We start from the raw sequence: 57,671 nt of genomic DNA, 5'->3' as shown, positions 1-57,671 counted from the left end.
GCTTAACAGCAGCAGCCAGCAGAGGAGTAGCGTTTTAGCCACGCGCCAGATGCGCCAGCAGGTTCTCCACCATCAGCGAAGATTGCTTCGCCGCAACGCTTAAGAACTCATCAAAGCTGAGGTGAGATTGCTTATCGGCCACGTCGGAAATGGCGCGGACCACCACAAAAGGCACCTGGAACTGATGACAGACATGGCCGATAGCGGTGGCTTCCATCTCAACGGCAATCGCCTGCGGGAACAGATTACGAATGCGCGCCAGCGGTTCGGCACCATTGATAAAGGCATCACCGCTGACCACCAGACCGCGTACGGCATTCAGATCCAGCTGCTGAATACAGGCTTCTGCAGCGGCGATAAGCTTGCTGTCTGCCACAAACGCGGCCGGACAACCTGCCATCTGACCCGGCTCATAACCAAAAGCGGTGACGTCAGCATCGTGATAACGCACTTCTTCTGACACCACGATATCGCCGACGCTGAGCGAGGGCGCTAAACCGCCAGCCGAACCGGTGTTGATCACCACATCCGGCTTGCAGAGCTGCAGCAGCAGCGTGGTACCCAGCGCGGCAGAGGTTTTACCAATGCCCGATTTCAGCAGAGCCACCTCAACGCCCTGCAGGGTGCCGGTATAAATTTCACAACCCGCCAGCGACAGCGTTTGACGGTTTTCAATTTTGTCGCGCAGCAGTGTGACTTCCTGCTCCATCGCGCCAATAATGCCTGCTTTCATAGTGAGTTCCGCTAATGTAAAGAATCAAAATTTAGGGCATAGTCTACCATGGCATTCAGGGGATTAATTCACGAAAAAATAAGGGGTAATCCATGTCAGCGATCAATTTCAGGAAGAAGATCAGCTTCTCGCGCCCTTATAACAGCCGCAAGGAACCGGAAGGCGAATATTATATTACGCGCCATTTTGAGAGCGATCGCGGACGGATTATAAACTCCGCCGCCATCCGGCGTTTGCAGCAAAAAACGCAGGTGTTTCCGCTTGAGCGCAACGCTGCCGTTCGTTCCCGCCTGACGCACTCGCTGGAGGTGCAGCAGACCGGGCGTTACATCACCAAAGAGATTCTGCAAACCCTGAAGATGCAGGGCGGGCTGGGGCAGTATGGTCTTGATGAACTGGAAGGCGCGTTTGAAAGTCTGATTGAGATGGCCTGTCTGATGCATGATGTCGGTAATCCACCTTTTGGCCATTTTGGCGAGGCGGCGATTAATGACTGGTTTGAAGAGAACCTCTCAGCCGAGCTGGTGGATCCGCTGGTGGCCGGCGTGGAAGGAGAAGCACAGCGTAAAGCCTTTGATCAACTCAACGCCATGATCCGTCAGGATCTCTGTCACTTTGAAGGTAACGCGCAGGCGATCCGGATGGTGCATACGCTGCTGCAACTGAATCTCAGTTATTCTCAGGTCGCCTGCATCCTGAAATATACCGCGCCGGCCTGGTGGCAGGGGGAAAAACCCGCCGAATTTAGCGTACTCATGAAGAAGCCTGGGTTTTATCTCTCTGAGCAGGATTATATTGCCGACCTGCGTGCTGCCACCAATATGGAAGAGCACCACCGTTTTCCGCTGACTTATATAATGGAAGCTGCGGATGATATCTCCTATTGTATTGCCGATTTGGACGACGCTGTAGAAAAAGATATCTTTAATGTTGAGAGTTTGTATGAATTTCTCAATAAAGCCTGGGGGCCGGTTAAAAATAATGACGCTTTCAGCCGGACTATTGGTGAAGCCTGGCGTGAAGCCTGCAGTAAAAAACGCCGAAGCCGCAGCGATCAATTTTTTATGTCACTTCGCGTAAATGTTCAGAGCGTGCTGGTAAGCTATGCTGTGAAACGTTTTGTGGATAATCTTCCTGCTATATTCGATGGGAGTTTTAACCATGCGCTACTGGAAGATGAGGGTGAAGAGGGCCGCTTGCTGCAATTGTTTAAAACCGTTGCGCGCCAGCAGGTCTTTAATCATTCTGAAGTCGAGCAGCTGGAGTTACAGGGTTACCGGGTGATTAAAGGGCTGCTGGAGATCTATCAGCCGCTGATGCGCCTCAATTACGAAGCCTTTACCACGCTGATAAATGAAGATTTCCTGCGTCAGCATCCGATTGAAACCCGGCTTTTTCATAAGCTCTCGGGTAAACACCGTAAAGCCTATTTGCATAAGATGCGTAATCTGGTTGTGGAACATAAATATCAGCGTCTGTTGTGGGAACGTTATTATCGCTTCCGGCTCATTCAGGATTATATCAGTGGTATGACCGATCTCTATGCATGGGATGAGTACCGGCGACTGATGGCGGTAGAATAAGCCGCCAATTGTAAAGGGCGCGAATAAATTTTTACTTTTGCCTTAAACTTTTAAAGGAACTTCGCGCTAAAACATTTATCTCACCTTCCGACCACAGCAATGGTCTGAACAGTAATCTTATTGAGAAACGAAAAATGAAAAAAAAGACCTTAATGTTAAGTGCGCTGGCGTTGAGCCTGAGCATGGCGCTCGCCCCTGTTACTGTTTCTGCTGCGCAAACGGCCTCTTCCGATAGTCTGCAACAGCCAAGTCTGGCACCGATGCTGGAGAAGGTGATGCCGTCTGTGGTCAGTATCAGCGTCGAGGGAACCACCACGGTGAAAACCCCGCGTATGCCGCAGCAGTTTCAGCAATTCTTTGGCGACAATTCGCCATTCTGCCAGGATGGTTCCCCGTTCCAGGGTTCACCGATGTGCCAGAACGGCGACGGTGCAGGCGGTAACGGCGGCGCGCCAGTGCCTGATACCCAGCAGGAAAAATTCCGTGCTCTGGGATCGGGCGTCATCATTAACGCTGACAAAGGCTATGTGGTGACCAATAACCACGTCGTGAATAATGCCACCAAAATTCAGGTACAGCTCAGCGACGGTCGCCGCTATGACGCAAAAGTCATCGGTAAAGATCCCAGCTCTGACATTGCACTGATTCAGCTGCAGGAAGCCAAAAATCTTACCGCAGTCAAAATCGCTGACTCTGACAACCTGCGCGTCGGCGATTATACCGTGGCGATCGGCAACCCTTATGGTCTGGGTGAAACGGTCACCTCAGGTATCGTCTCCGCGCTGGGACGCAGTGGCCTGAACGTGGAAAACTACGAAAACTTTATCCAGACGGATGCGGCCATTAACCGGGGCAACTCCGGTGGTGCGCTGGTTAACCTCAACGGTGAACTCATCGGGATTAACACCGCCATTCTGGCGCCCGATGGCGGCAACATCGGTATCGGCTTTGCTATCCCCAGCAACATGGTGAAAAACCTGACGGCACAGATGGTCGAGTTTGGTCAGGTGAAACGCGGCGAGCTGGGCGTGCAGGGGACTGAGCTGAACTCTGAGCTGGCAAAAGCGATGAAGGTCGATGCGCAGCGTGGTGCCTTTGTCAGCCAGGTGCTGCCAGACTCAGCTGCCGCCAAAGCCGGTATTAAGGCGGGTGACGTCATTGTCTCGATGAACGGTAAACCGCTGAGCAGCTTTGCTTCGCTGCGTGCGGAAGTGGGCTCATTGCCGGTTGGCACCACCCTGAAACTGGGGCTGCTGCGTGATGGCAAACCGGTCGATGTCTCTGTTAAGTTGCAGCAGAGCAGCCAGTCAAAAGTGCAGTCCGCGACCATCTACACTGGCATTGAAGGCGCCGATCTCAGCAATATCGAAGCGGGTACCAAAGGTGTCCGGGTTGATAACGTGAAACCGGGCAGTGCTGCGGCGCATATCGGCCTGAAAAAGGGCGATGTGATCCAGGGCGTTAACCAGCAGGTAGTGACCAACCTGGGTGAGCTGCGCAAAGTTCTCGACAGCAAGCCGTCCGTTCTGGCGCTGAATATAAAGCGCGGCGACAGCAGTATCTATCTGCTGATGCAGTAACAGAACAGCAACGGATGAAGAGGCGGACTGCGGTCCGCCTTTTTTATGTCCACTTTCTGCCTCATCAGAGTGTGATGCTCGCCGCAAATTCGGCAAATGACGGCCTGGCTCTGTGCAATTGCACAATGTTCTGCGTGCTGTGCATGCGTATTCTGTTTCTCCCCCTCTTTTTCAGGAGTAATGGATGGCTACCTATCACCTTGATGCCCGGCTGGCACAGGATATCGTGGCGCGCACCATGAAAATTATTGACAGCAATGTCAACGTGATGGATGCGCGGGGCCGGATTATCGGCAGCGGTGACCGGGAACGTATTGGGGAGTTGCACGAAGGTGCACTGCTGGTGCTCTCTCAGGGGCGCGTTGTCGACATCGATGAGGCCGTGGCTAAGCATCTTCATGGCGTGCGGCCTGGCATTAACCTGCCGCTGCGCATTGATGGTGACATCGTCGGGGTAATCGGTCTGACCGGCGAGCCGCTGGCGTTGCGGCATTATGGCGAGCTGGTCTGCATGACCGCGGAGATGATGCTGGAGCAGGCCCGGCTGCTGCATATGCTGGCGCAGGACAGCCGTCTGCGTGAAGAGCTGGTGCTGAACCTGATCCGCAGCGATACCCTGTCGCCACAGCTGACCGAATGGGCGCAGCGGCTCGGGATCGATCTCAATCAGCCGCGTGTGGTCGCCGTGGTGGAAGTGGATAGTGGTCAGCTCGGCGTCGACAGCGCGATGTCAGAGTTACAGCAGCTGCAAACGCTGCTGACCACGCCGGAGCGGGACAATCTGATCGCGATTGTGTCACTGACCGAAATGGTGGTGCTGAAACCGGCTCTGAATGGGCATGGGCGTTACGATCAGGAGGATCATCGCCGCCGCGTAGAGCAGTTACTACAGCGGATGAAAGAGAGCGGTCATCTTCGGATGCGTATCGCGCTGGGCAACTTCTTTACCGGACCCGGCAGCATCGCACGCTCTTACCGGACAGCGCGCACCACCATGATGGTGGGTAAACAACGTATGCCCGAGGTACGCAGCTATTTTTATCAGGATCTGGTGCTGCCCGTGCTGCTCGACAGCCTGCGGGGTGGCTGGCAGGCCAATGAGCTCGCCCGGCCACTGGCGAAGCTCAAGAGCATGGATAACAACGGCTTGCTGCGCCGCACGCTGATCGCCTGGTTCACCCACAACGTTCAGCCGAGCGCCACCGCGCGTGCGCTGTTCATTCATCGTAATACGCTGGAATACCGGCTGAACCGGATTTCTGAACTGACCGGACTGAATCTTGGCCATTTTGATGACAGGCTGTTGCTCTATGTCGCTTTGCAACTGGATGAGCAGGGTTGAAGTGCAGATTTGCGGCATAAAAAAGGCCAGCAATGCTGGCCTCTCTGGTCGGGCAGGAAATTAACGACCGTTACGGGTTAATTTTTCCAGATCCGATTCAATTTCAGTGATCTTGTGGGAAACCACGCTTTCCAGGTGACGCAGGTCATCCAGAATTTTGCGTTTCAGATCCACTTCAACCTGATCGCGCTGGCAAATCTGGTCCAGCTCATCGATGACATAACGCAGATTCGGGCTGATTTCCTGAACTTCTTTGTAGCCCTGGGTCGCGTGATCGGCAACAACCGTTTTGCGCTGGCGCGGATATTTGAATTTGACGCTCTTCGCGAAAAACTCACCTTTATCTTTGCGGAAGTAGATTTTCAGAATGTCGTTATTGGCTTCCTGACGCAGGCTATAGCGGTCAATGTCGTCCGGGTTACTGATACCTAAGCTTTTCAGATTGTCATACATAGCGTTGTTTCCATCAAAAGTGAGAAGCGCGCAGATTTGTTCATGACGTCCGTCAACTGTAGACATAAATAAGCGGGATGAACATTGCGCGACAGGATTTAACTGGCGCGGATTATGACCTGGATAAAAACTAAACGCACCAGTTAATTCGCGACGCGAAGCATGTTATTTGGGAATCACTGTAAAGAAAAGATGACGGGCTGGAAACCAGCCCGTCACTTAAATCAGTCGATGGTGCGCAGCAGTTCGTTGATGCCTGTTTTGCCCAGCGTTTTCGCATCCACTTTCTTCACGATCACGGCACAGTAGAGGCTGTAGCTGCCATCTTTAGAGGGCAGGTTACCTGAAACCACTACGGACCCCGCAGGAACACGGCCGTAATGCACTTCACCGGTCTCGCGGTCATAGATTTTGGTGCTCTGGCCGATGTAAACGCCCATTGAGATCACTGAACCTTCTTCAACAATCACGCCTTCAACGATTTCAGAGCGCGCGCCAATGAAGCAGTTATCTTCGATGATGGTCGGGTTCGCCTGCAGCGGCTCCAGCACGCCACCGATACCCACGCCGCCAGAAAGGTGAACGTTTTTACCAATCTGCGCACAGGAGCCAACGGTCGCCCAGGTGTCCACCATGGTGCCTTCATCCACAAAGGCGCCAATGTTGACGTAAGAAGGCATCAGCACTGTGTTGCGGGCGATATAGGCACCCTGACGCACAGCCGCAGGCGGCACGACGCGGAAACCGGCTTCTTTGAAACGCGCTTCATCCCAGCCTGCAAACTTCATCGGCACTTTGTCGTAAAAGCGGGTTTCTGCACCTTCCATCACCTGATTGTCATTGATGCGGAAAGAGAGCAGTACGGCTTTCTTCAGCCACTGATGCGTTACCCACTCGCCGTCGATCTTCTCAGAAACGCGCAGTGCACCGCTGTCCAGCAGGGCGATTACCTGGTTGATGGCATCACGGGTTTCGCTGTCGACGCTGGCGGGTGTGATGTCAGCGCGACGTTCGAAGGCGGATTCAATAACGCTCTGTAACTGTTGCATATTTTTTTCCTGATCTGTCATGTGCGATGCCGGGCAATATCCCGACACAAGTAAAGAGATTAATGTTTACAAATCGAGTCTGGTCACACTTTATCGTTTGGATTAAGGGCCTCTGTCAACCGTTGTCGCAACGCTTTTCGCATTTCTTCGTCCAGCGCCTGACGTTCACTGTTGGCCAGAATAAACAAATCCTCGACCCGCTCGCCGATGGTGCTGATGCGTGCGCCATGCAGTGAGACCCCGAGATCGGCAAAGACTTCACCGACCCGCGCCAGCAGGCCTGGCTGATCCAGCGCCACCAGTTCCAGATAGCTGCGACGATCGGTATGCGTCGGCAGGAAATTGACCTCGGTATCGACGCTGAAATGCCTGAGTTTGGCCGACGGACGGCGGGTACGCGGCGGCGCCCACTCTGACTGGGTTATCGCCTGATCCAGCGCCTGAATGATCATTGGATGGCGATCCGGAGAGAGCGGGCTGCCATCCGGCTCCAGCACAATAAAGGTATCCATCGCCATGCCGTCGCGGCTGGTAAAGATTTGCGCATCGTGCACGCTGAGATTACGGCGATCGAGTTCACCCGCTACAGCGGCAAACAGGTGCGGGCGATCGGGACTCCAGATAAAGATTTCGGTCCCGCCGCGCGTGGCCTGCGGACTGACCAGCACCAGCGGTTTTTTCAGGTCGTGAACCAGTAAGTGGCGGGCATGCCAGGCGATCTGATTCGGCGTATGGCGCAGGAAGTAGTCAGCGCGGCAGCGATTCCAGATCTGGTGCAGACGCTCTTCATTGATGTTGTCCATCCGCAGCAGCGCCAGCGCCTGCAGGCGATGATGACGCACCCGCTCACGCAGATCCGGACTGTTTTCCATGCCGCGTCGCAACTGCTTCTCGGTGGCGAAAAAGAGCTCACGTAACAGGCTCTGCTTCCAGCTGTTCCACAGACTTTCATTGGTGGCGCAGATATCGGCTACGGTCAGGCAAACCAGATAGCGCAGCCGGTTCTCATTCTGCATCACTTCGGCGAACTGCTGTATCACCGTCGGGTCCTGAATATCGCGCCGCTGTGCTGTCACCGACATCAGCAGATGATGACGCACCAGCCAGGCCACCAGCTGGGTCTCACGTGAGTTGAGACCATGCATTTCAGCAAAATCGAGCGCATCCTGCGCGCCGAGAATGGAGTGATCGCCGCCGCGCCCTTTGGCAATGTCATGCAGCAGCGCGGCCATCAGCAACAGCTCCTGCTGCGGCAGACGCGGCCATAGCTCGACGCACAGTGGATGCTGCGGACGGGTACTTTCATTGGCAAAACTTTCCAGCTTCTGCAGCACCCGAATGGTGTGCTCATCCACGGTGTAGGCGTGAAACAGATCGAACTGCATCTGTCCGACGATATGGCCCCACAGCGGCGTATAAGCCCACAACACGCTGTAGCGATGCATCGGCACCAGCGCCCGGCTGACCGCGCCGGGATGGCGCAGAATCGACATAAAGGTGCGGCGCGCTTCCGGGATCTGACACAGCGGCTGTTTAAGATGACGACGCGCATGGCGCAGGTGACGCAGGGTGGTGGAGTAGATCCCTTTGATGCTGTCGTTACGCACCATGACGTAGAACATGCGCAGAATCGCCTGCGGCTCTCGTCGGAACAGCGTTTCGTCGCGCAGGTCGATCAAATCGCCACGCAGCTGGAAATCGTCATCAATAGGCCTGGGCTTTTCGCTGGTGGAGAGCGCCAGAATCGCCTCATCAAACAGCTGCAGCAGCATCTGATTCAGTTCGCCGATACGCCGCGTGACCCGATAGAAATCTTTCATCATCCGCTCGACCGGCTCATTGCCCTCGCCCTGGTAATTCAGGCGTTGTGCCACGCTGAGCTGGCGATCAAACAGCAGGCGGTTATCGTAGCGGGGCAGGGAGAGGTGCAGGGCAAAGCGGATGCGCCAGAGAAATGCCTGACATTCGTTGAGTTCGCTGCGCTCCGCGTCGGTGAGGAAACCAAAGCCCACCATCTCATCCAGCGTGGTGGCGCCAAAATGGCGTCGGGCGACCCACTGCAGCGTATGAATATCCCGCAGGCCACCAGGGCTGCTTTTAATGTCCGGTTCAAGGTTATAGCTGGTGCCGTGGTAACGCTTGTGGCGCTCCTGCTGCTCTTCAATTTTGGCGGCGAAAAAGCAGGATGAGGGCCAGAAACCGTCGCTGAAGATGTTTTTCTGTAATTCCAGAAACAGCGCCACATCACCGGTCAGCATGCGTGACTCAATCAGATTGGTGGCAACGGTCAGGTCAGATAATCCCTCCAGCAGACACTCTTCCAGCGTGCGCACGCTGTGGCCCACTTCCAGCTTAAGGTCCCACATCAGCGTTAACAGGTCGCTGGTGTGCTGCGCAGCCTGTTCATCCAGCGGCTGGCGGCTCAGGATCAGGACATCTATATCAGAGAGCGGATGCAGTTCGGCACGGCCATAGCCGCCAACGGCGACCAGCGCGATAGCCGGCATCTCATCAAAACCAAAGAAGCGCCACAGGCGACGCAGCAGCCGATCGATAAACAGCGTGCGGGCATCAATCAGCGGCTCAACGGGTTCACCGGCATCAAAAGCGGCGGCCAGATGTTGCTGAAACAGTTCCAGCCGCGGCTTCAGAATGTCGCGCGTCAGCTGGTCGTCACCCCATTCGGCTGGCGAATCGACCAGACCGTTTTTTACCTCTTCTGACAGACTCACGCTCATGCAGCTCTTCTCTTTTTTAGCCAAAAAAAAGCCGGCTCAGCGCCGGCTTGATCTGTAATGGGGGAATTACCCTTCGGCGACGAGCACAGCGGGCAGCGTGTCGTCTTTGCGCAGGGTTAAAATCTCACAGCCGTTCTCCGTCACCACAATAGTATGCTCATACTGCGCGGACAAGCTGCGATCTTTGGTTTTTACCGTCCAGCCATCTTTCATGGTGCGGATGCGGTAATCCCCGGCATTGACCATCGGTTCTACCGTAAAGGTCATGCCTGCCTGGAGTACCACGCCGCCATCATCGGCATCGTAATGCAGCACCTGAGGCTCTTCATGGAAACCCTTGCCGATACCGTGGCCACAATATTCGCGCACCACAGAGAAGTCGTTGGCTTCGACATATTTCTGGATGGCGCGGCCCAGTTCGCGCAGGCGGATGCCGGGCTTGATCAGACGGAGTGAGAGGTAGAGGCTCTCCTGCGTGACACGGCACAGGCGTTCGCCCTGAATAGTCGGCTTACCAACGATAAACATCTTTGAGGTATCGCCGTGGTATTCATCTTTAATTACGGTGACATCAATGTTCACCACATCGCCATCTTTTAACGGACGATCATCGCTGGGGATCCCGTGGCACACCACTTCATTCACCGAGATGCAGACCGACTTCGGAAAGCCGTGATAGCCGAGGCAGGCGGAGACAGCCTGTTGCTTTTGAGTAATGTGATCGTGGCAGATGCGGTCCAGTTCACCGGTGGTCACACCCGGTTTTACGTAAGGCTCGATCATCTCCAGCACTTCGGCGGCCAGTCGGCCCGCGACGCGCATTTTTTCGATTTCTTCAGGGGTTTTAATTGAAATTGCCATTAAATTAATCCGCAGTTGTCGAAATTTTCGACAATAATAAGTTCTGTGCTGTCATGTTAGCAGCCAGCAAATGGGCTGCCAAATAGAGAACGCGCTGACCTCCGTCAGCGATCATTTATTGGCGTCCCTGGGCTGGTTGTGGTATAAAGCGCGCCGACGATTCTCTGTATGGCCGTTTCGGTCAGCAGGAAACGCATAACTCTCATTATGTGTAATAAAACACACATGTATCGACACGTACGCCGGGGTGCCTTGAAAGAGGTCGGTCGTATGGGATACATGGAGGCCCAACCCCAATCAAACTTTAGAGGTTTTATCATGGCAACTGTTTCCATGCGCGACATGCTCCAGGCTGGTGTTCACTTCGGTCACCAGACCCGTTACTGGAACCCAAAAATGAAGCCATTCATCTTTGGTGCTCGTAACAAGGTTCACATCATCAACCTGGAAAAAACTGTACCTATGTTCAACGAAGCTCTGGCTGAACTGAACAAGATCTCTTCCCGTAAAGGTAAGATCCTGATCGTAGGTACTAAGCGTGCTGCTGCTCAGGCGGTAAAAGAGTCTGCACTGAGCTGCGACCAGTTCTTCGTAAACCACCGCTGGTTGGGTGGCATGCTGACTAACTGGAAAACCGTGCGTCAGTCAATCAAGCGTCTGAAAGATCTGGAGATTCAGTCTCAGGATGGTACTTTCGACAAACTGACCAAAAAAGAAGCGCTGATGCGTGCGCGTGAGCTGGCCAAGCTGGAAAACAGCCTGGGCGGTATCAAAGATATGGGCGGTCTGCCAGACGCGCTGTTTGTTGTCGATGCTGACCACGAACACATCGCAATCAAAGAAGCAAACAACCTGGGTATCCCGGTATTTGCTATCGTTGATACCAACTCAGATCCAGATGGCGTTGATTTCGTTATCCCAGGTAACGACGATGCGATCCGTGCTGTAAACCTGTACCTGACTGCCGTTGCGACCACCGTTCGCGAAGGCCGCTCTCAGGACCTGGCTGAGCAAGCTGAAGAAGCGTCTTTAGAAAACGCTTAATAAGGTTTGCTCTGCATAAGAGCCCTTAGCATTCAGATGTGATCTGTAAGGGGCCTATACTGGCCCCTTTATTTTATCTAAGTCTGTCACGCCCCCAACCGGACGGCGGGACAGAGTAAATTTTCCGCAAATAAGTGTCTGCTGGTGCAAACGTACACAGGCACGAACCGAGGATTCTGGAATGGCTGACATTACCGCTGCATTGGTAAAAGAACTGCGTGAGCGTACTGGCGCTGGCATGATGGATTGCAAAAAAGCGCTGACTGAAGCGAACGGCGACATTGAGCTGGCGATTGAGAACATGCGTAAGTCTGGCGCAATCAAAGCAGCGAAAAAAGCAGGCAACGTTGCTGCTGATGGCGTAATCAAAACCAAGATCGTTGGCGACTACGGCGTAATTCTGGAAGTAAACTGCCAGACTGACTTCGTTGCAAAAGATGGCGGTTTCCAGGCGTTCGCAGACAAAGTTCTGGATGCGGCTGCAGCTGATCGCGTTACCGACGTTGAAGTTCTGAAAGCGCAGTTCGAAGAAGAGCGCGTTGCACTGGTTGCTAAAATCGGTGAGAACATCAACATCCGTCGCGTTGCTATCCTGGAAGGCGCAGAGCTGGGCAGCTACCTGCACGGCGCACGTATCGGCGTTCTGGTTTCAACCAAAGGCGCTAACGAAGATCTGATCAAACAGGTCGCGATGCACGTTGCGGCAAGCAAGCCTGAATTCGTTAAGCCAGAAGACGTTTCTGCTGACGTGGTTGATAAAGAGTACCAGGTTCAGCTGGACATCGCGATGCAGTCTGGCAAGCCAAAAGAGATCGCAGAGAAGATGGTTGAAGGCCGTATGAAGAAATTCACCGGCGAAGTCTCTCTGACTGGTCAGGCTTTCGTTATCGACCCAAGCAAAACCGTTGGCCAGGCTCTGAAAGAGCAGGGCGCTGACGTTATCAACTTCATCCGCTTCGAAGTCGGTGAAGGCATCGAGAAAGTTGAGTCTGACTTCGCTGCAGAAGTTGCAGCAATGTCCAAACAGTCTTAATGCTCTGAAAGAACCGCCAGATGGCGGTTCTTTTTTGTCTGTGAATCGCAACAGATACATTTTCAGTTTCATCCCAATAGCAATTTCATTGCGGTAAGCGGATGATCGATCAGAATTTACTTCTCCTTTACACCCTATCTTCCAGGAAGAACTGACCATGGCGACCAACGCAAAACCTGTTTATCAACGTATCCTGCTTAAACTCAGCGGCGAAGCCCTGCAAGGCGCTGAAGGTTTTGGTATCGACGCGAGTGTGCTTGACCGCATGGCACAAGAGGTAAAAGAGCTGGTTGAACTGGGCATCCAGGTTGGCGTGGTGATTGGCGGAGGGAACCTGTTCCGTGGAGCGAGCCTGCAGCAGGCTGGCATGAACCGCGTTGTGGGTGACCACATGGGTATGCTGGCAACCGTAATGAATGGCCTGGCGATGCGTGATGCACTGCACCGCGCCTATGTGAATGCACGCCTGATGTCAGCGATTCCACTGAATGGCGTCTGTGACAACTACAGCTGGGCAGAAGCGATCAGCCTGCTGCGTAACAACCGCGTGGTGATCTTCTCCGCCGGTACCGGTAACCCGTTCTTCACCACTGACTCTGCAGCGTGCCTGCGCGGCATTGAGATTGAAGCGGACGTCGTGCTGAAAGCGACCAAAGTGGACGGCGTTTACTCTGCGGATCCGGTTAAAAGCCCGGACGCAACGCTGTATGAGCAACTGACCTATGCTGAAGTGCTGGATCAGGAGCTGAAAGTGATGGATCTTGCGGCCTTTACCCTGGCGCGTGACCACAAATTACCTATCCGTGTTTTCAACATGAATAAGCCTGGCGCACTGCGTCGCGTAGTGATGGGTGAAAAAGAAGGCACCCTGATTACGCATTAATACCCGAGGCGAGATAAAATAAGGTATATTCTGTCAGCGCGATGAGAATGCATCGCGCACCAGTCAGGATTATCGATGATTATCGATCCCGCTTCCGGTTACGCCGGAACTGGCCAGGTCAAACCGAATCCAAGGGTTTCAACGTGATTAACGACATCAAAAAAGATGCTGACACGCGCATGGAAAAATGCGTTGAAGCATTCAAAACCACCATCAGCAAAGTGCGCACCGGTCGTGCTTCACCTTCGCTGCTCGACGGCATCGTCGTCGAATATTACGGCACGCCGACGCCACTGCGTCAGCTGGCTTCTGTCACTGTGGAAGATTCACGCACGCTGAAAATCAACGTGTTTGATCGTTCACTGAGTCCGGCAGTCGAAAAAGCGATCATGAAGTCCGATCTCGGTCTGAACCCAAGTTCAGCCGGTACCGACATCCGTGTTCCGCTGCCTGCGCTGACAGAAGAGCGTCGTAAAGATCTGATTAAAATCGTGCGCGGCGAAGCCGAGCAGGGCCGTGTGTCGGTACGTAACGTCCGTCGCGATGCCAACGATAAAATCAAAGCGCTGCTGAAAGATAAAGAGATCAGCGAAGACGACGAACGTCGTGCGCAGGATGAAGTGCAAAAAATGACCGATGCTTACATCAAGAAAGTTGATGCTGCACTGTCAGAAAAAGAGACGGAGCTGATGGATTTCTAATCCCATCACTGCCGGACAAAACGCCGTACAGAGAGGTATTCGTATGAATGCGACATCTGGCGGCGTTTTACATTGTGCCTGTGGGCACGCTGACTTCACACGGATAGCTTCATGAAGCGATTAACTCTGCTGGGATCCACCGGCTCAATCGGCACCAGTACGCTGGCGGTGGTGCGCGCCAACCCGGCGCTTTATCAGATTACGGCGCTGGTTGCCGGCCATAACGTGGCGCTGATGGCCGAGCAGTGTGCGGCCTTTACACCACGCTACGCCTGCATGGCAGACGAGGCATCCGCCGCTGCGTTGCGTGAGCGACTGAGAGCAATCAGGGTCAATACTGAAGTGCTCTCCGGCGTTCAGGCAGCCTGTGAGCTGGCCGCGCTGGATGAGGTGGATCAGGTGATGGCGGCGATCGTCGGCGCATCGGGTTTGCTGCCGACGCTGGCGGCCATTCGCGCCGGCAAAACGGTGCTGCTGGCCAACAAAGAATCGCTTGTCACCTGCGGCCGTTTGTTTATGGAGGCCGTGCGTCATCATAACGCACAGTTACTACCGGTCGACAGCGAGCATAACGCCATTTTTCAGAGTTTACCGGCTACCATCCAGCATCAGTTAGGTTACGCTGACCTGCGGGATAATGGCATTGAGTCGATTATCCTTACGGGATCGGGTGGTCCTTTTCGTGACACAGATTTAGCGGATCTCAGCGCCATGTCGCCAGATCAGGCCTGTGCACATCCGAACTGGTCGATGGGGAGAAAAATCTCTGTCGATTCGGCCACCATGATGAATAAAGGTCTTGAGTACATTGAAGCCCGTTGGTTGTTTAATGCCAGCGCAGCGCAAATGGAAGTGATACTCCACCCACAGTCGGTGATTCACTCCATGGTGCGATACTGCGATGGCAGCGTGCTGGCTCAATTAGGTTCTCCTGATATGCGTACGCCGATTGCCCACAGCATGGCCTGGCCTTCGCGCATCAATGCAGGCGTGACGCCGCTGGATTTTACCCGCATGTCGGCGCTCTCCTTTGCAGAACCTGATTTTAGTCGCTATCCCTGTCTGAAACTGGCCATTGATGCCTGTGATGCGGGGCAGGCGGCGACCACCACGCTGAATGCAGCCAACGAGGTTGCCGTCGCGGCTTTCCTGAATCACCAGATCCGCTTCACCGACATTGCCGCGCTTAATAGTGAGGTGATGGCGGCACAAGTGTGTCCGGAGCCGGATTCGGTGGACGCTGTCCTTGAAATCGATCGCACTGCACGCGCGCTGGCGACAGAAATGTTGCCGCGTTTCACGTCGTGAGGCCGATCGTTATGAGGCCATTTGTTCGCTTCAGGTGAAAATGATATAGTCGCTGGCTCGCGTTTCACGGTCTGTCACCGAATTCGGTGTGGCCCGGCACTGAGAGTGTGTCGGGATTTGAATCGGGCGCAATGTATTCAGAAACCACAGCATTTCTGATGAAAGGAATTGGTTAAGCGTTATGTCGTCTAACAATCACAACAACACTGATGACCAGCAGGGAAACGGTCCGCGCCACGTCGCTATCATCATGGATGGCAATGGCCGCTGGGCCAAAAATCAGGGTAAATTGCGTATTTCAGGCCATAAAGCTGGCGTTAAATCGGTACGCCGTGCCGTCAGCTTTGCGGTCAGTAACAATCTTGAAGCCCTGACGCTTTACGCCTTCAGCAGTGAAAACTGGAGTCGTCCACCGCAGGAAGTCACCGCGTTAATGGAACTCTTTGTCTGGGCGCTTGATAGTGAAGTGAAGAGCCTGCACAAACACAATGTTCGCTTACGCGTCATTGGCGATACCAGCCGTTTCAGCCCGCGTATTCAGGAACGTATTCGCCGTTCTGAGACGCTGACCGCAAATAATAGTGGCCTGACGCTCAACATTGCTGCCAACTATGGCGGCCGTTGGGATATTATCGAAGGCGTGAAAAAACTGGCTGAACAGGTTCAGGAAGGATTACTGCGACCTGACCAGATTACCGAAGAGAGCCTGACGTCGCAGCTCTGTATGCAGGAGCTGGCGCCAGTGGATTTAGTGATAAGGACCGGGGGAGAGCATCGGATTAGCAACTTCCTGCTGTGGCAGATTGCCTATGCTGAATTCTATTTTACCGATGTGCTCTGGCCGGATTTCGATGAACACGTTTTTGAAGGTGCACTGAATGCATTCTCTCTGCGGGAGCGTCGTTTTGGCGGCGCTGCACCAGGCGGCGCCTGAGCAATCTGGGGGTAACCTTTGCTGAAGTCTCGTCTGATTACCGCGTTGATATTAATTCCGCTGGTAATAGCTGCACTGTTCTGGTTACCGCCTGTTGGCTTCGCCCTGACAACCATCGTTATCTGCATGCTGGCAGCCTGGGAATGGGGTCAGTTTGCAGGGATGGCATCACGGCAACAGCGCGTCTGGCTGGCTGTACTTTGTGGTCTGCTGCTGGCGCTGATGCAGTTTACGCTGCCACCTTATCAACACACGGTGCATCTGCCACAGATCGCGACATCGCTTTGGGCGTCGCTGGTGTGGTGGGTCGTTGCACTGCTGCTGGTGCTCTCCTATCCCGCTTCTGCGGCCTTCTGGCGCCATTCGCGTCCACTTCGCTTACTGTTTGGCGTATTAACGCTTGTCCCTTTTTTCTGGGGCATGGTGGCGCTGCGCCAGTATCACTATGACACCGACCACTTCGCCGGTGCCTGGTGGCTGCTGTTTGTGTTGCTGCTGGTATGGGGAGCGGATTCAGGTGCTTATATGTTTGGCAAGATGTTCGGCAAGCACAAGCTGGCGCCAAAGGTCTCACCAGGCAAAACCTGGGAAGGCTTCCTGGGCGGTCTGGTCACCTCGGCGCTGATTGCCGTGCTGTTTGCGACGCTGGCGCCACTGACGGTTTCCACCGGTACGCTGGTGATTTGCGCGATTATCGCGACGCTGGCCTCCGTACTGGGCGACCTCACTGAGAGCATGTTTAAACGTGAAGCGGGCATCAAAGACAGTGGTAATCTGATTCCTGGTCACGGCGGCATTCTTGATCGTATTGATAGTCTGACTGCGGCGGTGCCGGTGTTTGCCTGTTTATTGCTGCTGGTGTTTCGCACCCTTTAAGGACAGGCAAAGATGTTGAGCATACTCTGGAGTTTCGTCGCCTTTATCGTTGCGCTGGGCGTATTAATTACCGTTCATGAGTTTGGCCATTTCTGGGTCGCTCGTCGCTGTGGCGTCAAAGTTGAGCGCTTTTCCATTGGTTTTGGTAAGTCGCTCTGGCAGCGCCGCGATCGCCACGGCACCGAATTTGTCATCGCGCTGATTCCCCTCGGCGGCTACGTTAAAATGCTCGACGAGCGTGTTGAAAGCGTGCCAGCCGAATTTCGTCATCAGGCTTTTAACAACAAAGCCGTCTGGCAACGCGCCTCCATCATTGCGGCAGGTCCTGTCGCTAATTTCATCTTTGCCATCTTTGCATACTGGGTCGTGTTTATTCACGGCGTGCCCGGTGTGCGCCCGGTAATCGGTGAAATTTTAAACGGTTCGGTGGCTGCGGAAGCTCAAATTACGCCCGGCATGGAACTTAAGGCTGTTGACGGTATCGAAACGCCTGATTGGGATGCTGTGCGTATGGCGCTGGTGGGTAAAATCGGCGACAGCAGCACCACCTTAACGGTGGCTCGATTTGGCGAGGACGCGACCCAGCAGAAACAGCTGGATTTGCGTAACTGGCAGTTTGAGCCTGATAAGCAGGATCCGGTCGTCGCGTTAGGGATTCAGCCACGTGGTCCGCAGATTGAGACCACGCTGGCAGAAGTGCAGGCGAACTCGCCAGCCAGTGAAGCCGGTTTGCAAGCAGGCGACAGGATCGTTAAAGTCGATGGTCAGCCATTATCCCAGTGGCAGACTTTTGTCACGCAGGTCCGGGATAACCCCGGCAAAAGCATGGCGCTTGAGGTGGATCGCGGCGGTGAGTCTATTGCGCTGACGATGACGCCAGAAGCGAAATCTGGCAGTAAAGCGGGATTTGCGGGTGTCATTCCGCGCATTGTTCCTCTGCCAGAAGAGTACAAGACGGTAAGACAGTATGGCGCGTTTGCGGCTATCGGTGAGGCTAGTGTAAAAACCTGGCAACTGATGAAGCTCACCGTCTCCATGCTGGGCAAGTTAATAACCGGTGATGTGAAGCTGAACAACCTGAGCGGGCCAATTTCCATTGCGCAGGGTGCAGGGTTGTCAGCAGAGTATGGGTTGATTTACTACCTGATGTTCCTGGCGTTGATTAGCGTCAACCTGGGCATCATCAACCTGTTCCCTCTGCCGGTTTTAGATGGTGGGCACTTGCTCTTCCTGGCGATCGAAAAGATCAAGGGTGGACCGGTGTCCGAGCGAGTTCAGGACTTTAGTTATCGCATCGGTTCAATTTTACTGGTGCTGTTAATGGGGCTTGCACTTTTCAATGATTTCTCACGTTTGTAACCGCTGGAACGCGAACATTCGAGGGATGTGTTAGGAAAACGCATAACAACGATGGCGATGAAAAAGTTGCTCATAGCGTCGCTGCTGTTTAGCAGCGCCACCGTTTACGGTGCAGACGATTTCGTAGTGAAGGATATTCATTTCGAAGGGCTGCAGCGAGTCGCCGTCGGCGCGGCTCTGCTGAGCATGCCAGTACGGGTTGGCGATACGGTGAATGACGATGATGTCAGAAATACCATTCGCTCGCTGTTCGCTACTGGCAACTTTGAGGATGTTCAGGTCCTGCGAGACGGTACAACGCTGATTGTCCAGGTCAAAGAACGTCCTACCATTGCCAGCATTACCTTCACCGGTAACAAAGCGGTGAAAGAGGATCAGCTCAAACAAAATCTGGAAGCCTCAGGTGTCCGTGTCGGCGAAGCGCTGGACCGTACCACCATCTCCTCTATCGAGAAGGGACTTGAGGATTTCTACTACAGCGTAGGTAAATATACCGCCAACGTAAAAGCCGTGGTCACGCCACTGCCGCGTAACCGTGTAGATCTGAAGCTGGTCTTTACTGAAGGTGTCTCTGCAAAAATTCAGCAGATCAACATCGTCGGTAATAAAGCCTTCAGCTCCGATGAGCTGATTTCCCGCTTCCAGCTGCGCGATGAAGTGCCATGGTGGAACGTGGTCGGCGATCGTAAATATCAGAAGCAGAAACTGGCGGGTGACCTCGAGACCCTGCGCAGCTTCTATCTGGATCGTGGCTATGCACGCTTTAACATCGATTCGACGCAGGTCAGCCTGACGCCTGATAAAAAAGGCATCTACATCACGGTGAACATCACCGAAGGTGACCAGTACAAAATCGCAGGCGTGATCGTTAATGGCAGCATGGCGGGCCATTCAGCAGAAATTGAACATCTGACCAAGATTCCGGCAGGCGAGCTTTATAACGGCGCCAAAGTCACGAAAATGGAAGATGACATCAAGAAACTGCTGGGCCGCTACGGCTATGCCTATCCGCGCGTGGCAACACAGCCAGAAATCAACGACGCCGATAAAACCGTAAAACTGCATATCAATGTGGATGCGGGTAACCGTTATTATGTCCGTAACGTCCGTTTCGAAGGCAATGACACGTCGAAAGACTCCGTGTTACGTCGCGAAATGCGTCAGATGGAAGGCGCGTGGCTGGGCAGCGATCTGGTTGAACAGGGTAAAGAGCGTCTGAACCGTACCGGTTACTTTGAAACCGTTGATGTGGATACTCAGCGTGTGCCAGGTTCGCCGGACCAGGTTGACGTGGTCTACAAGGTTAAAGAGCGTAACACCGGTACCTTTAACTTCGGCGTCGGCTACGGCACCGAAAGTGGTGTGAGTTTCCAGGTCGGCGTCACGCAGGATAACTGGCTGGGCACCGGTAATACCGTGGGCATCAGCGGGACCAAGAACGATTACCAGACCTATGCTGAATTCTCGCTGACTGACCCTTACTTTACCGTTGATGGTGTCAGTCTGGGTGGTCGTCTGTTCTACAACGACTTTAAAGCAGATAACGCGGACCTTTCTGACTATACCAACAAAAGTTATGGTCTGGATGGCACGCTTGGCTTCCCGATTAACGAAAACAACACCCTGCGTGTCGGTCTGGGCTATGTCCACAATGACCTGTCAAACATGCAGCCGCAGGTGGCGATGTGGCGTTATCTTGACTCAGTCGGCAAGCCGCAGCAGCTCAATGATGAAGGTGATTTCTCAGCAGATGACTTCACCTTTAACTACGGCTGGACTTATAACACTCTGGACCGCGGTTTCTTCCCGACGTCCGGTAACCGTACCAACCTGAACGGTAAGGTGACGATTCCAGGCTCGGATAACAGCTTCTATAAGGCCACGCTGGATACCCAGCAGTATGTGCCGATTAACCAGGATCGTACCTGGGTGCTGTTAGGCCGTGGTCGCGTAGGTTATGGCGATGGTCTCGACGGCAAAGAGATGCCGTTCTATGAGAACTTCTACGCCGGTGGTTCAAGCACCGTGCGCGGCTTCCAGTCCAACACCATTGGACCGAAAGCAGCCTACTTAAATAACAACTCGTCGAACTGCCGAATCGCCGATCCAAATGGCGTATGTAAGTCTGACGATGCGGTGGGCGGTAACGCCATGGCGATTGCCAGCCTTGAGCTGATTACGCCAACGCCGTTCCTGAGCGAGAAGTATGCTAACTCGGTTCGTACCTCGGTGTTTGTCGATGCCGGTACAGCGTGGGATACCCATTGGGAAAATACCGCGGAAACGCGTGCGGCCGGCATTCCTGACTACAGCGATCCAAACAATATCCGTGTATCCAGCGGTGTTGCGCTGCAGTGGATGTCACCGCTCGGCCCGCTGGTGTTCTCTTACGCCCAGCCGATGAAGAAAGTCGATGGAGACAAGTCAGAGCAGTTCCAGTTTAACATTGGTAAAACCTGGTAATGTTCTGAGCATGGATGCATAGCTGAAGTATTGCTGCCGGACAGCACCTGTTGCTGTTCGGGGCAAACACTGTGTCGCTGACACAAACGTTGATGGTAAGGAGTTTATAGTGAAAAAGTTGTTGTGTGCCGCAGGTCTGGGTCTTGCTTTAGCGGTTTCCGCTGGTGTTCAGGCTGCCGACAAAATTGCAGTGGTAAACGTGTCCAGCATTTTCCAACAGTTACCGCAACGTGCGACTGTTGCTAAACAGCTGGAAAACGAGTTCAAAGGCCGTGCAACTGAGTTGCAGAGTCAGGAGCGCGATCTGCAAACCAAAATGCAGCGTCTGCAGCGTGACGGTTCTACCATGAAGGCGAGCGAACGCAGCCGTATGGAAAAAGATGTCATGTCTCAGCGTGAAGCTTTCTCTACAAAAGCTCAGTCTTTTGAGCAGGATAATCGCCGTCGTCAGATGGAAGAGCGTAACAAGCTGCTGAGCCGTATTCAGGATGCCGTGAAGAAAGTCGCTGACAGCGATGGTTACGACGTCGTGATCGACGCTAACGCGGTGGCTTATGCGTCAAACGCAAAAGACATCACTGCTGACGTGCTGAAACAGGTTAAATAATTCATGTCATCTATTCGACTGGCTGATTTAGCCCAGCAGTTGGATGCAGAATTGCACGGAGATGGCGATATCGTCATCTCCGGCATTGCTTCTATGCAATCCGCCACAACTGGCCAAATCACTTTTCTTGCAAACAGCCGTTACCGCGAGCAACTCGCCCTGATTAAGGCCTCAGCCGTGGTGCTGACGGAAGCGGATCTGGAGTGGTGCAATACCGCAGCGCTGGTGGTGAAAGATCCCTACCTGACCTATGCGCGTATGGCACAAATACTCGATACCACGCCACAGCCAGCGCAAAATATCGCTCCCAGTGCAGTGATCGATCCCTCAGCCCGACTCGGTAGCAACGTCGCTATTGGCGCCAATGCGGTGATCGAAGCGGATGTTGAGCTGGGCGATAACGTGGTCATTGGTGCAGGATGTTTTGTTGGCAAAAAAACCCGTATCGGCAGCGGTACCCGTCTCTGGGCCAACGTCTCTGTTTATCACGAAATTGAAATCGGTCAGGATTGCCTGATTCAGTCAGGTACCGTCATCGGTTCTGATGGTTTCGGCTATGCCAACGATCGCGGTAACTGGGTGAAAATCCCGCAGTTAGGCGCGGTGATAATCGGCGATCGCGTAGAAATAGGTGCCTGCACCACTATCGATCGCGGTGCGCTGGATAACACTCTGATCGGCAATGGTGTTATCATAGACAACCAGTGCCAGATCGCTCACAACGTAGTTATTGGCGACAATACTGCGGTTGCAGGCGGTGTGATCATGGCGGGTAGTTTGAAAATTGGGCGTTACTGTATGATTGGCGGTGCCAGCGTCATTAACGGCCATATGGAAATCTGTGACAAAGTAACGGTGACCGGTATGGGTATGGTCATGCGTCCTATCACAGAGCCTGGTGTCTATTCATCAGGCATTCCGCTGCAACCCAACAAAACCTGGCGCAAAACTGCAGCGCTGGTGATGAACATCGATGACATGAGCAAACGCTTAAAAGCCATCGAGCGCAAGGTCGGCAAAGACGACTAACCGCCATCCCAAAACTGACCGGCTTTCATAATAAAAATGTTAAGCAGGGAAGCCCGGCGCCACAGAACCTATTTGCGGCCTGCGGAAGATCATTTTGATCTGTGCAGGCCGTGTTATTGATGTCATCAGATTTTTAGGACAGGAAGAGTATTTTGACTACTGAAACTCATACTCTGAAAATTGAAGAGATTTTAGAGCTGCTGCCGCACCGCTATCCGTTTCTGCTGGTAGACCGCGTGCTGGAATTTGAAGAGCACAAATACCTGCGTGCAGTGAAGAACGTTTCTGTTAATGAACCGTTTTTCCAGGGGCATTTCCCTGGTAAACCGATTTTTCCTGGCGTTCTGATCCTGGAAGCGATGGCGCAGGCTACCGGTATTCTGGCGTTTAAAAGCGTAGGTAAACTGGAGCCAGGCGAACTCTACTACTTTGCCGGTATCGACAGTGCCCGTTTCAAGCGCCCTGTGGTACCTGGCGACCAAATGATCATGGAAGTCACTTTCGAGAAAACCCGCCGTGGTCTGACCCGCTTTAAAGGCGTGGCGACTGTCGACGGTAAAATCGTTTGTGAAGCGACCATGATGTGTGCCCGCAGCCGGGAGGCATAATTCGTGATTGATCCAACAGCCACTATCCATCCCAGTTCAGTCATTGAAGAGGGCGCTATTATTGGCGCCCGCGTTCACATTGGCCCGTTTTGCTTTGTTGGTGCGAATGTTGAGATCGGTGAAGGAACGGTACTGAAGTCACATGTTGTGGTGAACGGCCACACGCGCATCGGTAAAGATAATCAGATTTATCAGTTCGCCTCAATTGGCGAAGTGAATCAGGATCTGAAATATGCCGGTGAGCCAACACGGGTTGAGATCGGTGATCGTAACCGCATCCGTGAAAGCGTGACGATTCATCGCGGCACCACGCAGGGTGGCCAGGTCACCACAGTGGGCAGCGATAATCTGCTGATGGTGAATGCTCACATCGCGCATGACTGCGTGATTGGCAACCGCTGTATCTTCGCCAACAACGCCACCCTGGGTGGTCACGTGACGGTCGATGATTTCGCCATTATTGGCGGCATGACAGCGGTACATCAGTGGTGCATCATCGGTGCTCACGTGATGGTTGGCGGCTGTTCCGGCGTGGCGCAGGATGTGCCGCCTTACGTTATTGCGCAGGGCAACCACGCTACGCCGTTCGGGATCAATATCGAAGGTCTCAAGCGTCGTGGCTTCAGCAAAGAGTCGTTGCACGCTATCCGCAACGCCTATAAGTTGCTCTATCGCAGCGGCAGAACGCTGGAGGAAGTGAAGCCGGAGATTGAAGCCATCGCACAGCAGCACAGCGAAGTGCAGCCTTTCTACGATTTCTTCACCCGTTCAACCCGTGGATTAATTCGTTAATCCATGTCAGCGCGTCCCTTAACGATTGCCCTGGTCGCCGGAGAAACCTCCGGCGATATTCTTGGTGCAGGTCTGATCCGTGCCCTGAAAGCCCGTCATCCGGATGCACGCTTTGTCGGCGTAGCGGGTCCCCTGATGCAGGCAGAAGGATGTGAAGCCTGGTATGAGATGGAAGAGCTGGCGGTGATGGGCATTGTCGAGGTGCTCGGTCGCCTGCGACGCCTGCTGACAATCCGTCGCGATCTCACCCGGCGTTTTACCGAACTCCGACCCGATGTCTTTGTCGGGATTGATGCGCCCGATTTCAATATCACGCTGGAAGGCAATCTTAAACGCGCTGGCATTCGCACTATCCACTATGTCAGCCCCTCGGTGTGGGCATGGCGGCAAAAGCGTGTCTTTAAGATTGGTCGTAACACCGATCTGGTGCTGGCGTTCCTGCCGTTTGAAAAAGCTTTCTACGATCGCTATAACGTTCCCTGTCGTTTTATCGGTCACACTATGGCGGATGCCATGCCGCTGCAACCCGATAAGCTGGCTGCACGCCGTCATCTGGGCATTGCCGATGATGCGCTCTGTCTGGCCTTGCTGCCTGGCAGCCGGGGTGCGGAAGTGGAAATGCTCAGCGCCGATTTTCTGAAAACCGCTCAGTTGTTGCGTCGTCACTATCCGGCGCTGGAAATCGTGGTGCCGCTGGTCAACGCCCGTCGCCGCGAACAGTTTGAGAAGATTAAAGCCGAAACCGCCCCCGAACTGCCGATGCATCTGCTTGATGGTCAGGGACGTGAGGCGATGATTGCGAGCGATGCCGCACTCCTGGCGTCAGGCACTGCCGCACTGGAGTGCATGCTGGCAAAATGCCCAATGGTCGTCGGTTATCGCATGAAGCCGGCTACCTTCTGGCTGGCGAAACGGCTGGTCAAGACCCCTTACGTCTCGCTGCCAAACCTGCTGGCAGGACGTGAGCTGGTCAAAGAGTTATTGCAGGATGAGTGTCAGCCTGAAGCCCTGGCCGCAGCGTTAGATCCGCTGCTGCATGCCGGACCTGAGCGTGAAACACTCCTGCAGACGTTCCATGAATTACATCAACAGATCCGCTGGAACGCCGATGAGCAGGCAGCGGATGCGGTACTGGAGCTGGTGAATGCCTGATTTTATCTATCCTGTCGCCAGACTGATTGCCGGTGTGGACGAAGTGGGGCGCGGCCCGCTGGTTGGCGCGGTCGTTACTGCCGCGGTGATCCTCGATCCGGCAAACCCGATTACCGGCCTGGCCGACTCGAAGAAACTGTCTGAAAAGCGCCGCCTGGCGTTGTATGACGAAATCAAAGAGAAGGCGCTGGCATGGAGCCTGGGACGCGCAGAGCCTGAAGAGATCGATCAGCTCAACATTCTGCATGCCACTATGCTGGCAATGCAACGCGCCGTAGCTGGCCTTGGTATTCAGCCCGATTATGTGCTGATTGATGGCAATCGTTGCCCGGCACTGCCAATGCCTTCACAGGCGGTGGTCAAAGGGGATAGCCTGGTTGCCGAAATCAGTGCGGCATCGATCATCGCCAAAGTGTCGCGTGACCAGGAGATGACCGAACTCGATCTGCTGTTCCCGCAGTATGGTTTTGCGCAGCACAAAGGTTATCCGACGGCGCTGCATATGGAAAAACTGACGCAGTATGGCGTCACGCCGCACCACCGTCGCAGTTTTGCGCCCGTACGCAATGCGCTGCTCGATGCTGAAGTACTGGCTGCCCGCCAGACCCTTACGCTTTAATAGCCTGACGCTGTTTTAACCGGAAACTGATATGGCTGAACCCCGTTTTATACATCTGCGTGTCCACAGTGACTATTCGATGGTTGATGGCCTGGCGAAAACCGGGCCGCTGATCAAGAAGGCGGCAGCCCTTGGCATGCCGGCTATCGCGATTACCGACTTTACTAACCTCTGTGGTCTGGTGAAATTCTACGGTGGCGCACACAGCGCAGGGATAAAGCCGGTCATTGGTGCTGATTTCAACGTTGCCAGTGAGCTGATGGGGGATGAACTGACACAGCTTACCGTGCTGGCGTCCAGTAATACCGGATACCAGAACCTGACGCTGCTGATCTCCCGCGCCTATCAGCGTGGTTATGGCGTGGACGGACCAATTATCGATCGCGACTGGCTGATTGAATTGCAGGAAGGATTAATCCTGCTGTCGGGCGGACGGCGCGGCGATGTGGGTCGCAGCCTGTTGCGCGGCAACAATGCCCTGGTTTCGCAATGCCTGTCGTTTTATCAGCAACATTTCCCCGATCGCTACTACCTGGAGCTGATTCGTACCGGCCGTCAGGACGAAGAGAGCTATCTGCATGCGGCAGTTGAACTGGCGATTGCAGAGGGAATACCGGTGGTTGCCACCAATGAAGTCTGCTTTATTAATGCAGAAGATTTCGATGCGCACGAAATTCGCGTCGCCATTCACGACGGCTATACGCTGGATGATCCCAAGCGTCCACGCAACTACAGTCCTCAGCAATATATGCGCAGCGAAGAGGAGATGTGCGAGCTCTTCTCGGACATCCCGGAAGCGCTGGAAAACAGCGTAGAGATTGCTAAGCGTTGTAACGTCACGGTCCGGCTGGGCGAGTACTTCCTGCCGCAGTTCCCGACGGGTGACATGACCACCGAAGATTATCTGGTGGTGAAATCCCGTGAGGGTCTGGAAGAGCGTCTCGAGTTTCTGTTCCCGGACGAAGCCGAACGTCTGGAAAAACGTCCGGAATATGATGAGCGTCTGGAGATTGAACTCACCGTTATTAACCAGATGGGCTTCCCCGGCTACTTCCTGATCGTAATGGAGTTCATCCAGTGGTCCAAGGACAACGGCGTGCCGGTCGGGCCGGGTCGTGGCTCCGGTGCCGGTTCGCTGGTGGCCTATGCGCTGAAAATCACCGATATCGATCCGCTGGAATTTGACCTGCTGTTTGAACGCTTCCTGAACCCGGAACGTGTCTCAATGCCCGACTTCGACGTCGACTTCTGCATGGAGAAGCGCGATCAGGTGATCGAACACGTTGCAGATATGTACGGACGTGAAGCGGTTTCCCAGATTATTACCTTCGGCACCATGGCGGCGAAAGCGGTCATTCGCGATGTGGGCCGCGTGCTGGGACATCCTTACGGCTTCGTTGACCGCATTTCAAAACTGATCCCGCCCGATCCCGGCATGACGCTGGAAAAAGCCTTTATTGCTGAACCGCAGCTTCCCGCCATGTATGACGCGGACGAAGAGGTTAAAGCGCTGATCGACATGGCGCGCAAGCTGGAAGGGGTCACGCGTAACGCCGGTAAACATGCGGGCGGCGTGGTCATTGCGCCAACGAAGATCACCGATTTTGCGCCGCTCTATTGCGATGAGCATGGGCAGTTCCCGGTAACTCAGTTCGATAAAAATGATGTGGAATATGCCGGCCTGGTGAAGTTCGACTTCCTGGGTCTGCGTACGCTGACCATCATCGACTGGGCGCTGAAGATGATCAACCCGCGCCGGGAAAAGCAGGGGCTGGAGCCGATCGATATCGCCTCTATCCCGCTGGATGATAAGAAAAGCTTCGATATGCTGCAGCGCTCGGAAACCACCGCGGTGTTCCAGCTTGAATCGCGCGGCATGAAAGATCTGATTAAGCGTCTGAAGCCTGACTGCTTCGAAGATATGATCGCACTGGTGGCGCTGTTCCGTCCTGGCCCACTGCAGTCCGGCATGGTGGATAACTTCATTGACCGTAAGCATGGCCGTGAAGCGATCTCCTATCCCGACATTCAGTGGCAGCACGAAAGCCTGAAACCGGTGCTGGAACCGACCTACGGCATCATTCTCTATCAGGAACAGGTGATGCAGATCGCCCAGGTTCTTTCCGGTTACACGCTGGGCGGTGCAGATATGCTGCGTCGCGCCATGGGTAAAAAGAAACCCGAGGAGATGGCCAAACAGCGTTCTGTATTCCGCGACGGTGCCGAAAGCATGGGTATCGACGGGGAACTGTCGATGAAGATCTTCGATCTGGTAGAAAAATTTGCAGGTTATGGCTTTAACAAGTCACACTCTGCGGCCTACGCACTCGTCTCCTACCAGACGCTGTGGCTGAAGGCGCACTATCCGGCTGAGTTTATGGCTGCGGTTATGACCGCCGATATGGATAACACCGAGAAAGTGGTTGGCCTGGTCGATGAGTGCTGGCGGATGGGACTTAAAGTCCTGCCGCCTGATATCAACTCCGGTCTCTATCAGTTCCATGTTAATGACGCGGGCGAGATCGTTTACGGTATCGGCGCGATCAAAGGTGTCGGTGAAGGCCCGATCGAAGCGATCATCGACGCCCGTAACGAAGGCGGTTATTTCCGCGAGTTGTTTGATCTCTGCGCCCGTACCGACACCAAAAAGATCAACCGTCGGGTAATGGAAAAATTGATCATGTCCGGGGCCTTTGATCGCCTTGGACCGCATCGTGCTGCGCTGATGAGTTCACTCAGTGACGCGTTAAAAGCGGCCGATCAGCACGCGAAAGCGGAAGCGATTGGCCAGGCTGATATGTTTGGCGTACTGGCGGAAGAGCCGGAACAGGTTGAGAAATCGTATGCCAGCGTCACGCCGTGGCCTGAGCAGGTGCAGCTGGATGGCGAACGGGAAACGCTGGGGCTTTACCTTACCGGCCACCCGATTAATCAGTACCTGAAAGAAATTGAGCGTTACGTTGGCGGGGTGCGGCTGAAAGATATGCATCCTACCGATCGGGGTAAAATTACCGTGGCGGCCGGTCTGGTGATCGCGGCACGGGTAATGGTCACCAAACGCGGCAACCGAATTGGTATCTGTACTCTGGACGATCGCTCCGGTCGTCTTGAGGTGATGTTATTTACCGATGCGTTAGATAAATACCAGCAGTTGCTGGAGAAAGACCGAATTCTGATCGTCAGCGGACAGGTCAGCTTTGATGACTTCAGTGGTGGCCTTAAAATGACCGCTCGTGAAGTCATGGACATCGACGAAGCTCGCGAAAAATACGCGCGCGGACTTGCTATCTCGCTGACGGACAGGCAAATTGATGACCAGCTATTAAACCGACTCCGTCAGTCTCTGGAACCTCATCGATCAGGGACTATTCCGGTGCATCTCTACTATCAGAGAGCCGACGCGCGAGCGAAGCTGCGCTTTGGTGCAGCGTGGCGAATTTCGCCCAGCGATCGTTTACTTAACGATCTGCGCTCGTTGATTGGATCGGAGCAGGTGGAACTGGAGTTTGACTAGAACAGGAACATTATGAGTCTTAATTACCTGGATTTTGAACAGCCAATTGCAGAACTGGAGGCGAAGATCGATTCGCTGACCTCAATTGGTCGTCAGGATGATAAACACGTTAATCTGGATGAAGAAGTTCAGCGTCTGCGTGAGAAAAGCGTTGAGCTGACCCGTAAAATCTTCGCCGATTTGGGCGCATGGCAAATCGCTCAGCTGGCGCGTCATCCTTTGCGTCCTTATACCTTTGACTATGTGCGCAACGCCTTCGACGATTTCGATGAGCTGGCGGGCGACCGTGCTTATGCCGATGACAAAGCGATTGTGGGCGGGATTGCACGTCTTGATGGACGTCCGGTGATGATCATCGGGCACCAGAAAGGCCGTGAAACCAAAGAGAAAATTCGCCGTAACTTCGGCATGCCAGCACCGGAAGGCTATCGCAAAGCGCTGCGCCTGATGGAGATGGCTGAGCGTTTCAAAATGCCAATCATCACCTTCATCGACACACCGGGTGCCTATCCGGGTGTGGGCGCGGAAGAGCGTGGGCAGTCTGAAGCGATTGCCCGCAACCTGCGTGAAATGTCTGGCCTGAAAGTGCCGGTGATCTGTACGGTCATCGGTGAGGGCGGTTCAGGTGGTGCGCTGGCGATTGGCGTGGGCGACAAAGTGAATATGCTGCAGTACAGCACCTATTCAGTGATCTCGCCGGAAGGCTGTGCATCCATTCTGTGGAAAAGCGCTGACAAAGCGCCGCTGGCCGCTGAAGCGATGGGCATTACCGCTCACCGTCTGAAAGAGCTGAAGCTGATTGACTCCGTGATCCCTGAGCCACTGGGTGGCGCGCATCGCCGTCCGGTTGATATGGCGCAGTCACTGAAGCAGCAGCTGCTGGCCGATCTGGCCGATCTCGATGGATTTAGCACTGAAGAGCTGCTGGATCGTCGTTATCAGCGCCTGATGAGCTACGGCTACGCCTGATTTAGCCCCATCCATAAAAGCGGACTCCGGTCCGCTTTTTTTATGCCGCCGATTTATCTCCGCACGCTATTCCCCTCTCTTTCAGCGCCATCCGATAGCCGCCTCGCTACACCTTCCGCGGGTTAGCGGTTATGCTTGTCCGGTTCCACAATAATCAGGGAGATGGGCATTGAATATTCTGGCGATCATGGGCGCGCACGGCGTGTTTTATAAAGATGAACCGTTACGCGAACTCGACGCGGCGTTAAATCTGCAAGGCTTCAGGCTGCTTTACCCGAAAAACAGTGACGATCTGCTGAAACTGATCGAGCATAATCCGCGTATCAGCGGCGTCATCTTCGACTGGGACGCGCACAACAGTCCGGAACTCTGCGGTGAGATTAATCAGCTCAACGAATACCTGCCGCTGTACGCCTTTATCAATACCCACTCGCAGATGGACATCAGCGTCAATGAGATGCGCATGCCGCTGCACTTTTTTGAGTACGCGCTGAATGCCGCCGACGATATCGCGCTGCACATCCGGCAATATACTGATGACTATCTCGACCACATTACGCCACCACTGACTAAAGCGCTGTTCACCTATGTGAAAGAGGGCAAGTACACCTTCTGCACGCCGGGCCATATGGCGGGCACCGCGTTTCAGAAGAGCCCGGTGGGCTGCCTGTTCTACGATTTCTTCGGGGCCAATACCCTGAAATCGGACATCTCAATTTCCGTTACCGAACTGGGTTCGCTGCTTGATCACACCGGTCCGCACCTTGAAGCGGAGGAGTACATCGCACGCACTTTTGGCGCCGAGCAGAGTTACATGGTGACCAACGGTACCTCAACGTCGAACAAAATTGTCGGCATGTATGCCGCACCGGCGGGCAGTACCGTGCTGATCGATCGCAACTGCCACAAGTCACTGACCCATCTGCTGATGATGAGCGATCTTATCCCCATCTGGCTGAAGCCGACCCGCAATGCGTTGGGTATTCTCGGCGGTATCCCGAAGCAGGAGTTCACCCGCGAGAGCATTTCGCTCAAGGTGGCTGCCACCGACCGTGCCACGTGGCCGGTTCATGCGGTGATCACCAACTCCACCTATGATGGGCTGCTCTACAATACCCAGTACATCAAAGAGACTCTGGATGTACCGTCGATTCATTTCGATTCAGCCTGGGTGCCTTACACTAATTTCCATCCGATCTACGCCGGTAAAAGTGGCATGAGTGGCGACCGCATCCCGGGAAAAGTGGTGTATGAGACGCAATCGACCCACAAACTGCTGGCGGCGTTTTCGCAGGCATCAATGATTCACATTAAGGGCGACTACGACGAACAGACGTTTAACGAAGCCTACATGATGCACACCACCACCTCGCCCAATTACGCCATCGTCTCCTCTATTGAAACTGCTGCTGCCATGCTGCGTGGCAATCCCGGTAAACGACTGATCAATCGCTCGGTGGAGCGCGCGCTGCACTTCCGCCGGGAGATCCAGCGCCTGCGCGAAGAGTCTGACAGCTGGTTCTTTGATATCTGGCAGCCGGAAGAGGTTGACGAAGCGCAATGCTGGGCGATTCAGCCCGGCGACGAAGAGTGGCACGGATTTACTCAGGCCGATCGCGATCACATGTACCTCGATCCGATCAAGGTCACCATTCTGACGCCGGGTATGAGCGAACTGGGGAAGATGGCGGAAGAGGGGATCCCGGCGGCGCTGGTGGCGAAGTTTCTGGATGAGCGCGGCATCGTGGTGGAGAAAACCGGTCCCTATAACCTGCTGTTCCTGTTCAGCATCGGCATCGACAAAACCAAAGCGATGAGCGTGCTGCGCGGGCTGACCGAGTTCAAACGCGCCTACGATCTCAATCTGCGGGTGAAAAACATGCTGCCGGATCTCTATGCCGAAGATCCTGACTTCTATCGCAATATGCGCATTCAGACACTGGCGCAGGGGATCCATCAGCTGATCCGCCATCACGATCTGCCGCGTCTGATGCTGCAGGCATTTGATGTCCTGCCCGAAATAAAGATGACGCCGCACCAGGCGTTTCAGCAGCAGGTGAAGGGCAACATCGAAACGGTGGATCTCAGCGAGCTGGTCGGGCGGGTGTCGGCCAATATGATTCTGCCTTATCCGCCAGGCGTTCCACTGGTGATGCCTGGCGAGATGATTACTGAGAAGAGCCGCGCGGTGCTCGATTTTCTGCTGATGCTGTGCAGCATTGGACGGCATTATCCGGGCTTCGAAACGGATATTCACGGCGCCAGCCTGACCGAAGAGGGCGAGTATCGCGTCCGCGTGCTGAAAAACGACCTCGCCTAAACCTTTAAACAACTATCAGCGGCAGGGTGTCTGTGGACAGCCTGCCCGAATCAGGGAATTGAACATGTTGCAGTTAACCGCTATTCACCACATCGCCATCATCGCCTCTGACTATCAGCGCAGCAAAGCATTCTATTGTGACGTACTGGGTTTCCGTCTGATGGGCGAATATTACCGCGAAGCGCGGGATTCCTGGAAAGGCGACCTTGCCCTACAGGATCGCTATACCATTGAGCTGTTCTCTTTCCCTGAGCCGCCGGCGCGGGTCAGTCATCCTGAAGCGTGTGGCCTGCGTCATCTGGCCTTTACCGTGCCGGATGTTGCCGCTGCCGTCGCGACGCTGGCCGATAAAGGCGTTATCTGCGAGCCGATTCGCATTGATGACCTGACCGGTAAACAATGCACTTTCTTTGCCGATCCGGATGGTTTGCCGCTGGAGCTTTATCAGGCGTAAAATAGCGTGCTCAGCGGGCGACATTCAGTGGCCCGACTTTCTGGATTCTGCCATGTTTTTGCCCGCTTTTGACACCCTGTTGCAACCTGATGCCGCCCTGGTGGTCGCATTCAGCGGTGGACTGGATTCAACCGTGCTGCTGCATCAGCTTCGCGGCTGGCAGCAGCAGCATCCTCAGTTGCGCCTGCGGGCACTGCATGTTCACCATGGGCTTAGCCCGAATGCCGATCGCTGGGCAACACATTGCCAGACGATTTGCGCGCAGTGGCAGCTGCCCTGTGAAGTGCTCCGCGTTAACGTTGATGGCAGAGAAAACGGCATTGAAGCGGCCGCCCGCACCGCCCGTTATCAGGCGCTGAGTGCGGCACTGCAGCCGGGCGAAGTGTTACTCACTGCGCAGCACCTCGACGATCAGTGCGAAACATTCCTGCTGGCACTGAAGCGCGGCAGTGGCCCCGCCGGGCTGGCAGCGATGCCCGCTACACGCACGCTGGGCTCTCATCAGCTGGTGCGTCCGTTGCTGAATCAGACGCGACAGTCGCTTGAAGCCTATGCCGACGCGCATCAGCTGGTATGGATTGAAGATGAGAGCAATCAGGATCTTCGCTACGACCGCAACTTTCTGCGTCAGCGGCTGCTGCCTGAGCTTTACCAGCGCTGGCCCTATTTTGCCGAGGCAACGGCCCGAAGTGCGGCGTTGTGCAGTGAGCAGGAGCAGTTGCTGGATGAACTGCTCGCCGGACAACTGGCACAGCTTATCCAGCCTGATGGCAGCCTGCACTTTCCACCCTTAATGGCCATGAGTGAGCTGCGTGCTAATGCCTTATTGCGGCGCTGGATCGCCGGACAGGGGGGGCGATGCCGTCCCGTGAAGCGCTGAAACGCATCCACGACGAAGTGATGGCGAGCCGGGAGGATGCGCAGCCCCGGCTGCGATTCGGTCAGGCTGAACTCCGTCGTTATCGTCAGCAGCTCTACTGGCTGCCGTTGTTCAGTTCGCTGCGCGATACCGTGCTGGCATGGCCCGATCTCTGCCAGCCGCTGGCGTTACCGCAGAACCTTGGCACGCTGCGTGCCAGCCAGTCAGAGAGCCTGTTGCGCTATCCTGAGCCGGATGAGCAGGTCAGCGTGCGGTTTCACGCACAGGGTTATGTCCATCTGGTGGGCCGTCGTGGCGGAAGGGAAATGAAAAAACTGTGGCAGGAGTTACAGATACCGCCGTGGCAGCGTGAACGGCTGCCGTTAATTTTTTATAACCAGACGCTGGTCTGCGTTCCGACTCTCTTTATCACTCGTGATGGCGCGGCCACTGATCAGCAGGGCTGCCAGATAGTCTGGGACGGGGTATCCGGCGCAGGAGAACAACAATAATGAAACAGTGGCTTATCGCCTGTTTAGCGGTCACCGTGTTACCGGCATGGGCAGCGGGTGATGCGCAACGCGGCGCACAGAAAGCGGGCAGTTGCATGGCCTGTCATGGCGCAGCGGGAAAAGCGGCGGTGCCGCTCTATCCTGACCTGGCCGGGCAGCACGCACCTTATCTGGAACATGCCCTGCAGGCCTATAAAAAGGGCGAACGCAGTGGCGGTCAGGCTGAAGTCATGAAGGCGTTTGTGGCGGGATTGAGTGACAGCGATATGGCGGATTTAGCGGCGTACTACGGTTCGTTACAGCCCTGAAGTTTAACAGGGCGGAAAGGTCCCGCCCTGAATGCGTAGGTTACTCTGCGCTGACAACCACCGTACCCAACTCGGGATGGGTGAAGCTGGCGATATGGTCGAGACGTAATTCGCGATGTTCACCGGAAAGATCGATAGCCAGATATTCAACGTTCTTACGTGAAAAGATCTCTTTGGCTTTTGCCTTAAGCTGCTCGCCATCTTTCATTTCCAGCGACAGCATCCAGTTGTTCTGGCAGGCGAGTTCCAGATTATCGTAATCATCGCAATTGATAGGTTGGTACGCTTCATTTATCAACATAGTCGCTCACCAATAAGTTAGCAGCGGCGTAGGCCGCCTGTTCCCTGACAGAAGAGTTTAGCTCAGTATTTGCGGCAACATCATTAAGTGCCTTCAATGCGCAGCCAATCGCATCCGGTATGTAACCTAAATCCCCGCTGCCGATTTCGGCATACTTCCGGCGAACTAACTCACAATAATTTTGCACGTGGCCCTCCTCGGCAGAGCGTAAATACTCTGGTTAACTGGCGACTATATCATAGCCATTTAGAGGAAATCAGCCTGCGTAAAGCAGGAACAGTGTGCGAATCACTGCTAAAGTGACAGATTCCGCTGTCTTAGGCGGAATAAATCAGAGCACAAAAGGTTAATTTGATGAACAGGTTATCGGAGGTCAACGTGGTTAAGGTGTGGGGAGCGAGCTTATGATTATGCTATCCCGTTCGGTTGAGATTCCGGAGAGTGAGATTGAGCTGACGGCGATTCGTGCTCAGGGCGCAGGCGGACAACATGTCAATAAAGCCAGCACCGCCATTCATCTGCGCTTCGATATTGCTGCCTCTTCACTGCCCGCATTTTATAAAGAGCGGCTGCTCACCGCCACTCATCATTTGATTACCGGTGATGGCGTTGTAGTGATCAAGGCGCAGGAGTATCGCAGTCAGGAGATGAATCGTGAAGCGGCGCTGCAACGTCTGGTTAATCTGATCCAGGAGCTGAGTACCGTGGAAAAAGCCCGGCGCGCCACGCGGCCGACCCGCGCCTCAAAAGAGCGCCGTCTGGAAGGAAAAGCCCGCCGCAGTTCAACTAAATCGATGCGCGGCAAGGTGCAATAAAAAACGCCCCGCAGGCGGGGCGTTTGAGTGCTGATCAACCAGACCACTGGCAGCAGCGAATAAGCTCAGAGTGAAGGGAACATGGACAGAAGAGGAAAGCGTCCCGCGCCAGGACGGCGCGGGCCGAGCATGTCATGGATGACGGCTGTTGCGACTTTCCGATCTGACCGTGTTTCCTGAGCAGGTACGGTCTCACAGCAATCGGGCAAACTCTTCAGCAGTCAGGCGGCCCACAAGCGAGGCATCTGAGCGTTCCTTCAACGCTTACTTATTCAGAGCCTTCAGCAGGAATTCAACAATTTCATCCTGCTTAATCATCTGCTTCTCACCGGCACGACGTGATTTGTACTCAATCTCCTGATTATCGAGATTGCGGTCGCCAATGACGATGGTGTGTGGCACACCAATCAGTTCCATATCAGCGAACATCACGCCCGGACGCTCTTTACGGTCATCCAGAATAACCTCAACGCCTTTGGCACGGAGGGTGGCATACAGCTCTTCCGCCAGCTCTTTAACCCGGAACGATTTCTGCATATTCATTGGCAGAATCGCAACTTCGAAAGGTGCCAGTGCGGCGGGCCAGATGATGCCGCGATCGTCATGGTTCTGCTCAATGGCTGCTGCAACAACGCGGGTGATGCCGATGCCGTAGCAGCCCATGCTCATCACCTGATTGCGGCCATCTTCGCCCTGAACCGACGCTTTCAGCGCGTCAGAATACTTGGTGCCGAGCTGGAAAATATGACCGACTTCGATGCCGCGCTTAATCTGCAGCGTGCCTTTACCATCCGGGCTTAAATCGCCTTCGACCACGTTACGGATATCCGCAACGCTGGCCAGCGGCAGATCGCGCTCCCAGTTAATGCCGAAGTAGTGCTTACCATCGACGTTGGCACCGGCGCTGAAGTCGCTCATCTTCGCCACGGTACGGTCAGCAATAACAGGCATCTGCAGACCAACCGGGCCGATTGAACCCGGTCCGGCACCTACTGCGGCGCGAATCTCTTCTTCGGTCGCGAACACCAGCGGTGACGCAACGATCTCTGACTTCTCCGCTTTGATCTCATTAAGCTGATGATCGCCGCGTACCAGCAGGGCAACCAGCGCGTGGCCGCTCTCTTCGGCACCTTTAACAATCAGTGTTTTCACTGTTTTTTCAACAGGCACGCTGAATTGCTCAACCAGCTCCGCGATGGTTTTTGCGTCTGGCGTCTCGACCAGTTGCATCTCCTGCGACGGCGCTGCGCGCTCACCGGCGGGTGCGACGGCTTCGGCCAGCTCAATATTGGCCGCGTAATCAGAATCGGTAGAGAAGATCACATCATCTTCACCGCTCTGCGCCAGAACCTGGAACTCATGGGATGCGCTGCCGCCAATCGAGCCGGTGTCGGCCTGCACGGCGCGGAAATCCAGGCCCATACGGCTGAAGATCTGGCTATAGGCGCGGTACATCGCGTCATACGTTTCCTGCAGCGACTCCTGCGAAACGTGGAACGAGTAAGCATCTTTCATGATGAATTCACGTGAACGCATCACGCCAAAGCGCGGACGGACTTCATCACGGAATTTGGTCTGGATCTGATAGAGGTTGAGCGGCAGTTGCTTATAAGAGCTCAGCTCATTGCGGATCAGGTCAGTGACCACCTCTTCATGCGTCGGACCCAGCACGAACGGACGCTCGTGGCGATCTGCAATACGTAACAGTTCCGGGCCATACTCCTCCCAGCGACCGCTCTCCTGCCACAGGTCGGCGGGCTGCACAACCGGCATTAAAATCTCAACCGCGCCCGCGTTGTTCATCTCTTCGCGCACGATGTTTTCGACTTTTTTCAGCACGCGAACCCCGGTCGGTAACCAGGTGTACAAGCCAGAAGCCAGTTTGCGGATCATACCGGCGCGCAGCATCAGCTGGTGGCTGATCACTTCAGCGTCGGAAGGCGTCTCTTTCTGAGTAGAGAGCAGATATTGAGTAGTACGCATTGATTACGGTTCCAGTTGATCGGAAAGTCACAGACAGAATTTTGCTGGCGGCTAGTGTACCAGTGAGATCACCGGCTCAAAAGCGGGTTTTAACGTGGGTCGATGGCGATCACTTCAGTACCGGCATCGTCAATGCGCCAGCGTACATTAAAATCCATCAGCCAGGCCGCATATTCCCGCGCCTGCGTTTCGCCCTGACGGTAAGCGGGACGGGGATCCTGTGCCAGCACTTCACTGATAAAGCGAGCCAGATTGGGGTAGCGCGACTGCTGGTGAAGCTGCTGTTGTGCCAGCGCGGAGAAGCGAACCGGCATATCAGCCGCAGGTGCCGCCTGAGCAAAACCCGCCTGGGCATGCGGCAATGCTTCGGCAAAGGGCAGATAAGGTTTGATATCCACCACCGGGGTGCCATCGACCAGATCCAGACTGCCAAGCTGCAGGATCACCTGCTGTTTTTCAATCCTGATACCTCTTAGCTCAACCAGCGACATGCCAATGGGATTGGGACGAAACGTTGAACGTGTCGCAAATACACCCATGCGCGCATTGCCGCCCAGTCGGGGAGGGCGAACCGTGGGACGCCAGCCGCCTTCCATCGTCTGATGGAAGACAAACAGCAACCAGAGGTGGCTGAACGCTTCCAGTCCACGCACCGCTTCCGGCTGATTGTAAGGTGGCTGCAGGTGCAGTTCGCCGCCGCCATCCTGCACCAGCCCTGGCTGGCGCGGCACGGCAAACTTCTCCTTCCACGGTGAGCGGATTACCCCAATTTGCGCAAAGGCGAATTCACTCATTGATTGCTGACTTTCAGTGCCGAACCCTGACACACCGCCTGACGATAGCAGCCTGGCGTGCCGGTGACGATTTCACACTGATGCAGCAGCACCGCATTGGCTTTCATCTGTGACGCTTTGATCTGCAGGCGTTTACGTGCAGTAGCGATGTTGGCTGGGGAGTTCTGATTACTCATCTGGCAATCTTCAGCGGAGACTTCACCCAGATCGCGGAACGGCTTGCTGACCAGATCGGCGGCATCGGTATAGAGCTTAACCGGTGCCGGTCGTGACACAGGCTTGCGGGTGGGTTCACTGGATTGCTGCGGCCGGGACGGTGCGCTGCTTATCGGGTGATACTCATGAACACACCCTGTCAGCATCAATGCTAACAAGCAGAGCGGTAAAAAACGCATGGCAACATCCTCAGGTTTCAAAAAGTGGCGTTATTGAAACAAGGACAAGAATAAATAACAAGTCGGGCAGGGCACCCAATAACAGAAAGGGCGGCATAGCGCCGCCCTTAAGGAGATGAACAGCTGAGTTACCAGCCTTTAACCGCGCCGCCGTTAAAGACTTTGTTAGCGGCATCGTAGACTTCGTCAGACTGGTAAGCCTTGACGAATTTCTTCACGTTTTCCGCATCTTTATTATCTTCGCGCGCGACAATCAGGTTCACGTAAGGTGAATCTTTATCTTCGACGAAAATGCCATCTTTGGCTGGTGTCAGGCCAATCTGGCTGGCGTAAGTGGTGTTGATAACCGCCAGCGCGATCTGCTGATCGTCCAGTGAGCGAGGCAGCTGCGGCGCTTCCAGCTCAACAATTTTCAGATGCTTAGGGTTTTCAGTGATATCCAGTGAGGTTGGCAGCAGGCCCACGCCATCTTTCAGTTTGATCAGACCTACTTTCTGCAGCAGCAGCAGCGTACGGCCCAGGTTGGTCGGGTCGTTTGGAATAGCAACCTGAGCGCCATCCTGCAGCTCATCCAGTGACTTGATCTTTTTCGAATAGCCCGCGATCGGGTAGACGAAGGAGTTACCCACTGAAACCAGCTTGTAGCCACGATCTTTGATCTGCTGATCCAGATACGGTTTGTGCTGGAAGGCGTTGACGTCGATGTCGCCTTTGCTCAGCGCTTCATTCGGCAGTACGTAATCGTTAAAGGTGACCAGCTCAACGTCCAGACCATATTTCTCTTTGGCAACTTTCTGCGCTGCTTCAGCAACCTGCTGCTCAGCACCGACAATCACGCCCACTTTGATGTGGTTAGGGTCTTTCTCTTTTTGATCGCATCCTGCCAGCGCAATCGCGCCAATCAGTGCACCCACAGCGGCAATTTTCTTGAATCTGAAAGACATATCCTTTCCTTCTTAATAATGTGATATTGCTGGCTTATTTATGGGACACCGCACGCACGATGCGGTCGCCACAGAATTGAATGAGATACACCAAAACCACTAACAACACCAATACCGTATTCATCACAGTGGCGTTATATCCGATATAACCATACTGATAACCGATCTGGCCCAGACCACCGGCACCCACCGCGCCACCCATGGCGGAGTAACCAACCAGGGTAATCAGGGTGATGGTCGCAGCATTCACCAGGCCAGGCATCGCTTCCGGCAGCAGAACCTTACGGATGATCTGCATTGGCGTAGCGCCCATGGCACGTGACGCTTCAATCAGTCCGGTTGGCAGTTCCAGCAAGGCATTTTCAACCATACGCGCGATAAACGGCGCCGCGCCGACGGTCAACGGCACGATGGCCGCCTGCAGTCCGATTGAGGTGCCGACGATTACGCGAGTAAAAGGAATCATCCAGACCAGTAAGATAATAAAAGGAATGGAGCGGAAGATATTCACCAGCGCGGAGAGCACGCGATAAAGTCCCTGATTCTGCAGAATCTGGCCCGGACGGGTGACATAGAGTAAAACGCCGACCGGCAGACCCAGCACAAAACCGAAAAATCCAGAGACGAAGGTCATCATCAGCGTTTCCCACACGCCCCGTCCCAGCAACCACATCATCGCTTCAGACATAACCTAACACCTCTACTTTCACATGATTCTCCTTCAGCCAGGCAATCGCCTCGCGGGTATCGCTTTCTGTGCCGTGCATTTCGGCCAGCATAATGCCGAACTTCACGCCACCGGCGTAATCCATCTGGGCACTGATAATGTTGTTATTCACGTTGTAACGGCGCGCGGCTTCAGACAGCAGCGGCGCATCAACTGATTTACCGGTGAATTCCAGTCGCAGCAGGGGCACGGTGCCTTCAGCGACGGTGGCAGAAAGACGCTGCTGGTAATCATCCGGAATATCCAGATGCAGCGTAGACTGAATAAACTGCTGCGCCAGAGGTGTCTTAGGATGAGAGAAGACCTCACTGACGCTATCTTTCTCAATCAGCTCACCGTGACTGATGACCGCAACCTGATCGCAGATGCGTTTTACTACATCCATTTCATGGGTGATCAGCAGAATCGTCAGCCCAAGCCGGCGGTTAATGTCTTTAAGCAATTCCAGAATAGAGCGGGTCGTCGCGGGATCCAGTGCACTGGTAGCTTCATCACACAACAGAACCTTGGGATTGCTGGCCAGGGCGCGGGCAATCGCGACACGCTGCTTCTGTCCGCCCGACAGATTCGCGGGCCACGCATCATGCTTGTCTGATAATCCCACCAGTTCCAGCAGCTCAGTTACGCGAGCATTGATCTGAGCGCGGGAGAGATTACCGAGTTCCAGTGGAAGAGAAACGTTGCCCGCGACGGTACGGGAGTTCATCAGATTAAAGTGCTGGAAGATCATTCCGATCTGGCGGCGCGCCTGGGTTAACTGACGTTCGTTGAGTGCGGTTAAATCAGCGCCGTCTACCAGTACGCGGCCCGAAGTAGGGCGCTCCAGCAGGTTAACGCAACGAATCAACGTACTTTTACCGGCACCGGAAGCGCCGATAACGCCATAAATCTGTCCGGCAGGCACGTGCAGGCTGACATCCGTTAACGCCGGGATAGACCGCGTGCCTTGCTGAAACACCTTAGTGATATTTTCTAGTTTAATCATTATGTTATTTATTATCGTGTTGCGTTGTCCGTGGTGTGGGAAGCCTCGTCGCTTTTATTCGGTATAAAAGCTGGATGGATGTTAAGGCATCCAGACGTCTAAATCAATGGAAGTGATTCAATCTGACATTCTCCCTTTTATAGCAATCATGCGATACTGATCGGCAATTTTTACAGCAGGAGTTTCTACGTGGCGAATAAAGTCCCCGCTATTTTTCTTGATCGTGATGGCACCCTTAATGTCGACAATGGCTATGTCCATGAGATCGATGACTTCCAGTTTATTGACGGCACGATTGAAGCGCTGCAACAACTAAAGGCAATGGGTTTTGCGCTGGTGGTCGTGACCAATCAGTCTGGCATCGCGCGCGGTATGTTTACTGAAGATACCTTTATGCGGCTGACAGAATGGATGGACTGGTCGCTGGCCGATCGTGATGTTGATCTGGATGGCATCTATTTCTGTCCTCACCATCCTGAAGCAACAGTAGCAGAGTTCCGTCAGGCCTGTGACTGCCGTAAGCCTCAGCCGGGTATGCTGCTGACGGCACAGGAAGAACTGAATATTGATATGGCCGCTTCTTATATGGTGGGTGACAAGCTGGAAGATATGCTGGCAGGGCAGGCTGCCGGTGTCGGCATGAAAGTACTGGTGCGCAGCGGCAAACCGGTCACCGCTGAAGGTGAAGCAGCAGCAGATTGGGTGATTAATAGTCTGGCAGAGCTCCCGGTGCGCATTAAAAAGGGGTAAAAACGGCGCTTTTGTGCAAATTTCAGACGAACAGAAAAAAAGTCTCAATTTGCACTTGCGCTATCTGAGCCGTTCCCTATAATGCGCCTCCACTGACACGGCAAACCGGAAACGGAAAACGGGTCAGGAGGCACAGGAGACTGAGCCGCCGGAGAAAAACTTCTGAAATAGAGGTTGACTCTGCAGGAGGAAAGCGTAATATACGCCACCTCGCGACAGGACGCTAACGCACTGTTTGCACTGCTCTTTAACAATTTATCAGACAATCTGTGTGGGCACTCGCAGGATTGATATCAGCGTCTCCGGACGTAAAAAATATCAAGCCTCACGAGTGAACACATAATGAAATTCATTATGACGTTTTACAGATGAGCACCGCTTAACTTGTTTAAGCAAATCAAACTTAAATTGAAGAGTTTGATCATGGCTCAGATTGAACGCTGGCGGCAGGCCTAACACATGCAAGTCGGACGGTAGCACAGAGGAGCTTGCTCCTTGGGTGACGAGTGGCGGACGGGTGAGTAATGTCTGGGGATCTGCCCGATAGAGGGGGATAACCACTGGAAACGGTGGCTAATACCGCATAACGTCGCAAGACCAAAGAGGGGGACCTTCGGGCCTCTCACTATCGGATGAACCCAGATGGGATTAGCTAGTAGGCGGGGTAATGGCCCACCTAGGCGACGATCCCTAGCTGGTCTGAGAGGATGACCAGCCACACTGGAACTGAGACACGGTCCAGACTCCTACGGGAGGCAGCAGTGGGGAATATTGCACAATGGGCGCAAGCCTGATGCAGCCATGCCGCGTGTATGAAGAAGGCCTTCGGGTTGTAAAGTACTTTCAGCGGGGAGGAAGGCGACGGGGTTAATAACCCTGTCGATTGACGTTACCCGCAGAAGAAGCACCGGCTAACTCCGTGCCAGCAGCCGCGGTAATACGGAGGGTGCAAGCGTTAATCGGAATTACTGGGCGTAAAGCGCACGCAGGCGGTCTGTTAAGTCAGATGTGAAATCCCCGGGCTTAACCTGGGAACTGCATTTGAAACTGGCAGGCTTGAGTCTTGTAGAGGGGGGTAGAATTCCAGGTGTAGCGGTGAAATGCGTAGAGATCTGGAGGAATACCGGTGGCGAAGGCGGCCCCCTGGACAAAGACTGACGCTCAGGTGCGAAAGCGTGGGGAGCAAACAGGATTAGATACCCTGGTAGTCCACGCCGTAAACGATGTCGACTTGGAGGTTGTTCCCTTGAGGAGTGGCTTCCGGAGCTAACGCGTTAAGTCGACCGCCTGGGGAGTACGGCCGCAAGGTTAAAACTCAAATGAATTGACGGGGGCCCGCACAAGCGGTGGAGCATGTGGTTTAATTCGATGCAACGCGAAGAACCTTACCTACTCTTGACATCCACGGAATTTGGCAGAGATGCCTTAGTGCCTTCGGGAACCGTGAGACAGGTGCTGCATGGCTGTCGTCAGCTCGTGTTGTGAAATGTTGGGTTAAGTCCCGCAACGAGCGCAACCCTTATCCTTTGTTGCCAGCGATTCGGTCGGGAACTCAAAGGAGACTGCCGGTGATAAACCGGAGGAAGGTGGGGATGACGTCAAGTCATCATGGCCCTTACGAGTAGGGCTACACACGTGCTACAATGGCGCATACAAAGAGAAGCGACCTCGCGAGAGCAAGCGGACCTCACAAAGTGCGTCGTAGTCCGGATCGGAGTCTGCAACTCGACTCCGTGAAGTCGGAATCGCTAGTAATCGTGGATCAGAATGCCACGGTGAATACGTTCCCGGGCCTTGTACACACCGCCCGTCACACCATGGGAGTGGGTTGCAAAAGAAGTAGGTAGCTTAACCTTCGGGAGGGCGCTTACCACTTTGTGATTCATGACTGGGGTGAAGTCGTAACAAGGTAACCGTAGGGGAACCTGCGGTTGGATCACCTCCTTACCTGAAGATACCTTCCCGCGCAGTGTCCACACAGATTGTCTGATAAAAAAGTAATGAGCAGGACGGCTGCGAAGTCGTGACACATTTGTGTCCCCTTCGTCTAGCGGTTAGGACTCCGCCCTTTCACGGCGGCAACAGGGGTTCGAATCCCCTAGGGGACGCCACCTGCTTGGTGACAGGTGAAAGGTGTCTCCATACAGTATCTCAAAACCGATTTGGTTGCGTAAGCAGCCGGGCCGCGTTTGAGATATTTGCTCTTTAACAATCCGGAACAAGCTGAAAATTGAAACGACGCAGCGCGTCATTCCTCCGTAATAAGGAATGACTCAGCGATGCGTTCGAGTCTCTCAAATGCTTGCAATTCGCAGCGTTGTAAAACGCCTGTGGGTTGTGAGGTTAAGCGACTAAGCGTACACGGTGGATGCCCAGGCAGTCAGAGGCGATGAAGGACGTGCTAATCTGCGTAAAGCGACGGTAAGGTGATATGAACCGCTACAGCCGTCGATGTCCGAATGGGGAAACCCGGTGCACTCTGTGCATCATTGCAGCATGAATACATAGTGCTGCAAGGCGAACCGGGGGAACTGAAACATCTAAGTACCCCGAGGAAAAGAAATCAACCGAGATTCCCCCAGTAGCGGCGAGCGAACGGGGAGCAGCCCAGAGCCTGAATCAGCTTGTGTGTTAGTGGAAGCGTCTGGAAAGTCGCAGGGTACAGGGTGATACTCCCGTACACAAAAACACACATGCTGTGAGCTCGATGAGTAAGGCGGGACACGTGGTATCCTGTCTGAATATGGGGGGACCATCCTCCAAGGCTAAATACTCCTGACTGACCGATAGTGAACCAGTACCGTGAGGGAAAGGCGAAAAGAACCCCGGCGAGGGGAGTGAAACAGAACCTGAAACCGTGTACGTACAAGCAGTGGGAGCCCTCTTTATGGGGGTGACTGCGTACCTTTTGTATAATGGGTCAGCGACTTATATTCTGTAGCAAGGTTAACCGTATAGGGGAGCCGCAGGGAAACCGAGTCTTAACTGGGCGTTAAGTTGCAGGGTATAGACCCGAAACCCGGTGATCTAGCCATGGGCAGGTTGAAGGTTGGGTAACACTAACTGGAGGACCGAACCGACTAATGTTGAAAAATTAGCGGATGACCTGTGGCTGGGGGTGAAAGGCCAATCAAACCGGGAGATAGCTGGTTCTCCCCGAAAGCTATTTAGGTAGCGCCTCGTGAACTCATCTTCGGGGGTAGAGCACTGTTTCGGCTAGGGGGCCATCCCGGCTTACCAACCCGATGCAAACTGCGAATACCGAAGAATGTTATCACGGGAGACACACGGCGGGTGCTAACGTCCGTCGTGAAGAGGGAAACAACCCAGACCGCCAGCTAAGGTCCCAAAGTCATGGTTAAGTGGGAAACGATGTGGGAAGGCACAGACAGCCAGGATGTTGGCTTAGAAGCAGCCACCATTTAAAGAAAGCGTAATAGCTCACTGGTCGAGTCGGCCTGCGCGGAAGATGTAACGGGGCTAAACCATGCACCGAAGCTGCGGCAGCGACGCTTATGCGTTGTTGGGTAGGGGAGCGTTCTGTAAGCCGTCGAAGGTGTGCTGTGAGGCATGCTGGAGGTATCAGAAGTGCGAATGCTGACATAAGTAACGATAAAGCGGGTGAAAAGCCCGCTCGCCGGAAGACCAAGGGTTCCTGTTCAACGTTAATCGGAGCAGGGTGAGTCGACCCCTAAGGCGAGGCCGAAAGGCGTAGTCGATGGGAAACAGGTTAATATTCCTGTACTCGGTGTTACTGCGAAGGGGGGACGGAGAAGGCTATATCAGCCGGGCGACGGTTGTCCCGGTTTAAGCGTGTAGGCGGAGCGTCCAGGTAAATCCGGACGCTTGTTAACGCTGAGGCGTGACGACGAGGCACTACGGTGCTGAAGTGATAAATGCCCAGCTTCCAGGAAAAGCCTCTAAGCATCAGGTAACACAGAATCGTACCCCAAACCGACACAGGTGGTCAGGTAGAGAATACCAAGGCGCTTGAGAGAACTCGGGTGAAGGAACTAGGCAAAATGGTGCCGTAACTTCGGGAGAAGGCACGCTGGCGCGTAGGTGGAGGGACTTGCTCCCCGAGCCGAAGCCAGTCGAAGATACCAGCTGGCTGCAACTGTTTATTAAAAACACAGCACTGTGCAAACACGAAAGTGGACGTATACGGTGTGACGCCTGCCCGGTGCCGGAAGGTTAATTGATGGGGTTATCCGCAAGGAGAAGCTCTTGATCGAAGCCCCGGTAAACGGCGGCCGTAACTATAACGGTCCTAAGGTAGCGAAATTCCTTGTCGGGTAAGTTCCGACCTGCACGAATGGCGTAATGATGGCCAGGCTGTCTCCACCCGAGACTCAGTGAAATTGAACTCGCTGTGAAGATGCAGTGTACCCGCGGCAAGACGGAAAGACCCCGTGAACCTTTACTACAGCTTGACACTGAACATTGAGCCTTGATGTGTAGGATAGGTGGGAGGCTTTGAAGCGCGGACGCCAGTTCGCGTGGAGCCAACCTTGAAATACCACCCTTTAATGTTTGATGTTCTAACGTAGGCCCGTTACCCGGGCTGCGGACAGTGTCTGGTGGGTAGTTTGACTGGGGCGGTCTCCTCCTAAAGAGTAACGGAGGAGCACGAAGGTCAGCTAATCACGGTCGGACATCGTGAGGTTAGTGCAATGGCATAAGCTGGCTTGACTGCGAGAGTGACGGCTCGAGCAGGTGCGAAAGCAGGTCATAGTGATCCGGTGGTTCTGAATGGAAGGGCCATCGCTCAACGGATAAAAGGTACTCCGGGGATAACAGGCTGATACCGCCCAAGAGTTCATATCGACGGCGGTGTTTGGCACCTCGATGTCGGCTCATCACATCCTGGGGCTGAAGTAGGTCCCAAGGGTACGGCTGTTCGCCGTTTAAAGTGGTACGCGAGCTGGGTTTAGAACGTCGTGAGACAGTTCGGTCCCTATCTGCCGTGGGCGCTGGAGAATTGAGGGGGGTTGCTCCTAGTACGAGAGGACCGGAGTGAACGCACCACTGGTGTTCGGGTTGTCATGCCAATGGCATTGCCCGGTAGCTAAGTGCGGAAAAGATAAGTGCTGAAAGCATCTAAGCACGAAACTTGCCCCGAGATGAGTTCTCCCTGACTCCTTGAGAGTCCTGAAGGGACGTTGAAGACTACGACGTTGATAGGCCGGGTGTGTAAGCGCAGCGATGCGTTGAGCTAACCGGTACTAATGACCCGTGAGGCTTAACCTTACAACGCCAGAGGCGTTTTTGAGAGACACAATTTTCAGCCTGTACCGGATATTCTGCGCGGCCTTACGGGCGGCGCGGAGACAGAATTTGCCTGGCGGCTTTAGCGCGGTGGTCCCACCTGACCCCATGCCGAACTCAGAAGTGAAACGCCGTAGCGCCGATGGTAGTGTGGGGTCTCCCCATGCGAGAGTAGGGAACTGCCAGGCATCAAATTCGTTCCTTTTCCCCTGACAAGGAAAATAACAGGAACAGACGGCTATCAGCCAGTTGCTGACAGCTGTGAAAGAATCGGTGGAGCGGTAGTTCAGTTGGTTAGAATACCTGCCTGTCACGCAGGGGGTCGCGGGTTCGAGCCCCGTCCGTTCCGCCACTTAATTGGAAAGCCCTGACTTAACGGTCAGGGCTTTTTCCATTGCAGTAAATTCAACACGGAAAAAGACACCGCACTGATTCTCTTCGATCACCCGGATCATTTTAACGATCGCTAATTCTTTGAATCTGAAGCGATAATACTGCGATCGATCCCACTCCTCCCAATTGTGTGCAGGCAGACCCCGATCAGGCCTGCCCCTGTAGACTTCAGGTACGCCACGGCTGATCAGCTGTCCACTCACTCAGAAAATCGATAAAAGCGCGTACACGCTGGCTTACGCCAATATCACTGTAGTAAACAGCATGGAAGGGCATTTCGACCGGCAGACGCTGATCGGCCAACACTTCCACCAGTTTTCCCTCAGCAACTTCACGATCGATCATATAGTCCGACAGGCAGGCAATACCATTACCGGTAAGACAGAGCTGCTTAATCGTCTCTCCGCTGTTAGAGGAGATAGCCCAGCTAATATCATAGAGTTCGCCGCTTTCACGGGAGACGGGCCAGCGATTGAGTCGTGGGGAATCATCAAAGCCAAGACAGTGATGGTTATCCAGCTCAGCCACCGTTTGCGGTGTCCCATGCTCACGGAGATAGGCGGGTGAAGCCACAATCTTGCGAAAGCTCCTGAACAGCAGTCGGGCGCGCAGCGTTGAGTTGGTGAGATTGCCGGCACGAATGGCGATATCCACTTTCCGCTCAATCAGATTGATAAAATTCTCTGAGGAGATCAAAGAAAGAGTCACGTCAGGATAGCGCAGACGAAAAGGTTTAATCATCGGCATCAGCAAATGCAGAATCACCGGCGTCGCGGCATCAACGCGCAGTAGTCCTTTAGGCGCCTGTAAACTCTCGATTAAATCGCTTTCTGCCGTGGTCATCTCCTGCAAAAAGCGTTGAACATGGCGAAAATAGCGTTCGCCTTCCTGCGTAAGCGCCAGCTGCCGTGTTGTGCGGGTCAGCAGGGCAATACCCAGCTTGCTCTCCAGCTTTTTAACTGTCCTGCTGACGGCAGAGTTAGCCATCTTCAGCTGTTCAGCAGCGCGACTGAAACTTCCACTTTCTACTACGCTGACAAACACTTTTAGTTCATCAGAAGATGCCTTCATTCTTCCTCCGTGCAGCCACATGGCCATTAAGCCAGTTTATGACTGATAATGCTTTTATAACCAGTACAGGAGCCGTTAATGATGACATCGGGGATGTCACCGCCTGATCTGCCTCGTTTTGCTTAGCGAACGTAAAAGGGCTGCTTTATTCTGGAAAAGGTGATGAATTCTGACATTCACCTGCATCCATTGAAACCCCGGTCTAAAATCCCTATAACAGACAGGTGTTAACTGTATTTTGAATCATCAGCCAGGCGGGAAAGTGCGCAAAAAAACTTATGCAATGCGATATGTAGCAGGACAACCAGTGGAACAGATCTTTCCACCTGGCGCGATGCTCCATCTCGGTCAGGCACTGCCACCCGGTGCACCCTTGCCCGCGCATCCAAACCTCAAAGTTCTGGTATGGAACATCTTCAAGCAGCAGCGCGCAGACTGGATGTCGGTACTGGAAGGATTTGGTAAAGATGCGCACCTGGTATTACTGCAGGAAGCGCAGACCACACCTGAACTGGTGGAGTTTGCCACCAGTAATTATCTCGCTGCCGATCAGGTGCCTGCCTTTGTGCTGCCTCAGCATCCCTCTGGGGTGATGACGCTCGCCTCTGCGCACCCGGTCTATTGCTGCCCGTTGCGTGAGCGTGAGCCTCTGCTGAGACTGTCAAAATCGGCTCTGGTCACGGCGTATCCGCTGCCCGCGGGGGAAATGCTGATGGTCGTGAACATCCATGCGGTAAATTTCAGCCTGGGCGTCGACGTCTACAGTAAACAGCTGGGGCCAATCGGGGAGCAGATCATGCATCACCAGGGGCCGGTGATTATGGCCGGGGATTTCAATGCCTGGAGCCGTCAACGTATCAATGCTCTCTACCGTTTTGCACAGCGAATGAAGCTGGAAGAGGTGATGTTTACTGCCGATCACCGCCGTAAAGCCTTTGGTCGCCCACTGGATTTCGTCTTCTATCGCGATCTCAGGGTGAGTGAGGCATCCGTACTGGTGACGCGCGCGTCCGACCATAACCCCTTACTGGTGGAGTTCAGTTCAGGAAGCTAGTCCGGTGCATTAAGCGAGCCTGCAAAGGGGAGGAAAGTCCGGCAGATGAGTAAACGGTGGCGGATGAATAAAAGAAAAAGGCTGACAAATGTCAGCCTTTTCAACGTATCAGGTATCAGGTGTTGCGTTATTATTCACAAACAGCGTTAAGTTATCGCCGGGTTGAATATCTTTCGCACTGTCCAGCACACTGTTCCAGCGCATCACGTCTTTGATATTGACGCCGTGATGACGGGCAATACTGTCAAGAGAATCACCCTTACGAACACGATAGGTGATGCTGTTGCCGTTATCAGCCAGTCGGGTGCCATTCGAACCAATGGTCAGAGTCTGACCTGGTCGGATATCAGCACCGCGCAGGTTGTTATCCTGCTTCAGTGTCGAGACGCTAACGCCAAGTTTTGAAGCGATACCAGAGAGCGTATCACCCCGCCGCACTTTGTACCCGCCACTCGCACTGGCTTTCGCAAGCTGAGTAGGCTGTACCGCTGCGATGTCACCGGAAGCCAGTGAGTTACGCAGTTTCGCGACGTTCGACTTCGGCACCATAATATAGTGTGGGCCGTTTGGCGCTGTTGCACCGCCTTTGTAACCAGTATTGAAGCTCTTTAATTTCGTGAGCGACATACCCGCCATTTCGGCAGCCTGCGTCAGCTGTATCTGCTGACCTACTTCCACTCGCGCCAGAGCACGACTTTCATTAGGGGTCGGCAGTTTGATACCGTAACGCTTGTTATTTTTGAGCAGTTCACTCAGAGCTAACATTTTAGGCACATACACGGTCGTTTCGCGTGGCAGCGATAAATGCCAGAAGTCAGTCGGCTTACCGCGCGCCTTGTTCTGCTTTATCGCTTTGAGTACACGTCCTTCACCACTGTTGTACGCTGCGATGGTTAATAACCAGTCGCCGTCAAACATGGTGTTAAGACGTTGCATCATATCCAGCGCAACTTTCGTGGATGCGACCACATCACGTCGCCCATCGTAATACTGGTTCTGTTTCAAACCATAGTTTCGACCTGTTGCAGCAACAATCTGCCAGATACCAGCGGCATTGGCGGATGAAGTTGCCCGGGGGTCAAAAGCGCTCTCCACTATGGGTAGCAGTACCAGTTCCATCGGCATTTTACGTTTCTGTATCTGCTCGACTATCCAGTACATGTACGGCTCTGCCCGTAATGTTACATCGTGGAGATAGCTCTTATTTTTTAAAAATTTACTTTTTTGTTCGCGGATTGCCGGGTTTTCCGGAATCCCCATCTTCAACTCGTCACTAATGAAACTCCAGAGATCTGCGTCTGCTGCGAGGCCAGTTCCATCTTCCTGCCATCGCGGCGACAAAAACTCGTCTCCGTACTTTCCATTTTCACCTTGACCAGCTGAAGACAGACTCTGTGCATGCTGTACCGGGATATTGGCATCGTTCCTGGACGCCTGACATCCTACCAGCAAGACTGAGGCGAGTAAGATCGCTTTAGCCTTCATGTGTGTGTCAATAGTTCGCTTAAAAGACGAGCAACTATACGTGACGACTTTTCACAACACAACCCGAAAAATCAAAAAGCGTCTTTCTTCTCGCGTAGAACGGCAAATGAACGCCATACGGGTTCATCAGTAACGTTAACGTTTAATGCCCTTTGTAAATCAATGTCTTGCGTGCGAAGAAATAAATTTATTGTCCGTTCGTGCGCCAGTTTTGTGGGCAAGCTAATGCCATTTTCAGCGCGTAAGTCCTTAATTTTCTGATATTCGGCCGTTATTTGTGGGTCATGGGGCAGAATAGCCGCAGCAAACTTCAGATTGGATAAAGTATATTCATGTGCGCAGCAGACTAATGTTTCACCTGGAAGCTGGTTAAGCTTTTGAAAGGAATCATACATCTGCTCTGCCGTGCCCTCAAAAAGCCGTCCGCAGCCGCCCGAAAAGAGTGTGTCACCACAGAAAAGATAAGGTGAGCTGTAATATGAGATATGTCCTAAAGTGTGACCAGGGGTATGGATCACCTCAAACGTCAGGCCCAGAACCGTGACCTTATCGCCTTCGCTGACTATCGTTCTGGCCCCTTTAGCCGCAGTTTCCTGGGGACCATAGACCTCAAGCTGAGGGAAATGCTCGCACAGTGTTTTCACTCCGCCCGTGTGGTCGTTATGGTGGTGAGTCAGCAGAATAGCCACCGGTTGCCAGCCGTTGGAGGCCATTTTTTCTAACACCGGTTGGGCTTCGCCGGGATCGACAATCAGGCATTTACCGTCATCATCAGTCAGCGTCCAGATGTAGTTGTCCTGCAACGCAGGAATACTGGTAAGATTCATCATCACCTCTCGCAGGTCGTAGGAAAAGGAAGAGCGTAAAGCATGAAGCCCGCTAAATCACGCCAGATTCTGAACGCACCGCTGTCATGGCGCGACATGCCGTGGGGAGATTATTTCCGCGACGCGCTAACGCAGCAGCTTCAGCCTTACCTCGGAAAGCTTTATGGCTTTCATATGCTTAAGCTTGGCAACCTCAGCGCAGAAATCAACACCGAAAACTGTGCTATTTCACATCAGGTCAATGTTGGCAGGGAAGGGGAGCTGTTACAGGTGCTGGCTGACCCGATGCAACTGCCGTTTGAGTCGAAGTCGATCGATGCCTGTTTGCTGGCCCATACGCTCGCCTGGAGCCAGGATCCTCACCGGGTGTTACGTGAAGTGGATAGGGTGTTAATTGATGATGGCTGGATGATTATCAGCGGCTTCAATCCCTTCAGCCTGCTCGGCGTGAGTAAGATGGTGCCGGGCCTGAACCGCAAAGCCCCCTGGAGCGGACGGATGTTCAGCCAGGTGCGGTTAATCGACTGGCTGGGACTGTTGAATTATGAGGTGGTCTGGCGCACCCGATTTCAGGTGCTGCCGTGGCATCGGCAGGGCGGAAAACTGATCAGCGCCCACTTACCGGCGCTGGGCTGTCTGAATATTGTGGTGGCACGTAAGCGCACCTTCCCGCTGCTGCCGACCCGGGCCAGGAAGAGTATGAGCACCAGCAAGATCCGCCAGACGGTCAATGCCACACGCCAGTTCCGGCAGGCAGAGGATCAGGATTCGGTTTTATAACCGATATCCTCAAAAGCGGGATTTTCAGCCGCGCTGCGGGCCAGCACGTCGCAGCGCTCATTTTCCGGATGTCCAGCATGGCCTTTAACCCACTCCCACTGAATCTTATGGGTGCTGAGTGCTAAGTCGAGACGCTGCCAGAGATCGACATTCTTCACCGGCTTTTTGTCGGCGGTTTTCCAGCCACGCTTTTTCCAGTTATGGATCCAGCTGGTAATTCCCTGACGCACATACTGACTGTCGGTACTGAGCACCACATCGCACGGCTGGGTCAGCGCTTCCAGTGAGACAATCGCCGCCATCAGCTCCATCCGGTTATTGGTGGTAAGGTGATAGCCCGCGCTGAAGGTTTTCTCATGCTGACCGTAGCGTAAAATCGCCCCATAACCGCCGGGGCCGGGATTTCCAAGACAGGATCCATCGGTGAATATTTCTACCTGTTTGCGCATCTCTGGTAGACTTCCTCTCAAAAACGCTAAGTCTGACATAAAACGGGTCTTATGAGCACTGCAAATAACCGCCAGATCGTTCTCGATACTGAAACCACCGGCATGAACATGATCGGGGTACATTATGAGGGGCACCGCATCATTGAAATTGGTGCGGTAGAGGTGATTAACCGTCGCCTGACCGGTAACAATTTCCATATGTATCTTAAGCCCGATCGGCTGGTCGATCCCGAAGCCTTTGGCGTACACGGCATTGCCGATGAGTTTCTGGCTGACAAGCCTGCGTTCAGCGAGATCGCCGATGAGTTTCTCGACTACATTCGCGGTGCTGAATTAGTAATCCATAACGCCCCGTTTGATATCGGCTTTATGGACTACGAGTTTGCAAAGCTGAACCGCGGCATTGAGAAAACCGAAACCTTCTGCAAAATCACCGACAGTCTGGCGCTGGCGCGCCGTATGTTTCCCGGCAAGCGCAACAGCCTTGATGCGCTTTGCTCGCGTTACGAAATAGATAACAGCAAACGAACCCTGCACGGCGCACTGCTCGATGCCGAGATTCTGGCTGAAGTGTTCCTGACGATGACAGGCGGGCAGACCTCACTCTCCTTTTTATCGGAAAGTGAAAGCGCCAGACAGGCGCAGGGAGAGAGCATCCAGCGCATCGTGCGTCCCACCTCTGCACTGCGCGTGGTCACGGCCAGCGATGAGGAAGTGGTTGCCCATGAGTCACGTCTGGATCTGGTGATGAAAAAGGGTGGCAGCTGCCTGTGGCGCGGCTGAATTACGCATTTTTGTGGATAAAATCAACGGCAAGCTGAAAAAAACAGCAAACGATTTGTTCGCCTGGAAAAAGCGTTGACGCCGCAACAGGCTGCCATTACTATGCGCCTCGTTCCCGACGGGGAACAAAGCGCGGAGCGGTAGTTCAGTTGGTTAGAATACCTGCCTGTCACGCAGGGGGTCGCGGGTTCGAGCCCCGTCCGTTCCGCCAATCTCTTTAAAAAAGCCGATTCAGAAATGAATCGGCTTTTTGCGTTGATGCTTCTTTTATTTTTAACCTGATGGCTTTTAAATTTTTCATCACTCTTATGCTGCTGTCTGCCTGATGTGAAATAGACGTTATATTTCTCCGGATAGTAATAGTCTGTGTGAGCAAACCGTTCATCTTGTAAACCCGACTACCAGGCTGACAGTCGGGTTAAAAAGTTGCTTTAATTTTCCTGACTAACAGCGATTTCAACCGGTGTGAAGCTATTAATAATACGAACGTAATGTTTACGTTGTGCCTCGCTGAAATCATCATTTGTGGCCAGAGTGAAAACCATCAACCGACGTGAGTGAGGATTGAGGTCAGGATGCCATGGCAGAGTGACCACAGACGAAACCTGCCGTACCCATACACCATCTTCCAGGAATTTATTTGCGGTTTGCAGAACCGGCAATTTTGCCGGACCGATTTCATGCTTAAGGTTTTTCCCCTCAACTTCAAAACCGGGAACTAAACGCTTCATTCTTTCACACTGCTGCTCACAAAATTCATCTACCGTTTGATCCTGTTCCAGCGTGGCGCGGTTAATCAGGATATTATACGGTCTATTTTCCTCATCCATGTAACGGAGGATATTAATAGATTGATCCTCTTGTGGCATGAACGTCATAAACGTTCCTTCATTAAGTGGATAAACGGTTGGTTTACTGCTCATAACATTCTCTCTTATTTTTACTGACTTTGAATGTGCAATGGAATGATCTCGACGCGGCGATTTAACGCGCGTCCTTCAGGAGAATCGTTGCTGGCTATTGGCCGGGAATTACCAGCCCCTGTAACGATAAAATGGCTGACAGGCAAACCACTTTTCTCAGCCAGCCAGTTTCGAATGACGTTGGCTCGCTCAACTGAAAGGGCATTATTTATGACAGATGTACCGGAACTATCCGTATGACCTATAATGAGATAAGTCTGGGACGGTGCCTCCTTCATTTTTGCTGCTACCTCCATCAATACTTTCTCGCTATCTGGCATAAGCCTGCTGCTGCCTTGGTGGAACAGCGGTATATTAGCGGGTGTAAAAAAGGTTGGCGGGTCGCGCGGTTGATCCTTTTGCAGCATGCTCTTCGGTAAGGCGATCTGGCTTAGCAAGTGGAAAGCGGGATCGGTTTTCAACTTAACGTAACAGGCAACGCCAACCGTCAGAAAGGCAATAAGTCCCAGCGGTAGCGCAGACTTCGGCCAACCGGATTTGCTAGGGGAATAGGGCACGTTAACTGGCGTAACCCGGGAGGTGATCGATTCTGGTCGTGGAGATTTTGACAATGGCAGAATGATCTCTGGCAGTGGCGGCAGAGTAATCGCGGCCGACAGCCCAGGCAAGATAGCGCATTTCTCAGCCAGCCAGATTGACCAGGCCCCATGTCGGGTGAATCCCATCCCGTAATCGGCAAGTGTAACGCCAGCCAGTTTAAGTGATGTACTGTCGAATAAGTTTTGTAACATGCTCATGATTCGCTGTTCTGCCAGCCAGGTAACCAGGGTTGAACCCAGCGCATGTCGCTGAATGGCGTAGAGGTCATCACCACTATCGTTAGCCTCAAGCTCGCCAATCAGGTCAATAAGTCGAGATTCCAGCTTAATATCGCAATTCGCTGCCGGCGCTAATTGGCCAGTCCAGATTGCTTTATCAGGATTATGAGCATCACGCTGCTGGCTCAGACGTGTGTAAAGTCCGAGAAAACAGGGCAGCGGTTCTGACAGCTGTACAGATTTAAAAGCGTGAAGCCATGCCATCATCTGCTCGATCATGATGCTGCTGTTTTCAAAGCCATCTGCTAACAGTGGGAAATAAGTCTGCACTGCCATTTCGGGATGGTGCATCTTTATATGAGCGATCCGATCCATTACGGTATGAGCATGATCAGCGAGAGCCCAAACGATTTGACCTTCATCGTTTGAAAATAGATCGAATTGCCTGAACCACTTTCTGGCGAAGGGCCCAATAATGAGCACCATTATTTTGGCAGTACCGGCGCATTCATGCTGAGTATTAAAAAATTCAGTCTGTTTTGTGGGCTGGCTGACGCGTCTATGTGAAAAATGACGTTCGCGATAGGCTGTGCGAAGCGCAACAAGTGTTTCACTTTGGCCTTCAGTTTGCCTCAACAGCTTGAGTAATTTCCAGGCGTAACTGAACATCACCTCATTGCCGCTAGAAAGCAGGGGCTTGAGTCGTGATGAAAGAGCGGTATCCTGTCTGCTTTCACTGTAGCCGTAAAAATGAGGTTCCAGCGAATAGCGCTGCCAGTGGAGTAAGTCACCACGTTCATTATCTGTGAGCCGCTGGTCAAAATAGCAGCACAGGAATTGACAAAGTGCCTCGCTCTCCGTCTCATCATGGTTTTCAACAAGTAGCGCTTTATTGAATTGCTCAATGAGCGAAATGAGCCTGAGTTGAAGATCTGCGGCTGAGGTAATTACGCCGTCAAAAGCGATAAGGGTATCTATCGCAATAAGCCGACAAAGAAAGGTTTTACTTTTCACCACGATTTCTCCAGCACCTTACCCCAGCCAGAAATATCTGACCAGGGACAAATCCGGATGATTGTTGGTCTGGTAATTATGCTGGCGGTTTTAAACTGAATATTCAGGAGAATATCGCCATTGGTTGACTTATGGCGCAACGTTTCCAGCTCGTCGATCTGCAACATCCGCTTATAAAGCAGACGATTCTGCGCGTTATAAACGCTCAGGCAAACCGGACTTATTTCATGTTCATCAACGATATAGTCTGTCACATTCAGTGTGATGGTCTGACTAAACCAGGCATACTGTCGCTCAAGCCATTCCATCTCGTTAGCCGGAGATTGCGCGAAGTAATTAATCTTGTCATCGCCCAGAACTTCAGGCAAAGCTGTACCTCTGTGCAGACAAATACCAGCCTGATACTCAAACTCTCTTAATCCCCGCTTC

49 protein-coding genes, 3 tRNA genes, 3 rRNA genes and 1 pseudogene (2 of these 56 cut by a window edge) are annotated in these 57,671 nt (G+C 53.6%); 35 read left to right on the top strand and 21 right to left on the bottom strand.

The window, feature by feature from the left end; genetic code table 11:
• Both btuF and mtnN read right to left on the bottom strand, forming a co-directional pair.
• On the bottom strand, nt 1-42 hold the 5' portion of the coding sequence (btuF, locus tag ACR8BN_RS15535; RefSeq protein WP_434747088.1) for a vitamin B12 ABC transporter substrate-binding protein BtuF. It extends 753 nt beyond the left edge of the window; the window shows 42 of its 795 coding nt (coding positions 1-42); it begins with the start codon at nt 40-42; its stop codon lies off the left edge, out of view.
• Nucleotides 35-733, bottom strand: a complete 699-nt coding sequence (gene mtnN / locus ACR8BN_RS15530) for a 5'-methylthioadenosine/S-adenosylhomocysteine nucleosidase (RefSeq protein ID WP_010254075.1) — start codon at nt 731-733, stop codon at nt 35-37. The genes btuF and mtnN overlap by 8 nt, the downstream gene beginning before the upstream one ends.
• A gap of 92 nt (nt 734-825) precedes the next feature.
• Here mtnN and dgt point away from each other — a divergent pair, with 92 nt between their 5' ends.
• The 3 genes from dgt (at nt 826) to ACR8BN_RS15515 (ending at nt 5,238) form a co-directional block, all read left to right on the top strand.
• A complete protein-coding gene (gene dgt / locus ACR8BN_RS15525) occupies nt 826-2,316 on the top strand; it encodes a dGTPase (protein WP_069025842.1) in 1,491 nt (496 codons plus the stop codon).
• Nucleotides 2,317-2,450: 134 nt separating this feature from the next.
• Nucleotides 2,451-3,896, top strand: a complete 1,446-nt coding sequence (gene degP / locus ACR8BN_RS15520) for a serine endoprotease DegP (protein WP_235764792.1) — start codon at nt 2,451-2,453, stop codon at nt 3,894-3,896.
• A gap of 184 nt (nt 3,897-4,080) precedes the next feature.
• On the top strand, nt 4,081-5,238 hold the full coding sequence (locus ACR8BN_RS15515) for a CdaR family transcriptional regulator (RefSeq protein WP_031591218.1): 1,158 nt from the start codon (nt 4,081-4,083) through the stop codon (nt 5,236-5,238).
• A 60-nt stretch (nt 5,239-5,298) separates the two neighbouring features.
• Here ACR8BN_RS15515 and ACR8BN_RS15510 read toward each other — a convergent pair whose 3' ends face one another.
• From ACR8BN_RS15510 to map, 4 genes are all read right to left on the bottom strand, one after another.
• Nucleotides 5,299-5,691: a DUF3461 family protein gene (locus ACR8BN_RS15510; RefSeq protein WP_010254085.1), complete on the bottom strand. Its 393-nt coding sequence runs from the start codon at nt 5,689-5,691 to the stop codon at nt 5,299-5,301.
• A gap of 224 nt (nt 5,692-5,915) precedes the next feature.
• Nucleotides 5,916-6,740: a 2,3,4,5-tetrahydropyridine-2,6-dicarboxylate N-succinyltransferase gene (gene dapD / locus ACR8BN_RS15505; RefSeq protein ID WP_010671859.1), complete on the bottom strand. Its 825-nt coding sequence runs from the start codon at nt 6,738-6,740 to the stop codon at nt 5,916-5,918.
• A gap of 83 nt (nt 6,741-6,823) precedes the next feature.
• Complete coding sequence (gene glnD / locus ACR8BN_RS15500; protein WP_182687921.1) at nt 6,824-9,478, bottom strand: bifunctional uridylyltransferase/uridylyl-removing protein GlnD; 2,655 nt, start codon at nt 9,476-9,478, stop codon at nt 6,824-6,826.
• A 66-nt stretch (nt 9,479-9,544) separates the two neighbouring features.
• Nucleotides 9,545-10,339, bottom strand: coding sequence for a type I methionyl aminopeptidase (map, locus tag ACR8BN_RS15495; protein ID WP_010254092.1), 795 nt, complete (start codon nt 10,337-10,339; stop codon nt 9,545-9,547).
• 318 nt (nt 10,340-10,657) lie between these two features.
• Between map and rpsB the strand changes: the two genes are divergently transcribed.
• The 21 genes and pseudogenes from rpsB to ACR8BN_RS15390 all read left to right on the top strand — a co-directional run bounded on the left by rpsB (nt 10,658) and on the right by ACR8BN_RS15390 (nt 34,683).
• On the top strand, nt 10,658-11,383 hold the full coding sequence (rpsB, locus tag ACR8BN_RS15490) for a 30S ribosomal protein S2 (protein WP_008925636.1): 726 nt from the start codon (nt 10,658-10,660) through the stop codon (nt 11,381-11,383).
• A gap of 181 nt (nt 11,384-11,564) precedes the next feature.
• Complete coding sequence (tsf, locus tag ACR8BN_RS15485) at nt 11,565-12,416, top strand: translation elongation factor Ts (protein WP_031591214.1); 852 nt, start codon at nt 11,565-11,567, stop codon at nt 12,414-12,416.
• A gap of 157 nt (nt 12,417-12,573) precedes the next feature.
• Nucleotides 12,574-13,299 carry a UMP kinase gene (pyrH, locus tag ACR8BN_RS15480; RefSeq protein WP_010254099.1) on the top strand — a complete coding sequence of 242 codons (726 nt, stop codon included), beginning with the start codon at nt 12,574-12,576 and terminating at the stop codon, nt 13,297-13,299.
• A 143-nt stretch (nt 13,300-13,442) separates the two neighbouring features.
• Nucleotides 13,443-14,000, top strand: a complete 558-nt coding sequence (gene frr / locus ACR8BN_RS15475) for a ribosome recycling factor (protein WP_010254103.1) — start codon at nt 13,443-13,445, stop codon at nt 13,998-14,000.
• Between the two features lie 111 nt (nt 14,001-14,111).
• Nucleotides 14,112-15,308: a 1-deoxy-D-xylulose-5-phosphate reductoisomerase gene (gene ispC, locus ACR8BN_RS15470; protein WP_022625453.1), complete on the top strand. Its 1,197-nt coding sequence runs from the start codon at nt 14,112-14,114 to the stop codon at nt 15,306-15,308.
• A 181-nt stretch (nt 15,309-15,489) separates the two neighbouring features.
• Entirely contained in the window at nt 15,490-16,242 is a 753-nt protein-coding gene (gene ispU, locus ACR8BN_RS15465; protein ID WP_010254107.1) for a (2E,6E)-farnesyl-diphosphate-specific ditrans,polycis-undecaprenyl-diphosphate synthase, read from the top strand.
• An 18-nt stretch (nt 16,243-16,260) separates the two neighbouring features.
• Nucleotides 16,261-17,118, top strand: a complete 858-nt coding sequence (cdsA, locus tag ACR8BN_RS15460; RefSeq protein WP_010254111.1) for a phosphatidate cytidylyltransferase — start codon at nt 16,261-16,263, stop codon at nt 17,116-17,118.
• Nucleotides 17,119-17,130: 12 nt separating this feature from the next.
• Complete coding sequence (rseP, locus tag ACR8BN_RS15455) at nt 17,131-18,477, top strand: sigma E protease regulator RseP (RefSeq protein ID WP_010671861.1); 1,347 nt, start codon at nt 17,131-17,133, stop codon at nt 18,475-18,477.
• Nucleotides 18,478-18,528: 51 nt separating this feature from the next.
• Nucleotides 18,529-20,940, top strand: coding sequence for an outer membrane protein assembly factor BamA (bamA, locus tag ACR8BN_RS15450; protein ID WP_031591211.1), 2,412 nt, complete (start codon nt 18,529-18,531; stop codon nt 20,938-20,940).
• Nucleotides 20,941-21,049: 109 nt separating this feature from the next.
• Nucleotides 21,050-21,547 (top strand): molecular chaperone Skp, encoded by a 498-nt coding sequence (skp, locus tag ACR8BN_RS15445; RefSeq protein ID WP_010254125.1) that lies wholly within the window; start codon nt 21,050-21,052, stop codon nt 21,545-21,547.
• A gap of 3 nt (nt 21,548-21,550) precedes the next feature.
• Nucleotides 21,551-22,576: a UDP-3-O-(3-hydroxymyristoyl)glucosamine N-acyltransferase gene (gene lpxD / locus ACR8BN_RS15440; protein ID WP_010254128.1), complete on the top strand. Its 1,026-nt coding sequence runs from the start codon at nt 21,551-21,553 to the stop codon at nt 22,574-22,576.
• Nucleotides 22,577-22,728: 152 nt separating this feature from the next.
• A complete protein-coding gene (gene fabZ / locus ACR8BN_RS15435) occupies nt 22,729-23,184 on the top strand; it encodes a 3-hydroxyacyl-ACP dehydratase FabZ (protein ID WP_003852639.1) in 456 nt (151 codons plus the stop codon).
• Between the two features lie 3 nt (nt 23,185-23,187).
• Nucleotides 23,188-23,976 carry an acyl-ACP--UDP-N-acetylglucosamine O-acyltransferase gene (gene lpxA / locus ACR8BN_RS15430; protein ID WP_031591209.1) on the top strand — a complete coding sequence of 263 codons (789 nt, stop codon included), beginning with the start codon at nt 23,188-23,190 and terminating at the stop codon, nt 23,974-23,976.
• A 3-nt stretch (nt 23,977-23,979) separates the two neighbouring features.
• A complete protein-coding gene (gene lpxB, locus ACR8BN_RS15425) occupies nt 23,980-25,128 on the top strand; it encodes a lipid-A-disaccharide synthase (RefSeq protein WP_031591207.1) in 1,149 nt (382 codons plus the stop codon).
• Complete coding sequence (rnhB, locus tag ACR8BN_RS15420) at nt 25,121-25,747, top strand: ribonuclease HII (RefSeq protein WP_022625455.1); 627 nt, start codon at nt 25,121-25,123, stop codon at nt 25,745-25,747. Before lpxB ends, rnhB begins: the two co-directional genes overlap by 8 nt.
• A 31-nt stretch (nt 25,748-25,778) precedes the next feature.
• A complete protein-coding gene (gene dnaE, locus ACR8BN_RS15415; RefSeq protein ID WP_137229453.1) occupies nt 25,779-29,261 on the top strand; it encodes a DNA polymerase III subunit alpha in 3,483 nt (1,160 codons plus the stop codon).
• A gap of 12 nt (nt 29,262-29,273) precedes the next feature.
• Complete coding sequence (gene accA, locus ACR8BN_RS15410) at nt 29,274-30,230, top strand: acetyl-CoA carboxylase carboxyl transferase subunit alpha (RefSeq protein WP_010254150.1); 957 nt, start codon at nt 29,274-29,276, stop codon at nt 30,228-30,230.
• A gap of 169 nt (nt 30,231-30,399) precedes the next feature.
• Nucleotides 30,400-32,550, top strand: coding sequence for a lysine decarboxylase LdcC (locus ACR8BN_RS15405; RefSeq protein WP_434747087.1), 2,151 nt, complete (start codon nt 30,400-30,402; stop codon nt 32,548-32,550).
• Between the two features lie 64 nt (nt 32,551-32,614).
• Nucleotides 32,615-33,004, top strand: coding sequence for a VOC family protein (locus tag ACR8BN_RS15400; RefSeq protein WP_010671867.1), 390 nt, complete (start codon nt 32,615-32,617; stop codon nt 33,002-33,004).
• 52 nt (nt 33,005-33,056) lie between these two features.
• Nucleotides 33,057-34,375: pseudogene (gene tilS / locus ACR8BN_RS15395) on the top strand (tRNA lysidine(34) synthetase TilS).
• Entirely contained in the window at nt 34,375-34,683 is a 309-nt protein-coding gene (locus ACR8BN_RS15390; RefSeq protein ID WP_039391386.1) for a c-type cytochrome, read from the top strand. Before tilS ends, ACR8BN_RS15390 begins: the two are co-directional and overlap by 1 nt.
• Before the next feature lie 40 nt (nt 34,684-34,723).
• Here the strand turns inward: ACR8BN_RS15390 and rof are convergent, their stop codons facing one another.
• Complete coding sequence (rof, locus tag ACR8BN_RS15385) at nt 34,724-34,984, bottom strand: Rho-binding antiterminator (protein WP_010254167.1); 261 nt, start codon at nt 34,982-34,984, stop codon at nt 34,724-34,726.
• Nucleotides 34,971-35,171, bottom strand: a complete 201-nt coding sequence (locus tag ACR8BN_RS15380) for a YaeP family protein (RefSeq protein WP_010254172.1) — start codon at nt 35,169-35,171, stop codon at nt 34,971-34,973. The genes rof and ACR8BN_RS15380 overlap by 14 nt, the downstream gene beginning before the upstream one ends.
• 217 nt (nt 35,172-35,388) lie before the next feature.
• Here ACR8BN_RS15380 and arfB point away from each other — a divergent pair, with 217 nt between their 5' ends.
• A complete protein-coding gene (gene arfB / locus ACR8BN_RS15375; RefSeq protein ID WP_010254175.1) occupies nt 35,389-35,799 on the top strand; it encodes an alternative ribosome rescue aminoacyl-tRNA hydrolase ArfB in 411 nt (136 codons plus the stop codon).
• Nucleotides 35,800-36,063: 264 nt separating this feature from the next.
• Here arfB and proS read toward each other — a convergent pair whose 3' ends face one another.
• From proS to metN, 6 genes are all read right to left on the bottom strand, one after another.
• On the bottom strand, nt 36,064-37,782 hold the full coding sequence (proS, locus tag ACR8BN_RS15370) for a proline--tRNA ligase (RefSeq protein WP_010671869.1): 1,719 nt from the start codon (nt 37,780-37,782) through the stop codon (nt 36,064-36,066).
• Between the two features lie 89 nt (nt 37,783-37,871).
• Nucleotides 37,872-38,576, bottom strand: a complete 705-nt coding sequence (tsaA, locus tag ACR8BN_RS15365; protein WP_434747086.1) for a tRNA (N6-threonylcarbamoyladenosine(37)-N6)-methyltransferase TrmO — start codon at nt 38,574-38,576, stop codon at nt 37,872-37,874.
• The gene (gene rcsF, locus ACR8BN_RS15360; RefSeq protein ID WP_010254182.1) at nt 38,573-38,971 is read right to left on the bottom strand and encodes an Rcs stress response system protein RcsF; all 399 of its coding nucleotides are present in this window, start codon (nt 38,969-38,971) and stop codon (nt 38,573-38,575) included. Before rcsF ends, tsaA begins: the two co-directional genes overlap by 4 nt.
• A 128-nt stretch (nt 38,972-39,099) precedes the next feature.
• On the bottom strand, nt 39,100-39,915 hold the full coding sequence (locus ACR8BN_RS15355) for a MetQ/NlpA family lipoprotein (RefSeq protein WP_010254184.1): 816 nt from the start codon (nt 39,913-39,915) through the stop codon (nt 39,100-39,102).
• Nucleotides 39,916-39,949: 34 nt separating this feature from the next.
• A complete protein-coding gene (locus ACR8BN_RS15350) occupies nt 39,950-40,603 on the bottom strand; it encodes a methionine ABC transporter permease MetI (protein WP_031375299.1) in 654 nt (217 codons plus the stop codon).
• Nucleotides 40,596-41,627 (bottom strand): methionine ABC transporter ATP-binding protein MetN, encoded by a 1,032-nt coding sequence (gene metN, locus ACR8BN_RS15345; protein ID WP_434747085.1) that lies wholly within the window; start codon nt 41,625-41,627, stop codon nt 40,596-40,598. The genes ACR8BN_RS15350 and metN overlap by 8 nt, the downstream gene beginning before the upstream one ends.
• Before the next feature lie 189 nt (nt 41,628-41,816).
• Between metN and gmhB the strand changes: the two genes are divergently transcribed.
• The 6 genes from gmhB to ACR8BN_RS15315 all read left to right on the top strand — a co-directional run bounded on the left by gmhB (nt 41,817) and on the right by ACR8BN_RS15315 (nt 47,997).
• Nucleotides 41,817-42,377, top strand: coding sequence for a D-glycero-beta-D-manno-heptose 1,7-bisphosphate 7-phosphatase (gene gmhB, locus ACR8BN_RS15340; protein WP_434747084.1), 561 nt, complete (start codon nt 41,817-41,819; stop codon nt 42,375-42,377).
• Between the two features lie 405 nt (nt 42,378-42,782).
• Nucleotides 42,783-44,324, top strand: a 16S ribosomal RNA gene (locus tag ACR8BN_RS15335).
• A gap of 89 nt (nt 44,325-44,413) precedes the next feature.
• Nucleotides 44,414-44,488: transfer RNA gene (locus ACR8BN_RS15330), tRNA-Glu, on the top strand.
• Nucleotides 44,489-44,718: 230 nt separating this feature from the next.
• Nucleotides 44,719-47,627, top strand: a 23S ribosomal RNA gene (locus tag ACR8BN_RS15325).
• A 90-nt stretch (nt 47,628-47,717) separates the two neighbouring features.
• A 5S ribosomal RNA gene (gene rrf / locus ACR8BN_RS15320) occupies nt 47,718-47,833 on the top strand.
• The 16S, 23S and 5S rRNA genes sit together here with 2 tRNA genes alongside, the layout of an rRNA operon.
• 87 nt (nt 47,834-47,920) lie before the next feature.
• Nucleotides 47,921-47,997, top strand: a tRNA-Asp gene (locus ACR8BN_RS15315).
• A gap of 209 nt (nt 47,998-48,206) precedes the next feature.
• Here ACR8BN_RS15315 and yafC read toward each other — a convergent pair.
• Complete coding sequence (gene yafC / locus ACR8BN_RS15310) at nt 48,207-49,109, bottom strand: DNA-binding transcriptional regulator YafC (RefSeq protein ID WP_434747083.1); 903 nt, start codon at nt 49,107-49,109, stop codon at nt 48,207-48,209.
• Between the two features lie 262 nt (nt 49,110-49,371).
• Between yafC and ACR8BN_RS15305 the strand changes: the two genes are divergently transcribed.
• Nucleotides 49,372-50,163, top strand: a complete 792-nt coding sequence (locus tag ACR8BN_RS15305) for an endonuclease/exonuclease/phosphatase family protein (protein WP_031590451.1) — start codon at nt 49,372-49,374, stop codon at nt 50,161-50,163.
• Between the two features lie 108 nt (nt 50,164-50,271).
• On the opposite strand, the gene mltD is transcribed toward ACR8BN_RS15305, so the two are convergent.
• Together mltD and gloB are read right to left on the bottom strand one after the other, a co-directional pair.
• Nucleotides 50,272-51,648: a murein transglycosylase D gene (mltD, locus tag ACR8BN_RS15300; RefSeq protein ID WP_022625195.1), complete on the bottom strand. Its 1,377-nt coding sequence runs from the start codon at nt 51,646-51,648 to the stop codon at nt 50,272-50,274.
• A 71-nt stretch (nt 51,649-51,719) separates the two neighbouring features.
• Nucleotides 51,720-52,475: a hydroxyacylglutathione hydrolase gene (gene gloB / locus ACR8BN_RS15295; RefSeq protein WP_031590449.1), complete on the bottom strand. Its 756-nt coding sequence runs from the start codon at nt 52,473-52,475 to the stop codon at nt 51,720-51,722.
• A 42-nt stretch (nt 52,476-52,517) separates the two neighbouring features.
• Between gloB and ACR8BN_RS15290 the strand changes: the two genes are divergently transcribed.
• Nucleotides 52,518-53,255, top strand: a complete 738-nt coding sequence (locus ACR8BN_RS15290) for a class I SAM-dependent methyltransferase (protein ID WP_039389512.1) — start codon at nt 52,518-52,520, stop codon at nt 53,253-53,255.
• On the opposite strand, the gene rnhA is transcribed toward ACR8BN_RS15290, so the two are convergent.
• Entirely contained in the window at nt 53,237-53,704 is a 468-nt protein-coding gene (gene rnhA, locus ACR8BN_RS15285) for a ribonuclease HI (protein ID WP_010255125.1), read from the bottom strand. The two genes, ACR8BN_RS15290 and rnhA, sit on opposite strands and share 19 nt — an antisense overlap.
• Before the next feature lie 51 nt (nt 53,705-53,755).
• Here rnhA and dnaQ point away from each other — a divergent pair, with 51 nt between their 5' ends.
• Nucleotides 53,756-54,487, top strand: coding sequence for a DNA polymerase III subunit epsilon (dnaQ, locus tag ACR8BN_RS15280; RefSeq protein WP_010255127.1), 732 nt, complete (start codon nt 53,756-53,758; stop codon nt 54,485-54,487).
• A gap of 134 nt (nt 54,488-54,621) precedes the next feature.
• Nucleotides 54,622-54,698, top strand: a tRNA-Asp gene (locus ACR8BN_RS15275).
• A 220-nt stretch (nt 54,699-54,918) separates the two neighbouring features.
• Here the strand turns inward: ACR8BN_RS15275 and ACR8BN_RS15270 are convergent.
• The 3 genes in view from ACR8BN_RS15270 to ACR8BN_RS15260 are tightly spaced (at most 17 nt apart) and all read right to left on the bottom strand, a layout consistent with a single transcriptional unit that may run on beyond the window.
• Entirely contained in the window at nt 54,919-55,410 is a 492-nt protein-coding gene (locus tag ACR8BN_RS15270; protein ID WP_031590445.1) for a DcrB-related protein, read from the bottom strand.
• 17 nt (nt 55,411-55,427) lie between these two features.
• Nucleotides 55,428-57,242, bottom strand: a complete 1,815-nt coding sequence (locus ACR8BN_RS15265) for an OmpA family protein (RefSeq protein WP_434747082.1) — start codon at nt 57,240-57,242, stop codon at nt 55,428-55,430.
• Nucleotides 57,239-57,671, bottom strand: the end of a protein-coding gene (locus tag ACR8BN_RS15260) for a UDP-N-acetylglucosamine-transferase (protein ID WP_242549966.1). It continues 932 nt past the right edge of the window; only the last 433 of its 1,365 coding nucleotides appear in the window; the start codon falls outside the window, past its right edge — the gene reads right to left on this strand; it ends in the stop codon at nt 57,239-57,241. Before ACR8BN_RS15260 ends, ACR8BN_RS15265 begins: the two co-directional genes overlap by 4 nt.

The organism is Pantoea sp. Lu_F5_004 (assembly GCF_051136245.1).
In the GTDB taxonomy this organism is placed as follows: Bacteria; Pseudomonadota; Gammaproteobacteria; order Enterobacterales; family Enterobacteriaceae; genus Pantoea; species Pantoea agglomerans.
The sequence above is the reverse complement of the archived record's forward strand: the minus strand, read 5'-3'. Positions and strand labels throughout refer to the sequence as shown.

Excerpts from the sequence above, each read along its gene's own strand:
- mtnN (WP_010254075.1), bottom strand. The coding sequence starts at position 733 with ATGAAAGCAGGCATTATTGGCGCGATGGAGCAGGAAGTCACACTGCTG.
- dgt (WP_069025842.1), top strand. The coding sequence starts at position 826 with ATGTCAGCGATCAATTTCAGGAAGAAGATCAGCTTCTCGCGCCCTTAT.
- degP (WP_235764792.1), top strand. The coding sequence starts at position 2,451 with ATGAAAAAAAAGACCTTAATGTTAAGTGCGCTGGCGTTGAGCCTGAGC.
- ACR8BN_RS15515 (WP_031591218.1), top strand. The coding sequence starts at position 4,081 with ATGGCTACCTATCACCTTGATGCCCGGCTGGCACAGGATATCGTGGCG.
- ACR8BN_RS15510 (WP_010254085.1), bottom strand. The coding sequence starts at position 5,691 with ATGTATGACAATCTGAAAAGCTTAGGTATCAGTAACCCGGACGACATT.
- dapD (WP_010671859.1), bottom strand. The coding sequence starts at position 6,740 with ATGCAACAGTTACAGAGCGTTATTGAATCCGCCTTCGAACGTCGCGCT.
- glnD (WP_182687921.1), bottom strand. The coding sequence starts at position 9,478 with ATGAGCGTGAGTCTGTCAGAAGAGGTAAAAAACGGTCTGGTCGATTCG.
- map (WP_010254092.1), bottom strand. The coding sequence starts at position 10,339 with ATGGCAATTTCAATTAAAACCCCTGAAGAAATCGAAAAAATGCGCGTC.
- rpsB (WP_008925636.1), top strand. The coding sequence starts at position 10,658 with ATGGCAACTGTTTCCATGCGCGACATGCTCCAGGCTGGTGTTCACTTC.
- tsf (WP_031591214.1), top strand. The coding sequence starts at position 11,565 with ATGGCTGACATTACCGCTGCATTGGTAAAAGAACTGCGTGAGCGTACT.
- pyrH (WP_010254099.1), top strand. The coding sequence starts at position 12,574 with ATGGCGACCAACGCAAAACCTGTTTATCAACGTATCCTGCTTAAACTC.
- ispC (WP_022625453.1), top strand. The coding sequence starts at position 14,112 with ATGAAGCGATTAACTCTGCTGGGATCCACCGGCTCAATCGGCACCAGT.
- ispU (WP_010254107.1), top strand. The coding sequence starts at position 15,490 with ATGTCGTCTAACAATCACAACAACACTGATGACCAGCAGGGAAACGGT.
- rseP (WP_010671861.1), top strand. The coding sequence starts at position 17,131 with ATGTTGAGCATACTCTGGAGTTTCGTCGCCTTTATCGTTGCGCTGGGC.
- bamA (WP_031591211.1), top strand. The coding sequence starts at position 18,529 with ATGGCGATGAAAAAGTTGCTCATAGCGTCGCTGCTGTTTAGCAGCGCC.
- lpxD (WP_010254128.1), top strand. The coding sequence starts at position 21,551 with ATGTCATCTATTCGACTGGCTGATTTAGCCCAGCAGTTGGATGCAGAA.
- lpxB (WP_031591207.1), top strand. The coding sequence starts at position 23,980 with ATGTCAGCGCGTCCCTTAACGATTGCCCTGGTCGCCGGAGAAACCTCC.
- rnhB (WP_022625455.1), top strand. The coding sequence starts at position 25,121 with ATGCCTGATTTTATCTATCCTGTCGCCAGACTGATTGCCGGTGTGGAC.
- dnaE (WP_137229453.1), top strand. The coding sequence starts at position 25,779 with ATGGCTGAACCCCGTTTTATACATCTGCGTGTCCACAGTGACTATTCG.
- accA (WP_010254150.1), top strand. The coding sequence starts at position 29,274 with ATGAGTCTTAATTACCTGGATTTTGAACAGCCAATTGCAGAACTGGAG.
- ACR8BN_RS15400 (WP_010671867.1), top strand. The coding sequence starts at position 32,615 with ATGTTGCAGTTAACCGCTATTCACCACATCGCCATCATCGCCTCTGAC.
- ACR8BN_RS15390 (WP_039391386.1), top strand. The coding sequence starts at position 34,375 with ATGAAACAGTGGCTTATCGCCTGTTTAGCGGTCACCGTGTTACCGGCA.
- rof (WP_010254167.1), bottom strand. The coding sequence starts at position 34,984 with ATGTTGATAAATGAAGCGTACCAACCTATCAATTGCGATGATTACGAT.
- arfB (WP_010254175.1), top strand. The coding sequence starts at position 35,389 with ATGATTATGCTATCCCGTTCGGTTGAGATTCCGGAGAGTGAGATTGAG.
- proS (WP_010671869.1), bottom strand. The coding sequence starts at position 37,782 with ATGCGTACTACTCAATATCTGCTCTCTACTCAGAAAGAGACGCCTTCC.
- tsaA (WP_434747086.1), bottom strand. The coding sequence starts at position 38,576 with ATGAGTGAATTCGCCTTTGCGCAAATTGGGGTAATCCGCTCACCGTGG.
- rcsF (WP_010254182.1), bottom strand. The coding sequence starts at position 38,971 with ATGCGTTTTTTACCGCTCTGCTTGTTAGCATTGATGCTGACAGGGTGT.
- ACR8BN_RS15355 (WP_010254184.1), bottom strand. The coding sequence starts at position 39,915 with ATGTCTTTCAGATTCAAGAAAATTGCCGCTGTGGGTGCACTGATTGGC.
- ACR8BN_RS15350 (WP_031375299.1), bottom strand. The coding sequence starts at position 40,603 with ATGTCTGAAGCGATGATGTGGTTGCTGGGACGGGGCGTGTGGGAAACG.
- metN (WP_434747085.1), bottom strand. The coding sequence starts at position 41,627 with ATGATTAAACTAGAAAATATCACTAAGGTGTTTCAGCAAGGCACGCGG.
- yafC (WP_434747083.1), bottom strand. The coding sequence starts at position 49,109 with ATGAAGGCATCTTCTGATGAACTAAAAGTGTTTGTCAGCGTAGTAGAA.
- mltD (WP_022625195.1), bottom strand. The coding sequence starts at position 51,648 with ATGAAGGCTAAAGCGATCTTACTCGCCTCAGTCTTGCTGGTAGGATGT.
- gloB (WP_031590449.1), bottom strand. The coding sequence starts at position 52,475 with ATGAATCTTACCAGTATTCCTGCGTTGCAGGACAACTACATCTGGACG.
- ACR8BN_RS15290 (WP_039389512.1), top strand. The coding sequence starts at position 52,518 with ATGAAGCCCGCTAAATCACGCCAGATTCTGAACGCACCGCTGTCATGG.
- rnhA (WP_010255125.1), bottom strand. The coding sequence starts at position 53,704 with ATGCGCAAACAGGTAGAAATATTCACCGATGGATCCTGTCTTGGAAAT.
- dnaQ (WP_010255127.1), top strand. The coding sequence starts at position 53,756 with ATGAGCACTGCAAATAACCGCCAGATCGTTCTCGATACTGAAACCACC.
- ACR8BN_RS15270 (WP_031590445.1), bottom strand. The coding sequence starts at position 55,410 with ATGAGCAGTAAACCAACCGTTTATCCACTTAATGAAGGAACGTTTATG.